We start from the raw sequence: 57,671 nt of genomic DNA, 5'->3' as shown, positions 1-57,671 counted from the left end.
AAGAGATCCAATTTACAGAAAATATCATCACAATCAACTTACTTTCAGCATCTGGTATGCTTTCAGTGAGAATTATGTTTTGCCTCTTTCCCATGATGAAGTTGTTTATGGAAAAGGGGCTTTGATAAACAAAATGCCCGGTGATTACTGGCAGAAATTTGCTAATCTAAGGCTTCTTTATGGATACATGTATGCCCATCCTGGTAAAAAACTTCTCTTTATGGGAGGAGAGTTTGCTCAATGGAATGAGTGGTATCACGAAGAGAGCTTGCACTGGCATCTTCTAAACTATCCTCATCATCAGGGTATTCAAAGGTTGGTGAAAGATTTAAACAATCTTTACAAAAATGAGCCAGCCCTTTATGAACTTGACTTTGACCCATCAGGTTTTGAATGGATTGATTTCAGTGACGCAGACCAGAGCATTATAAGTTTTTTAAGAAAAACTAAAAATCCTGATGATACAATTTTAATAGTATGTAATTTTACTCCGGTGCCAAGACTTAATTACCGTGTAGGTGTTCCTGTGAGAGGTTTCTGGAAAGAGATTTTTAACAGTGATTCAGAGCTCTATGGCGGAAGCAACTGTGGAAACATGGGTGGAGTTTATGCAGATGATATACCTATGCATGGAAGAGCATATTCTTTAAATTTAACATTGCCTCCTTTGGGCATTCTTTTTTTAAAAAGGCAAAAGTAATAATCTGTAATTCATAATTATTATAAATTATTTTCCTTCCTGTGAATTTGTTGAAAGTTGAATACATGATTTTCCCTCAAATTTCCCTCCCTCTTCAATTGAGAGTTTGAGAGTATAGATTTCGCCTGTTACACTGCCCTTGTGAGTTATTGTAATTATCTCTGAAGCATTTATAATTCCATTTACATTTCCACCTATCACTATTCCTCTACATGTGATCTTCCCTGTAATTTTTCCTGAATCTCCCACTGAAATCCAATCTGCTCTTATTGTACCCTCTACTGTCCCGTCAATTCTTAAACCACTATTTGATGTGATCTCTCCATTTATAAAAGTTTCTGCTCCGATTACTGTTTCCATCTTTTGTTGTTTTTTAAAAAACATTAGGGTCCTCCTTAAGATAGGATAAGGGATTAACAGGCGAGTTATTTTTCCATACTTCATAATGCAGATGAGGTCCTGTAGTTGAACCAGTATTTCCTGAAATAGCTATTATCTCTCCCCTTTTTACTCTTTGCCCTACTGTTACGAGATTTTGTTTATTATGGGCATAAACAGTGGTAAAACCGTAACCATGTTTTATCATTACCACATTTCCATTACGAGCCTGATATCCTGAAAAAACCACTATTCCATCTGCTGTTGCTTTGATTTCTGTACCAGAGGGTACTGAAATATCAATGCCTGTGTGGAGTTCTTCATATCCGTATTTTGGATGCTCTCTTTTCCCAAAATAAGATGTTATTTCTCCATTAACAGGCCAGCCAAGAGGTGTTGATCTATATATGTCATGTTGTTGTGATAGAAAACTTTTTATTTCGCTTACTGATTCTATGGCTTTTTCACTAATTTTTTTTAGTTCTTCTATATTAATGTCACCTGATGGATTAAAAGTTAAAGATTCAAGAATTTCCTTTTTTGATTTCAAAGAAAAAATTCTGCTAAGCTCTGCTTCAGCATGTTTTAAAGTAACAATTGTAGATTTAAGTTCATTAAACTTGGTCATTATATATGAAAACTCTTGCTTCATTCGATAATATTCAATTGTGTTAACAGCTTTTGATAAAACATAAACATTAAAAGCAAATGTTAAAGAAATAAGTAGAAAAATTGATAAAAAAGGAAGTTTTACACCATAAACCTTTGTTCTTCCATGGGGTATAAACATGATTGTGACAGGAGAAAAAAGTTTTAAAATAAGTTTTCTTACTTTATACACTTCTCCACCTCCTTACTTTACCCATTGGATAAATTATTATTTCAAATTTCTAATCAATATTCAAGTTTTTTTATCTCAAGAACTTGTTTAAATTTCTGTAAGATTAATATAATAAAAACATGATTAGAAACACATTTATACTTCTTGATGGAATAGGTGAAAAAAGAGAAAAGAGACTGTGGGGAGAGGGGATTCTTACATGGGAGGATTTTTTCCAAAGTAAAGAGGTTCTTGATATAGATTACGATAAAAAAAGGGTTTACGACGAATTTCTATATAGAGCCTGTGATGCATTAGCCTCTAAAAATTGCTACTTCTTTGCTGAAAAACTGAAAAAAAGAGAGCACTGGAGACTATTTGAGGAATTTTTAAATGACGCTTTATGCCTTGATATAGAAACCAATGGATTAACTCCAGAAAAAGGTGGATATATAACAGTTGTAGGATTGTACTCAATAAAAGGATACAAAGCTTTAGTTAAAGGAGAAAATCTCACTGAAGAATCGCTTCAGCAAATTCTTGATGAACATAAGTATTTAATTACCTTCTATGGATGCATTTTTGATATCCCCTTTCTTAAAAAAGAATTCCCCAATTTGAGGATAGAACACCTCCCCCATTTCGATCTTTTTTTTGCAGGGAAAAGACTTGGAATTCAGGGTGGACTTAAAAAGCTTGAAACCTTATTTTTAATTGAGAGAGATGATGAACTTAAAGGACTTAACGGATATGATGCTGTAAAACTATGGAAGGCTTATTTAAATGGAAGCATTGAGAGTCTTGAAAAATTAATTTCTTATAATCGGGCAGACACAGAGAATTTATTTCAACTTGGAAAGATTTTTTATGAGATGTTGCGTTCACAGGTAGGCATTGAAGAGTTTATGGATAATGGAACAAAGAGAACTTCTCAAAAGGTTTCTTAACTACTGCCTTACTGAAAAAGCCCTGTCTATAAATACAGTAAAATCTTATGAAAGTGATTTGAAAGGCTTTTTAAGATGGATTGAGGAGCAAAATATATTGATTCTCGAATGTAAAAAGGACGACATATTACACTATCTTTTAGAATTAAAAGAAAAAGGTTTCAATTCTTCCTCCATTGCAAGAAATATATCTTCTTTAAAGCAGTTTTTCCGATTCTTGATTATTGAAGATTTAATAAAACATGACCCAACAGAAGGACTCAAATCTCCAAAGCTGTGGCTGAGACTTCCAAAGGCTCTTGAACTTGATGAGGTAAAAAAGCTTCTTTCAGTAATGCTTGAAAGCAAGTACTATTTAAGAGATATTACTATGCTCGAGTTAATGTATGCTTCGGGATTAAGGGTTAGTGAACTTGTCAATTTAAAGTTGAGCGATATAAATTTTGAAGCAGGATTTATAAGAGTCAGAGGTAAGGGAGACAAAGAAAGAGTTGTTCCCATAGCTCATCGTTCAATGGAAAAGCTTAAAAAGTATCTTGTAGAACTAAGACCAAAGCTTCTCAAAAGAAATGCCTCAGATTATGTTTTCCTCAACAATCGTGGGCAGGCAATGACAAGGCAGAGATTCTGGCAAAATCTAAAAGCGATGGGAAAGATTGCTGGAGTGAATGTAACACCTCATATGATTAGGCATAGCTTTGCAACACATCTTCTTGAAGGCGGTGCAGATTTAAGGTCATTACAGAAAATGCTTGGACACAGTGACATCTCTACCACACAGATTTATACCAAAGTTTCAATGGACAGGCTTCGCAAAGAGTATCTTAAACACCACCCAAGAGCTAAGTAGATGAACTTTCATTTTTAAGCCAGACAACTCTCTGAGGGAAGGGTATTTCAATGCCTTCTTCTTGAAAGCGTTTAAATATTCTTTTTCTTAGTTCATGCTGTATGGGAAACTGATAGGATATATCCTCAATATGACAAACGAGGGTAAAATCAAGGGAACTTTCCCCAAAACCAGGGATAAATCTTACCATGGGTTCAGGTTCCCTTAGCAGACCTGGGATTTCTTCAACAGCTTTTTTAACTTCTTCAAGTAATAATTTCTCAACCTTTTCAGGGTCTGCTGAATAGCTTACACTTATAGGAATCTGCAGAGACATTCTTTTTTCAGGAAGAAAGTAGTTTACCACAATGCTCTGGGCAAGCTTGCTGTTTGGTATTATTATCATGTTATTTGGAAGCATCCGTATTCTTGTTGTTCTCCACGAGATATCCTCTACATATCCTTCCTGTCCTGTCTCAAGACGAACGAAATCTCCAACTCTTATTGTTTTTTCTGCCATGATGTGTATTCCAGCAAAGAGATTTTCAAGGGTGTCTTTAAGTGCCAGAGCAACCGCAAGACCTCCTATACCAAGTGCGGTTATCAAGGGTGCAATAGAAATACCGAAGATGTTAAGAATTATTATAAAACCGATTAAATAAACAGCACCTTTTATTATTGTATTTAAAAGACCTGTTGATTGAACAGAAACAGTTGAACGTTCCACATACTGAATAAAGAGTCTGTTAACGAGATTGGCAGCAGCTACAGTGATTGATAGAATTATCAGAACATGAATTGCTTTAATTACATACAAAGTATACTTTGAGGGAATTTCTGAGCTTTCAATTCCAATGTAAAGGGCTATTCCAATGCACCAAAATATGGAAGGAAGCTTGATTGTGTTGATTATTACATCATCTATGCCTGTTTTTGTCCTTTTAGCCCACTGATGAAGTATTTTAAACAGAAAAAATCTTGCAAACAGTAAAACCCCTGCTGAAGCTAATACTACAGCAGAGGAAATCGCTAGTTTTTCAATATTCATGAGTTATTTTACAGTTACATAAACTTTTTCACTAACTGTATATTTAGCAAGAGCATCATAGACATCTTCTGCTGTTACTATGCTTCCTCCAGGTCTTCCGTAGAGATAAACTTCTGCCATTCCATTTACTGCAAGCTTTACATCTTCAACCATCTGCCCTACATTGAACTCAACAACAATAAATCTCTCTATTTCCTGAGCAAGCTGTCTTACTGGCTCTTCAGGAAATGGAAAAAGAGTTATAGGTCTTAGAAGTCCGATTTTTAAACCTTCCTGTCTCAGTCTTCTGATTGCAGAGAGAGTGATTCTTGCAGCAGAACCAAAGGCTACAACCACAACCTCTGCGTCATCAAGAAAGTAAGTCTCATACCTAACTTCCTTTTCTTTCCATCTCTGATACTTTTCCTGAAGTTTCCAGTTATGTTTTTCAAGCTCTCCCTCAGCCATTAAAAGAGTTCTTATAAATCTCGAAGGTCTTCCTTTTGCACCTGTTAACGCCCATGAAGTTTTATCAAAGAATTTTAACTCAGGAACTTTTGGTATTACAGGTTCCATCATCTGTGCAATAACACCATCTCCAAGAATCATAACAGGATTTCTCCATTCATCAGCTTTTTCAAAGGCAAGTATTGTGTAGTCCCAGAGTTCCTGAACACTGAAAGGTGCGTAAACAAGAAGCCTGTAATCTCCATGCCCGCCACCTTTTACTGCCTGAAAGTAGTCTGCCTGACTTCCTGAAATATTGCCAAGCCCTGGTCCACCACGCATCATATTAACAATAACTGCAGGCAGTTCTGCTGAAGCCATATATGATATTGCCTCTTGTTTTAAGCTAATACCGGGTGAACTTGAAGAAGTCATTACTCTTACGCCGCAGGCAGATGCACCATAAATCATGTTTGCCGCTGCAATCTCGCTTTCAGCCTGAATAAATACCCCTCCTACCTCTGGTAGTCTTTTTGATAAGTATTCTGGAATTTCATTTTGAGGGGTAATTGGATATCCTGCATAAAATTTTAAACCAGCCTTAATTGCAGCCTCTGCTACAGCTTCGTTTCCTTTCATCAGAACTTTATTCATAGGAACTCCTTTCAAAGTGTTTTAACAATATTATATTTTATACTCGTTTATAAAATACACTGTCAAGAAAAGTTTTATGCTATAATTTAGAAACTTTTTGCAAGGAGGTCAAAATGAAAGCAATAATGAAGGCATTCAAAAAAGCTGTTGCATTAGACAGTACGGTTCATAGAGATCTAAAAGTAAAAATGCCTGAAAACTATTCATATATGGCAGATGTTGAAGTGGTTCCTCTTACTTACTCAGAGATTTTATCTGCCACCATGTATTATCCTGTCATGTTCGGCACTCAGGATAGAGAAGTTTTTCCATTTGCTGTTACAGGGATTAATGGCAAAAACGTATATTTAAAGAAAGACGGAACATGGAAGGTTGATGTAGTGCCAAATGTTTGTAAACATTATCCTTTCGGAGTTTTTAAAGAAGGTGATGAATACACCATTATTTTTGATGAGGTTTACTCCTCCGATTACGGAGAGAGAATCTTTGATGATGAAGGCAGTGATACAGAGTTTTTCTCAAAAATTAAGCAGGGACTTACAGAACTTGCAAGAGATTTTCATGATGCAGAGGAGTGTTCAAAAGAACTTCTTGAGCTTGGATTGTTGAAACAGTTTGACCTTGATGTCGATACAAAGCTTGGGAAAATGCAGTTTCGCAATATGTTAATGGCAAATGTTGAGAATTTATCAAAAATTCTACCTGAAAAACTCTATAATATCAACTCAAAAGGTTATCTATTGATTCTTTATGCCCATTATTTGAGCTTGAGAAACTTCAAGCTTTTTGACATATTTGCAGAACTCTGAGATTAAAAAATCCGGGTTTAGGCATCTTCTATCTTCACATACATTAGGAAAACAGGGTTTGCAGCCTTCATAACGAATTATTATATAATTCTCACCAATTGGATGCCACACTTCAGGGTCTGTTGGTCCGAAGATAATAATTGAAGGAACTCCGAGATAGCTACTTAGATGACTTACTCCGCTGTCAAGTCCGATATAAAGATTTGCTTTAAGAAGAGTATTTGCAATTTCCAGAGAGTCTTCAATGTAAACTGAGTTTTTGAATATATTTGTGAATTCTACTTCTGCTGGTCCGACAATATAGAGAACATCAAAGCCCGATTTTTTTAAAAATTTTTCTAACTCAAAGAAAAAAGTCAAATCAGTATTTTTCTTTTTTGAACCACTGCCCGGATGAACAATGCATAACTTTCCATCTTGAACCTTGAACTTTGAACCTTGAATCGCCGAAGGCTGATGGGCTAATGGAAGAGTTTTAGAAAACTTTTCATTTTCAAGTCCAAGTTTTTTCAAATAGTAATCCACTACCCAGATTTTCTCTTCAGGAATTGGATTAATATGGATTGAGCTATTACTGTTGAGAAGTTCTCTGTTTTTTGAAAAAACTATTTTCAAATCAAAATCTTCTTTTGGTTGATAAAATATTACCCTTTTACAGAAACCAGCCCTCACCGCGAGCTTGAAGTATTCAGGATTTCCCCAGACAGTTAGTTCATATCCCTTATTTGTTAGAATCTCAAGCACCGGATAGACAAGAAGACTGTCTCCCAATCCTCCCATGCGATAAACAAGAGCTTTCATGATATAATTTTAAAATCATGTATAAAATAAGAACAAATCGTGGTGAAGTCTTTGAAGGAAAAGATGAAAGCCTTCTTCAGATTTTACAGAATCATTCAGTATATGTTCCTGCATCCTGTGGTGGAAAAGGAAGTTGTGGAAGGTGTAAGATTAAAATTTTAGAGGGAAAAGTAAAATCAACTTCCTTCTTTGGTATATCAGAAAATGAAAAATCTGAAGGTTTTGTTCTTGCCTGCCAGAGTTTTCCTCAAAGCGACATCTTCATTGAATTGCCACATCAGTTAATCACAGTTTCTGAAAGAATAGCCCTTGCAAATGAAAAAATTATAGAAAAGATATTCAAAACCATTGAGCTTAATCCATTGGTAAAAAGAGTAAACTTAAAAATACAACCACCTGATATTGATTCTCAGGCAGACTTTGAAAGACTAAAACAGGCAGCTGGCAAAGATTTATCAATATCAAGGAAACTTGCCTGTCAACTTTCAGATTTTTTAAGACAAAACAACTGGCATGTCAGTTTAGCCATAACAGATGATGAAATTATCGACTTTGTCTCAGATTCAAAAAAGATCTACGGAGTTGCTGTAGATATTGGAACTACTACAGTAGCACTGGCTTTGGTGGATCTTGAAGAAGGAAGAATTGTTGATGTTGCTACATGTTATAACTCTCAGATTAATTACGGAGATGATGTAATTACGAGAATTGTTTATGCAGAGGAAAAACCTGAAGGACTTAATATTTTAAGAAAGTGTATTGTTGACGATATAAATGCTCTCTTAAATACTGTTTCAATGAGGAATAAAGAAGGCAGAATTTATTATGTTACACTGTCTGGCAATACTACAATGTGTCATCTTTTCTGGGGAATTAATCCAAAGTATATAAGGCAGGAGCCTTACATCCCTACACTGAATCATTATCCAGTATGGAGAGTTTCTGATGCCAGACTTTCAGCAGATTCGCAGATACCTGTATACACAATTCCCTCTGTTGCTGGTTATGTAGGAGGAGATATTGTTGCAGGAGTGCTTGCATCAGGGCTTTATGAAAATGAAGAGTTATCTTTGTTTATTGACATAGGAACAAATGGTGAAATTGTGGTTGGTAATAGAGATTTTCTTGTTACAGCATCAACATCTGCAGGACCATGTTTTGAAGGAAGTGGAATAAGCTGTGGAATGAGAGCAACTGAGGGAGCAGTAGAGGTTTTTAGATATCAACGGGAAAACGATAGTTTTGAATTTAAAGTTATAGGTAATGTGCCTCCAAGAGGAATATGCGGAAGTGGGATGATAGATATTTTATCAGAACTTTTCATGAGCGGAGTTGTTGATCAGAAAGGAAAGCTAATTGTTGATAAGTCCAAACATATAAAGTTCAAAGTGCAACCGCCTTACGGCGATTCAACCGCCCGCAACCCTGCGGGTGATTCAACCGCCCTTCGGGCGATTCAAGGTTCAGGGTTCAAAGAAGAGGATGAGGAGATAAGATTCGTTATTTCTTCGGATTGCTACATAACCCAATCAGATATTGACAACATTATAAGAGCAAAGGCTGCTATTTATGCTGGGATTTCAACTCTTCTTGAAGAGCTGGGGATACAGGAAAAAGAATTAAAAAAAGTTTATATTGCAGGAGGATTTGGAGAGTTTCTTGATGTGAAAAAGGCTGTAAAAATAGGTATGCTTCCAAATCTTGCTGAGGAAAGATTCGTATTTTTAGGTAACACTTCCCTGACAGGCGCTATTTTGTGTCTCTTAAGCAGACAACTAAGAGAAACTGCAGAGGAGATTGCTAAAAAGATGACATACATTGATCTTTCAAGGTCAAAGAGATTTATGGATGAATATGTTTCAGCGCTCTTTTTACCCCACACTGATTGGGAAAGATTTAAGGAATTAAGTTAAAATTAGGCAATAAACTAAGTGCTGGAGGAAAGGATGAAAGTTTTTAATACTCTAACTGGCAGAGTTGAAGAGTTTGAACCTCTTAATAACAGGCAAGTTGGTATTTATGCCTGTGGAGTTACTGTTTATGACCTCTGCCACATTGGTCATGCAAGAAGTGCTGTTGTTTTTGATGTAATTGTTAGATATTTAAGATACAAAGGCTATGAAGTCACATTTGTGAGAAATTTTACTGATATTGATGACAAAATCATAAACAGAGCAAATAAAGAAGGATTAAGCTGGAAGGAAGTTGCTGAGAAATATACTGAAGAATACTACAAAGATATGGATCGTCTTGGAATATTAAGAGCTGACATAGAGCCAAAGGCAACAGAACACATAAAAGAGATGATAGAGATAATTCAAAAATTAGTTGAAAAAGGATATGCCTATGAAGTAGATGAAGGTGAGGCAAAGAGTGTTTATTTTTCAGTTGAAAAGTTTCCGCAGTACGGAAAACTTTCAAAGAAAAAGATTGATGAATTGATGAGCGGTGCAAGAGTTGAGGTAGATGAAAGGAAAAAAAGTCCCCTTGATTTTGCTCTATGGAAAGCATCAAAACCGGGTGAACCCTGGTGGGATTCACCCTGGGGCAAAGGAAGACCTGGATGGCACATAGAATGTTCTGCCATGTCAATAAAATATCTCGGTGAAACCTTTGACATTCATGGTGGTGGTGCGGACTTAATATTTCCCCATCACGAAAATGAGATTGCCCAGTCTGAGGCATTTACCGGTAAACCCTTTGCCAAATACTGGATTCATAATGGCTTTGTTACAATAAACAAAGAAAAGATGTCAAAATCACTTGGAAATGTTCTCAACATCAGGGATCTGCTTGAGCTTTACGATGCTGAAGCTCTGAGGCTTTTTCTTCTTTCCAGTCATTACCGCAGCCCCATAGAGTTTTCCCATGAGTATCTTAAAGAAGCTGAAGCAACTCTTGATAGAGTTTATAGCACAATAATGAGAATTGAAGATTTTGAAAAAGTTGAGCCAAAAGACAAGAGCAGTTTAGATTTGAGCAAAATCAGTTCAGAACTTAAAAGCCTCAGACCAGAGTTTGAAAAAGCAATGGATGATGACTTCAATACAGCAAAAGCATTAGGAATAATATTCGAATTCGTTAAAGAACTTAATCGCTTTATGGATAAAAAGCCATCGAGCAAAGAAGAGCTGAATTTGCTTTTTACTTCAAAAGAAACAATCCAGAAACTCGGCAGTATTTTAAATCTTTTTCAACGCACGCCGATACAGTGGTATCGTGATTTGCTTAAAACTAAAAAAATAGAGATTACAGAGGAAGATATCAACAGATTGATTGATGAAAGAACTCAGGCAAGAAAAAACAAAGATTGGCAAAAAGCTGATAGCATCAGGCAGGAACTTCTCTCAAAAGGAATTATTCTTGAGGATAAACCTGAAAGAACAATATGGAAAGTAAAAGTATAATTATCTATGGCGTAAATCCTGTCCGTGAAGCTTTCAAGATACCGGAAGCTTTAAAGGAAATTTACATATCGAAAAACAGAGTCTCAAAGCTTAAAGAAATAATTGAGCTTGCTGAGAAAAACTCAATCCCTGTTAAATTAGTGGATGAAAGCTTTATTGAAAAAAATGCAAAGGGAGTTCATCAGGGAATAGTTGCCAGAGTTAAACCGAAAAGAACTATCACCCTTGAGGAAGCTCTTAAGATACCATCACAAAAACAGGAACCTGCCTTTTTCTTAATTCTTGATCTGGTTGAAGACCCTCAAAATTTTGGAAGCATTTGCAGAGTGGCTGATGCTGCGGGTATTCATGCAGTAGTTTATCAGGAGCGACGCTCTGTAGGAGTTGTCCCTTCTGCATGGAAAGCCTCTGCCGGAGCTCTCTGGCATGTTAATCTTGTAGAAATTAACAACATCAAATACGCAATCAGAACTCTTAAAGAGCATGATATTAAAATCTACGGTGCTGAAGCTCAGGGCGAGGATGTTTTCTGGGAATGCGATTTCAGATGTCCTACAGCTCTGGTAGTTGGCTCTGAAGGAAAAGGAATAAGGCAGACAGTGCTTTCTTTGTGTGATGAAATCGTAAAAATTCCAATGAAAGGAAAAGTAAACTCCCTGAATGTTTCTAACTCTGTTAGCATAATTGCCTTTGAAGTTTTAAGACAAAGAAAGAGTTTATGACGAAAACCGTTGAAATCCCTATCAAAGGAATGACATGTGCTGCCTGTGCTCAGGCTGTAGGTAGAGCTCTAAAAAAGGTTGAAGGAGTCATTGATGCAGAGGTAAATCTTCTCACTGAAAAAGCAAAGATTGAGGTAAGCGATAGGGTTGATATTCACAGATTAATAAGCATTGTAAGAGCAACAGGATATGACATAGGAAAGACCAGTCTTTATTTACAGATAACCGAGCTTGACAGTGATACTGCAAGACTTATTGAAGAAAAACTATCTCAAACTGAAGGAATCATAGAGGTAAAAACTGATGTGGTTAGTAAAAATGCTGTTTTATCATATATTCCTACAATCATTGATGAGGCTAAGATACTGTCCGCTCTAAAAAATCTTAGTATAAAGGCAAAGAAGATTGCTGATACTGTATCTGCCTTTGAAGAAAAAAAGAGAGAGTTTGAAAAGCTTAAAAGAGACCTTATTATAAGTTTTATCTTTACACTGCCTGTTTTTCTTGGAAGCATGTTTCATATACCTTTTCTGCGAGAGGGTTTTGTTCAGCTTGTGCTTACCACTCCTGTTCAATTTATTACAGGATGGAGATTTCACAGGCTTGCATTCACTGCCCTCAAGCATGGGCAGGCAAATATGAACAGTCTTGTCAGTCTTGGAACAAATGCAGCCTATTTTTACAGCCTTGCAATGCTACTTTTCGGACATGAAGGCAGTCACTTTTACTTTGAAACCTCTGCAGTTATAATTACCCTAATACTTTTTGGAAGGACTCTTGAAGAAAGAGCAAAGGCAAAAACATCTGATGCAATTCAAAGGCTTATTCAGATGCAACCAAAGACTGCACTGGTATTTAGAGATGGCAGGGAGATGGAGATACCAATTGATGAGGTAAAGATTGGTGATATAGTGATTGTCAGGCAGTCAGAAAAAATCCCTGTTGATGGTGTTATTATTGATGGTACATGCTCAATAGATGAGTCAATGATAACAGGAGAACCAATCCCGGTTGATAAAACATCAGGAGACAGAGTAATAGGTGGCACAATAGTTCTTTCAGGATTTGTAAGGATTGAGGCAAGGGCAGTAGGAAAAGAATCGCTGCTCAGTCAGATTATTAAACTGATTCAGGAGGCACAGACAGGAAAACCACCTGTTCAGAGGCTTGCAGATAAAATCTCGGCAATATTTGTTCCTACAGTTCTAACTATAGCAGTATTAACCTTTTTACTGTGGATGATTTTCGGCGGAAATCTTTCAATTGCTCTTTCAAATGCCATCGCTGTATTAATCATTGCCTGCCCCTGTGCTTTGGGACTTGCAACACCAACAGCAATAATGGTTGCTACAGGAAGAGCTGCCAGGGAGGGAATTCTTTTAAGAAATGTGGAAAAACTTGAAGAACTAAACAGGATAGAGATTCTTTTTACAGATAAAACAGGCACACTGACTCAGGGAAAACCTGAAGTTAACAGGGTTCAATACTTTGATATGCCTGAAAAGGAAGTTTTAAGACTTGTAGGCAGTGCTGAAAAATACTCTGAACATCCTCTTGCAAGAGCAATTTTAAGACACTGCATGAGAGAGGGAGTTAATCTGGAGGAGCCAGTGCAGTTTCAGGTAATTGCAGGAGGTGGCGTGAGAGCAAAGGTAAGAGATTCACAGGGCATTGAAAGAGATATATTAATTGGAAGCGGCAAATTAATAGAAAAGAATAAAATTAACTTACCAGAAATATTTTCCGATATAGCTACCACTGTTTATGCCTCAATTGATGGTAAGGTGCAGGCAGTTTTTTACATCATCGATCCAATAAGACAAGAGACACCCGAAACAATAGAGGAACTCAAAAAAATGGGTATTGAAATAACCATTCTTACAGGAGATAATCCACTGACAGCCAGAGCAATTGCTGAAAAATTAGGAATAAAACAATACTTCGCAGGAGTTCTTCCCAATGAAAAGGCAAAAATAGTGAGAAAATATAGAGTTGAAGAGAGAAAAATCGTTGGCATGATAGGAGATGGAATAAACGATGCTCCAGCTCTTGCAGAGGCAAACATAGGTATTGCAATGGGAAGTGGAACAGATATAGCAATACATACAGCAGATGTAACACTTATGAAAGGTGGCTTAAAAGGTGTGCCATCTTTGATAAAATTGAGCAAACTCACCTTAAAAACTATCAAAGAAAACCTCTTCTGGGCTTTCATCTATAACATAATTGGCATTCCGATAGCAGCAGGAGTTTTGTATTTATTGGGTGGACCACTTCTTAATCCAATGATAGCCTCTCTTGCCATGTCCCTGAGTTCAGTGTCCGTTGTAAGTAATTCGCTTAGATTGAAGAGAAGAAAAATTTAGAGAATTGACAATAAAGGTAAGAAAAAATTTATAATTCATCAAATGGGCGATTAGCTCAGTGGGAGAGCGCTTCCTTCACACGGAAGAGGTCGTGGGTTCAAATCCCTCATCGCCCATTGATTTTTAAGGATTTTTTAGCCTGCCTATTTAGCTTGCAATGAAATTGTGATAAAATTGTGATAAAGTTTGTTCTCCAATGTCCTTACAGCTTCTCTTTTATGAGCTTCTGATAGATGAGCATATCTAAGAGTCATTGTAATTGTCTTGTGTCCAAGTAGCTCCTGAACGGTTCTCAGGTCAATTCCAGCCATCACAAGCTGACTTGCAAAAGTATGTCTTAAATCGTGAAAAGTAAAATCCCTTATGCCAGCTTTCTTAAGTGCAGTGGCAAAGCTTCTTTTAAATTCAGTTAGTCTTGTTCCTGTTTTTGGATTGATGAATACGTAATCAGTGTCAAGCCTTCTTTGTGTGTAAAGTTGTCTAAACAGTGTCTTTAAGCTCTCATTCATCGGGATCTCTCTTCGCTCACCGTTTTTGGTTTTTTCAAGAAGTATTAGTCCATTTTTCAGGTCAATGTTCTCCCATTTAAGATTAAGTATCTCTCCTCTCCGCATTCCTGTATTAAGTGCGGTAAAAACGATTGGATAAAGATAATTATCACAGTGTGATAAAAGCCTTTGGATTTCCTCTTGATTAAGATATCTGAGCCTTTTTGTCTCTCCCTTAAGTGGTTTAACCTTGTCAATCTTTTTAAAGGTAGCCTCATCTATCAGTTCCCAATCAAGAGCCTTTCTAAATGCGTGCTTCACAATGTGAAGGAGTTTGTTAACAGTAGCTGGTTTTCTTGTTGTTGCAAGTTCGCTAACAAACAGGTCAATATGTCTCGTATTGAAATCCATCAAAGGAGTTGACTTAAACCATTCAGGAATCATATTTAGTGAGTATCGTTTTGTATTATATGAACTTTGTTTTTTACAGAAAGGCAGATACTGCTCAACAAAAAACTGATTGAATGTTATCTTTTCCTTTTTCTCTGGTTGGATTACTGCTACCTTGCCAATTTTAAGCTCAAGAAGTATCTTGGCATAAACAGCCTCAGCTTCCTTTTTATCTCTGCACTTTGTAGAAAATCTAATCTGTTCACCGTTGTGAGTTAGAGAAGCCCAATAAATTTTTCCTCTCCTGTATAAGCCCATAGTTACCTCCTAACTATGGCTCAAATACAGGGTTTCCCTTGTCAAAGACCTTTGTCCTTAACATAATTTACCCCCTCTTTAAGATTTTTTCAAGCACTCTCTTGGCTATAAAATCTGTTTTTTCACTTGGCTCATATGTGATTGTTCTTTCAGAGATAAGCTTCATTAAATCTGTCTCTTTAAACCTCAATGCCCTATTTGAAAGCTTCACACAGGGAAGCTTTCCTTCTTTCACATAGTTATAAACTGTTCTTTTTGATATCCCAAGAATCTTAGAAACTTCAGAAATCTTCAGCAACCTTAAACTATTCTCAGCCACCTCTGATTCATTTCTTTTTATATTCCACTTAACCTTATATTTCCTTTCTTGTGAATTATCCATCTCATATAAAAAATAAAAATCTCTCTAAAAGTTGGACTGAAAATTATTTTTTTAGGCTTTAAAAAAATTTGATTATGTTAAGTGATAATTTTTTTTGATAAAAGGACGTTTTCTCTGTTTTCATATATAACAGGCGATAGAATTTCTCATGATTGTTTTAATAAAATTGAAAATGAAGTAATAGATAATCTTTTTTATTTTTTTAGTATTATTTTATAGAAATCCTTCCAACGTAGATGCTGCGGCGCAGCAGCATCTACCATAAATCATTAAGCCACTCTTTGCTCATTTTTTAAATAAATAGAAATTAAGTTATTGAATGTATAAAATTTAATTTTAATCGTATGAAGGAAATTTTCATTGTTGCGAAAAAGTTTGATATAACATATTGAATTATAATTAAAAATTTTAGAAAATTAAGGATGTTTAATGACAGTTTACTCTAAAGATAAAATAGAGGAACCGCTACAGTCTATTAAAATTACACCATCCCTCTTTGCCAAATCTTTGACCCTATCAGTAAATCCATTTTTGCTAAATAAAATGTATTTGTTTTTCTGCCTTTTACCATAGTAAGAGATTTTTTTTGATTTTTCAACGAGCTCATGATAGACATTTTCGCCTACTTTTTTGTTACTCCACTTACATTCTCCGAAATAAACCGTCTTAGTTTCATCATCTAATGCAACTATGTCTATTTCACTGTCTTTTGTCCACCATTTACCAATTTGGCTAAACCTTATTAGCCCTTTCTGCATTAATATTTCACATATTTCTATACAGGCATCTTCGAAAACAGAGGATACATGATGTTCAAACTGCTCTTTTATGTAATTCAATAATACATCTCCTCTTCCAATCTCTATCCATCTTCTGTTTGGAAAGATGAATTTAAACCAAAAGTTAAAATATCTATCAAAAATCCGATACAAACCTAATTTACTTTTCTCAGGGTTTTTCTCTGTTATGGGAATTTCTTTCTTAACATATCTTAGTGATTTAAGTATATCAAGATATCTTGACACCATGCTTTTTTCAAAACCTGTTTCATTTATGATTTCTGAAAGTTTGTGTTTTCCCTGTGCAATTGCCTTCAAAATTACAAAGTAGTTTCTTGGCTCTCTTAATTCTTCTCTTACGATAAACTCTACTTCGTTGTATAAAAAAGAGCTTTTATCTAAAACAAGGTCTTCTATGTTTGAAAATATGTCTTTTTTAGTATCAATTTTTTCAAGATATGCGGGAATTGTTCCAAAGACAGAATAAATTTTTACTATATCAGAGATTTTTTTGTTTGGAAAAAGTTCAAAAAGGGCTGATATGTTCATTTCCTTAATTTCTAAGGAAGCGGTTCTTCTTCCATAAAGAGGTGCTTTATAATGGAGGACTTCCTTTTCCATCATACCAATACTTGAACCCATAAGAATTAAAAATGTCTGAGTTTCTTTTAGATATTGGTCTATACCCTTTTGAAATATTGATGATATGGCAGAATTAGAGTTAACAAGATAGGGGAATTCATCTATTACCAGTATTAATCTATCCTTTGATTTATCTTTCAAATATCTAAAAAGCTGATACCAATCTTTAAACCCAGCCTCAGTGAGTATCTGGTCTCTGAAAAACTCACCGACTTCTTTACCTAAATTTTTGAGTTGTTCTCTCTCTGAAACTGAATCAGCAAGATAATATATAGCGGGTTTGTCCTTTATGAACTCTTGAATTAGCCTTGTTTTGCCAACTCTTCTTCTTCCATATATGGGAACGAACTGAAAGCCTTCTTTAGAGTATAATCTGTTAAGTGATTCTAATTCATTTTTTCTGTTGATAAATTTCAATTCTCCCATAGTATAATCCAGTTTAGTATAATTATAATTATACTTAAAAGATGGTTAAAACGCAAGAAATTTTAATATTTCAATTTAGTAAAAAAATAAAAATTTCATAAAAAAGAGATTTTGTAAGTGTTTAGGTCATATTTAGTAAGATAAAAATGCAGCGGCGCCGCTGCATTTTTATATTCTGAAAATGGCTTGACATACTTTTTAAACTAACTTTATAAAATTTCAAAAGATAAAAATGTCATGCTTCAATCTCATTTACAAGTTTTATTATTTTTTCAGTTATTTCTTGATACTTTTTGAACCACTCAGAATCATCAGGAATTAAGTTTTTATCAAAATATTTATCTATTGCATTTTCAGCTAAAGATAAAATTAGCTCTGGTTCAAGAGCATCAAGTTCGTAGCATTCTGTAAGTTTAAGTTCTTCCAGAAATCCATTTATTCTCGTGTCTTTTTCTTTTAAAGGCATGGGTATAAGCCCTTCTGTCTGGTCTGGGTTTACTGCTATTCTTTCAATTGTTACGGGTAAGTCTGAAAACTTTTTCTGTATCACTTCGTAAATGTTCCATCCTGAAGGGTCAAGGTCTCCAAAGTATAGAATGACGCATTCTTTGCCTTTTCTTATCTGTTCTTTAAATCTCTCTTTTGCTTCATGAATTTTGGTAAGTGAAGAGTATCCCCTGCTTGGATAAAGATTAAGTTGATGCTTATCTGCAATTTTTTTGAAAAGCTTAAGTAAAGCATCTTTTTCAATCCAAAGCTCTAAGTGGTAGTCTTGATTTTCCCATATATCAATCTCTGGTGGCTTAAGTGAAGATATTACGGCATCTTTAACTATATCTTTTGGATTTGTTTTTATTGAGATAGTTTTTGGCTTTAAAAGATATCGTGAACGATCTTCAAAAGCAAAATAATCAATTATCCCCATCTCTCTTGCATCGGTAAGCTGAGCCACTAAATTTGAATAGCTGTTCTCAGCATTGCTTATGTATCCTTTACTTACAAGCTGATAATAAACCTGTCTTATGGTTACAGCACCGTATTTTGAATTAAGTTCATCAATTATATTTTTGCAAAGTAGAAGAAAAACATATCTCCAGGGTTTCATTGATTTTCCATATTCTTTTAAAATATTTTCTTTGGTGATATTCTTTTTTTCAGCTATTTTTTGACACTTTTCTTTTATTAGAATCCAGTCCTTTTCACCAGCAGCTGATTTTATGGAGATGTTTTTGTAGAAGTTTTTTATGTATCTTGAAATTTTGTATGGTATTTTAACTCTTTCTTTATTTTTGTCAGCATAACGAATGTTCGGAGAGTGATATATAAAAAGGCATTTAATTGGCTTCTTTTTCTGAGGCTCATTAAGAAAGGATGTTAAATTTACAACATAACCATCCTCATCGGAGCTATAAAAGATCGAATGAACTAAACTTCCATTCACGCATAGAACATTATCTTTAAGCTCTCTGCTTGCTATGATCTCTATGGTTTCATTACTTGAAAGAGAAATCTTTTTATAGCTAAGAACCTCAATTCTCTCAGATATTGCATTTTTACCATACCAGAACGCTTTAACTGGTTTTGCAACTTTTTTCAAAAATTTAGAAAATTCGGAAAATCTGTCTTGCTCAATCTTGAACTGTTTTTGATTGGAGTTAATTATTACTGGATGGTTATCTATATCTGAGAGCATTATTGCAATCATAAGCCCCTGTCCAATAGCTCCTCTTTGATATGATTTTTTGAGGTATTTGCTTGTTATCCTTTCAGAAAAGTCTGAAATAACCTGTAGCTGGTCTTCTGTAAAGATACCTTTGTTTTTAACAGTGAGAGTTATATCTTTTAAACTAACTTCAACTATGTAATCTTTCTTTTCAGCCTCATCACATGCATTATCGAGAATCTCTTTCACAACTACCAATGAACGATTAAAACTTGGAGGTATGAATCTCTTTAGTTCTTCTAAATCTGTAAACTGTCTAAAAACTGGAATTTTTAAAAGCATTGTAAACCTCCTTCTATTTTTTATTTTCCGATTAAATTATACCCAAATAAATTTTTCACTAAATTTTCTCCTTACAATAAAAAAATAAAAAACATAGAAAATTTTTAATAAAAAGTTGAAAATTTTGAATTTTCTTTTTTAAATAATGAAAGACCAAACCTTATCAGTTTTATCAATTATTTCTTCCTGCAAATAAATTAGTTAAAAAATCTCACAATAATTGCCACTACCTTTTCATGAAATTTCATGAAGCCCCAAAAAAGTATGGAAAGTTCAGATCTGTCAATTTTGTAGGATTAGGTAACATTAAAAAATTGATTCTATAGCATATGCTATTATTCATAAAATTATTATTTTTCCAACTTCAAACTCCCTCATATCCATTTCAAGGTATTTTGATGGAGAGATTTCTTACCTGCACTTTTATCATTTCTTTCTTTAGGTGATTTATTATGTTCGTATTTTGAGCAAATCAGATTCATCCGAATTAGATTGATCATTTCTTGAAAATTTTCTCAACAATCTCTGGGAATTTCCTCTTTTTTACAAAAAATTCTGCAAAAATCACACCGTATTCATTTACATTGAACCCTTTTTTCTCTATTTTCTTACCATCATATTGCAAAAACATTCTCATAGCTGATGACTTAAACCTCTTGAATAGTTTTATCAGACTAAATTTTCCAAAATCTTTTAAGACTGCTGTTTCTATCTCCTGAGAAATGTAATATATGAGAAACGTGGTTCTTGCTAAACCATATTTATTAAGGAAGGATATAAGATATTTAAAATCGTTTTGGCTTAATTTTCTCTCAAGGGAGGGATTTTTGTTCTTGTTCGTGAAAAAACATGCAATAAGCTTCTCTGTTGTATCAATTAAGTCTCCATATTTTTCAACATAATAGTCTGTCTTTTGAGTATAAAAGTTAGTGTAAACTTCCAAAGAGAGCTTTTCTCTGTTTATTTTTAAATCTAAAATTTCGTAATATGTTCCAGATAGATTTTCTTTAAAATATTTATAGTATCTCTTTATTCCCATTATTTCACTTTTTGTGAAGTATTTGTTTAAATCAATGTTCTTGATTGAAAGAATCTGATTTTTAACCCTTTTATGATAGGGTATCATTATCGTATCAAGAACAAATAGGAATTTCTGTATTATTTTTGGCTGATTCCAATTGATTTTTTTCCAAACTACTATCCCTGACTTCAGGTTTTTGTATAGGTAAGAATTTAGTGTTAATTGGAAGTAATTTTTTTCTTTAACTATATCAATTGGCTTGAACTTGATACTTTTTATTTTCTTTTTCTTTTTATCCTTTTCAGACCAGAAGCAATAATTTTTGAACTCTATCTCTCTTGCAAAAAAATTTATTGAGTCTTCAATTTTCTTGTATGAACTTTTATCTTTCCCCCATCTTAGTAGCGAGATAATTTTTCTACAGCTGAAAGTTATTGTCTGTTGTCTTTGAGTGTTAAACAACTTCATTAAGCCAAACCAAAATTGTATGTGTCTCCAGTATACTTTGTTGTATACGAGATATTTATTAATATTACTCTCTATACAGATTTCCTCTACAGAATCATCTGATGCCTTTTCCCTCTTTTTTGTTTCAGGTTGTTTCAAAGTCTCTCTTTTATAAATTTTGTCGTATTTTTGTTTTGTGTTTTCAGGTTCAATTTCTTGCTCACTATTTTTAACATTATCATGAATAGAGACATTTGCAAAGAGATCGGCAAAATCTACATAATCTTCATAAAAATCCTTCTCGGTGATTTGTTCTGGTTTGTCATTTTTTTCATTCAGAATTCTCTCTTCAGACTCAATATTTTTTGTTTCTTTCATTTTAACCCTCCATATTGTTTTTATTAAAAAATAAAAATCCTCATGAAATTGAAAATTATTCAAGCAGATAGGGGTAGAGAGAGGGAAATAGTTTTTTTAAACTTAGAAAATTAACGTATCAGATTATTTATTGAATTAAACAGTAAGAAAGTAGAACTTTTAATTTCAGATTACATAACTCCAAAGTAAAGAGCTTTTGGATTTATCCTGATTTTTGAATGAAATGTCCTGATTTTTATTGAAAGTGTCCTGACTTTTATAAGACTTGTCCTATTTTTTTATAAGTTGTCCTGTTTTTGATTGATTTTTATTGTAAAGTGATTGATATTTTTAGATTTTTTCATGATATAACCAGAAAAAAAATAACATTGCTAAAATTAAAAACACAAAAAATTAAGGTAAAAAAAGAAAATATATATTTAAACAATAGTTAATTAATTAAATTATATTTATTTAAATTAGAAATAAAATAACATTGCTAAATTCAAAAAATTTCCAGAGAAATTTTTTGAATAGTTTTAAAAATTTCAAAACTTAAAATATAAATAAAAAAATTATTATTTAAAACAGTAAAGTTATAGGGTCTCAAAATTTTAATAAAAATCAGAAGAATTTAGAAAAATCTTTTAAATTACTTATGTTTATTAATTTCCTATTCAGCCAAAAATTACCAAAACTGATCTAATTATAAATTTTTAAATACATTTCAAGGTTTAAATGATGCGATTCCACAGAATTGTATTGGAATTATAAAGGACTCAAAATTGTTATTCATTTTTTCATGAGTAAAAAAATATGAAAATAAATAGCTTAATTTGAAATTTATCATTACTCAATCCTTTATGCTGATCAACTTTACTCTGTTTTATAAATCATTTAATATTAGGGGAGGATCAGTTTTATTGAGAATTTTCACAAATAATACGTCTTATCGAGGCTTTAGTATATTAAGCAAATGCTAATTTACCCTTTGGTTGAGGGATTTCTCTGCCTAAAGATTTTGCAGTTTCTATCCATTCCTCAATTACTACCTTAACATTATTAACTGCTTCTTCATAGGTTTTGCTATCAGCCATGCATCCTGGAAGTTCTGGCACTTCAGCGATGAAAGCCTCATCTTCCTCAGACCAATAGATTATTATTTCATACCTATACATCTTTTACCCCTTGTGAAGCTTGTATTTTAATATCAAACTTCTCACTTGTTTTACTTGATAGGGTTTTGCTTTTCCATCAATCAACGGTTGCAAATTTATTATTTCCTCAATTTATTCCCTAAAAATATATGATGACTTCCCTTTATTCTCTCCTTAAAGCCAAAATCTATTAACAGTTTTCTTAGATCTTCAAACCTTAAATTTTTATCTGATAATCCAGACAACAATTTATCAAGAAATTTTTTGTCTACGCTCATTAATATATTTTATCACAGACTTTTCTTTTATCTAAAAACTATTTAATTATGGAAATTACGGTAACGAATAGTGCCAAAGCCTTGAAGTTAAAATTTACCATCACAGAATTTGAATTTCTATAGACAGTATTAATATTTTCTAAAGTGTAAATAAATTTTTGAGTAAAGGCACTAACGGTCATTAATGGCTACAGATAAAATTTATATGAAAAAGGCAGAAGAGTTCTTTTTATCTATTAAAGATTTTTATCGATGCATTACAAAGATGTCGGGACGTCCCGACATCTTTTCTGAATTTTAATTGTTTTAAACATAAGACTTTTGAATGATAAGAGAGAGAGAGAAACATACCTTATTATAATTTTTTTGATGTTATTATGAAATCAGATGCAGCGGCGCCGCTGCACGACTTTCCTCGTTAGACCTCATGAAATTTTCTCTGACTTTTTACATGACTGCCTGATTGACAAGAAGATGAAAGACATAGGGGTTTATTTTTTTAAATAAATAATAACTCAAAATTTTATTTTTATTACTCATGTGTTCTAGTTAAGAATGTTTTTTATTTTTTTATTAATAAATCAGAAAGAGAGGTAAAAAGATGTCAATTAAAAATAATTTAGAAAAATATTTTATGAAAAAATTCAAAAGAGCAAGAAAATCAGTTTTAATTGCATTAAACACTCTTAAATTTTATGTTAACAGAGGAACTCATGAAATGAAGTTAATTACATTAACATTTTCTGATATAATACAGTTTAAAAATTTTATTGATAACAATGGGTTAAACACATATTTAACTAATTTAAGGATACATATAGAAAGACAATTATCAGGTAGAAAGGATTTCTTTTATATCTGGGTATTAGAAGCTCAAGAAAGAGGAGTACCACATTATCATTTAATTTTAGTTTTACCAAAAGGTGTTTCAATAAAATTTCCTGACAAGTCTAATTGGCATTGGGGAAGCAGTAACATAAGAACTGTTAGTTATCATACATTTAACGTAATAGTTTCTTACTTAAGTAAGAGTTTTAAATATAAAAAACATTTTAAAAAGATTATATTAAATAGGTTTTCAAAGGCATTATTTAATTTTTTAACAACTGCACCATATCTTTTGAATTTAAAGAGAAAAATAAGAATTTTTGGTATTTGTCAAAAATTAAAGACTGATCTGTTTTTTGAATCTTTAAATTTTAAAGATTATTTAAAAATACTGTTTAAGAGAAAATATGGCTATAATCTTATTGTTTTAATTACCAGGGACATAGGAAAATTTATCTTAGATATAATAGTCTACGACGAACTGCATAATGTAGTTGATTATTCTCTTGAAAATGAATTCAGAAACGGCTTTGAGTATTTAGTGATAATTAAAAAATTTGCCAAAAGATTCATTTAAATCTTAGTCACTTTTTGAAAAAAATACAATCTTCTGAAGCACGACTTACAGCAGTATAAAGCAGATTCAAATGATATTGATCATAGTTTTTATTTAATCTTAAGTCTTTAAGCAGAAATACTTCTTTGTATTCTTTACCTTTGCAACTGTGAACTGTTCCCATATAGAGTTCTTTATTTTCCTTTTTATATGAATTGTATTTATCAATAATTTTTAAAATTCTATCTGGTGAAAGCTCTTGAGCTAAGCGATAGGCAGTGATTAGGTCTGACTCTTGAGAGAAATTTTTTCCATACAATAGCAGATTCTTTAAATACCCAAAAAATTCTGTATTAGAGCTGTTTTTAAGGTTATGGTATACAAATTCAATTAAAACTTTTTCTTTTTTGATTTTATATTTATGACATAGAATTTCTGGATTAATTTGATGAATAATGCAACTCAGCGTAAAGTGAAGCTTAAGTATTTCTTCAATTTTTCTTTCAAATTTAACCATTTTCTCCAATTCCTCAGGCAGATTAAGATAAAATTTTATCAATTCTTCATTAGTTCTGCTTATTATTGCTTTTGATTTTTCTGGTGTATTAATTTGCTTTGACTTTATTAAGTTTTTTTCACCTTTTAGCTTTAAAATTTCATTTGCTATTTTTGTAACTTTTTCATTTAATCTAAATGACACTGTAAGATATGCTTCCTCTGTATTATTTAAATAATCTATCAGATTTACTCTCCCTGTAAAGTTGTAAATAGCCTGATGCTTGTCTCCAAAAAGAATTAAATGTCTTATGCATAAGTGCTTTGCAAAACTGAAAATTGAGAGATTTATATCTTGGGCTTCATCAATTATGACCATGTCATAGTTAAGCTTAATTTCACCTCTTGCAAGAAGAGTTAAACACTTTTTGAGATAATAGTCAAATCCGCAGGGAAGCTGATTATATTCAATTTTTCTAATTATCATATTTAAATGTTCTGGAGTGATTTTACGGTCACTAATGATTTTATATAAATCTTTGTCATTTGATATAATTTCAAAAAACTGCTCAGTCTCATCTAAGAGATATTCACTCCATAGGAAACTGTTAAAAACTGAAATAATGCCCAATGCTGAATCAAAATCTTTTGTAATATTAGACTCCATGAGATTTAAAGCTTTAAGATTGTTAATTGTTCTATATTTAAAATATCCAATTTTTGCAAGCATATCGTAAGCTAATCCGTGGGCAGTAGAAATCTTTAGATTATTACTTTTTATAAAGTATTTTTTTGATAGGTCTTTTGCCTCATTCTTCATGGACCTGTTAAAAACAAGATAAAGGGTACTGTAATTTCTCTTTAATGCTTCATCAATAAGACCGAAACAGGCGGTAGTTTTTCCAGTACCCGCGAGTGCATTAATTTTAAGAGATTGAACATTAAAGGCTTTATTGATTACGAATTTTTGTTCTTCTGTAAATTCTTTTATCATAGATTCCTCCATTTAATTATTTTTTTATAAAAAATAAAAAACTAAATGAATCTGATGAAAAAGAGATTTTGATAGCATAAGGGTGGTAGCAGATGTTGCGACGTCGCAGCATCTGCACACCTATTACTATCTTCTCCTGAAACTTTCCTTTTGCTTAATAATTCCAGCTTTTTCAATTACTTTTAAGATTTAACCATTTCTCTCTTAAAGTAAAATTGAAATATAATAAGAAAAATGATACTCATAGGTAATGCCCTTGAAGAACTAAAAAAGATTGACTCTAATTCCGTTGACTGTATAATTACTTCTCCCCCTTATTATTACTCAAGAAACTACGGTAGTGAATGTGAAATACTCTGGGATGGTGACAAAAGATGCAAGCATATATGGGATAAATACAATTTCTGCACAAAATGTGGTGGCTGGTATGGACAGCTTGGTTTAGAACCAGATGTGGATTTATATGTAAAACACCTTGCAGACATATTTGACCAGTGCATGAGAGTATTAAAAAACACAGGCAATGTCTTCTTAAATATCGGTGATACCTATGCCAATAGCTTAAGAAGAAATCTCTCCTTCCATAATTCTTCTTTAATAAGTGATTCTCATACAGATAGAAAAAATGGAGGACCCATTCCAATATACAGGTTTAAAAAACACAAACACTGGGTTAAACCAAAACAACTTCTACTTGTACCATACAGACTGGCAATACAGATGCAAAGTAGGGGATGGATAATAAGAGACATGATAGTATGGAGCAAAAAGGTCTATGACGTGAAACAGAAAAGACAGATAGGTTCAGGAATGCCTGAAAGTGCAATGGACAGATTAAGCAAAAGTTATGAAGTAGTAATCCATGCAGTAAAATCAGAAAGATACTACTTCAAAAAGCCAAAGACAAATCCTTTACATATTAAAAGTAAAAACAGTAAAAATTTAACAAATAAAAATAACCATACCAATCATAACACGAATCAAGAAAAAGTAAGCATAAGTAAGCTTATAGAGGCAAGTCCTATCAACTCAAAATACATAAAATCAGAATCAATCTCACTCAGTGCCTCCTATGCAGCAAGAAGAATACTTAAATTTCGAAATCCTGACAATTCATTCATAGAGCTTTATGAAGAAGCAGTAAACAATGTTAATGGATTCCTAAAGAGAAAACTCAAACAGTCGGGTCTTTCCTTAAGAGAACTTTCCCTTATAACAGGTATAAGTAAAGGAACACTTTGTCATTTTTTCAGAACAGACCTAACAGGAGCAGCAATACCCTCGTGGGAGGCATGGGAAATAATAAAACCAGTGCTTGACTTGCCTGAGTATGAAGAGATAGTAAAAGACGAATACAAAAAAGCAGTCTTGGTAATATCACCTTTAGCCTATGTTGGGAATGTTTGGTTTGTAAATCCTGAAAGGATAAACGTAGCTCACTTTTCAATCATGCCACAGAGACTTGTAGAGGCTCTTTTAGAGATGGGCTGTCCTGAAGAAGGAGTAGTGTTAGACCCATTCTTAGGTTCAGGAACAGTGGCATTAGTTGCAGAGAGAATAGGAAGAAAATGGATAGGAATAGAGATAACTGAAAAGTATGTCCAGATAACAGAAGAAAGATTAAAGGCTCAGCGGGAAAATTTAATGCTTAATAACAAAAACAGTCAGTAATACTCTCCTAACTCAAATTTTCGGGGCGCTCTGAAAGAAATCTTTAAATTTAACCAAACAAAAATTCTATTTTTTCCAAATAGCTTTTTTATAATCCACCGATAATATAAACCCTTATCAGTCTTATGTCCAAAATAAATCTTACCACCTCCAAAATTAGGGTATAACTAAGTAGAAATAAAAAATTTTAAAAAGGAGGAAAAAGCCATGATAACAAGCGTTACAACTTTAAAGAAGGAGCTTACAAACCCGATGGATTTGACCGAGAATCTGAAAACATGCCTTACCAACGAACAGGAGAACAAATGGAATTTGTGTTCAATTTGCCATGAAATTATCCTTGAAAAAGAGTGGGAAAACAAAGGATTTCAGAATCTGAGGCAGTATCTCAATGAACTTAATGCTTATGGATACCACATTAAGCTTAAGACCTTTTATGACTATGTAAATGTAAATAGGCTAATTCTTAAGTTTGGAATCAAGAAAAGTGATTTTATGAAAGTAGGTTTTTACAAACTAAGAGAGCTATGTTACTTAGTAGAAAAAGTTAATGAAGAGAAAATCGCAGAACTGCTATCCAAACTTCCATATCTAAGTGTAAAACAGATAAAGAGGATAAAAAATGAGATCCTCAATCCTGAAAGAAGTGTTAAGAATGAAGACAGTCGCTTTGAGGTTTCTGAAGGAGATATAAGAGAATTAGAAAGGATGCATGAAGAGGAAAATGACAGTTCAGGACAAAACGTAAAACATGAAAAATTTTATTACCTGTCCTATCCTCATGAAAATGAGGCAGAAACAGTTGAGAAAGCCTTAAACATAGCAAGAGAATTAACTGGAAATGATTATGACAGTGCCTTATTCCTATATATCTGTGAGAAATTCATCTACTTTTATGAGAAAGGGCTTTTAGGGGCTTAAGTCGGGACGTCCCGAAAAGAAGGGGTGGCTTAAGGGTAATAAGTCACCTCCTCGTTAAGCTTTTTATGAAATGAGTTTTGTCCACATTTTAGTAGCTCTCTTTTCTTTTAAGGCGACTGATAAGTTTTAATGAGTTTTAGAGTTCAATAGAGTAACTGCAGAGGGTAGATTTCGATGAGACGGCACCGCGGCATTTTTGAAGGTATACTAAGGTTCTTTAGTATAATTGGAATTTCATACTTTTTTATAATATAATGTTTTATGCTTAAAGAAATATCCCAGATCAAAAGAGTTGTTTTTGCGATTTTTGTAAGAGAACTCAAAACTCGTTTTGGTAAATATCGTCTTGGATATCTATGGGCATTGATAGAGCCTTTTTTGCATATTGCCATGTTTGTAGGAATAAGAGGAATTCTGGCAGGTTCTCTTCGTGGAGCAGCTGATAAAATAATATATCATGTTGACTACCCTTTGTTTTTAGCAGCAGGTCTTGTCCCTTTTTTTATGTTTAGGCATATAGTAAGCCAGGTTATGAACTCAATTGATGCAAACAGAGGGCTTTTTGCCTATCAGCCTGTTAAACCAATAGATGCGATGCTTTCAAGATGGATTCTTGAGGGTGTTATTTTCATGATTTTATGGGTCATAGTTTTTATTATTCTTGATTTTATTGGTTTTAGAACAGAAATAAAAGACCCGCTTGGTTTAATAGGTATTTATTTTCTTTTCTATCTTTTTTCCTTCGGAGTTGGAATGATATTTTGCATGATTGTAAATATTTATGAAGAGGCAAGAAACGTCATTCCTCCAATTATGATGTTTTTATTTTTTACATCTGGTCTTTTTTTCTCCATAAACATGATTCCCAAGAAATTTCAGATATATCTTCTCTGGAATCCTTGTCTTCATTTCATAGAGCTTAGCAGAGCAAGTTTTTTTCCCCTTTACAAAGCTGATATGTGTAGTTTAAACTTTATAATAATTTGCACAATAAGTGCTTTATTTTTAGGCTTAGTTTTATACAGACTTAAAATAAGAGAGGTGCTTGCTTCAGAATGATTGAACTAAGAAATGTTACAAAATCATATATAACAAAATATGGCAGACATTATGTATACAGAAATGTAAATGCTTTATTTCCTGAAGGCAAAAATATTGGAATAATTGGTCCAAATGGTGCTGGCAAATCAACTCTTTTAAGGCTGATAGGAAAGATTGATTATCCAGACAGTGGAGAAATCATCACAAATAAGTCTGTCTCATGGCCTGTAGCCTTTTCAGGTGGTTTTCAGGGGAGTCTTACAGGCTTTGAAATAGTTAAATTTGTATGTATGATTTATGGAGCAAACGGAGATATGGCTGATAAAATAGCTTTTGTTAAGGAATTCACTGAGCTTGGAGAATACTTTGAAATGCCTATAAAAACATACTCTGCAGGAATGAGAGCAAGACTTGCCTTCGCATTGAGCATGGCTTTTGATTTTGACTACTATCTTATAGATGAAGTTACAGCAGTAGGAGATATAAATTTTAGGAAAAAATGTAATCAAATCTTAAGAGAAAAACTAAAAAAATCAAATGTAATAATGACATCCCATGATATAAGCAAACTTAATAAATTTTGTGATATATTCGCTATTCCTTATAAGGGTGATCTTATTGTGTTTGAAAACTTCAAGGAGGCTACCAAATTCTATGCAGATATCTCAAAGACTACAGCAATTCCAGAACTGGCTAAAACAGATTGATAAAAAAGAGTTTTTAAAAAAACATTATCTTTTCATTTCTATAGTAGTTTTTCCAATTTCTATTCTTACTTTTTATTATGTTCTTATAGCCTCAGACAAATTCATAAGTGAGTCAAAAATTACAATAAAAGAAACAGGACAGCAACCCACTTCATTTAATTTAAGCCTCTTTTCTTTCGGAAATCCTACAGTAAGAGAAGATGCTATGTATTTTCAAGAGTACATACTTTCTTATGACATGCTTGATTATCTTGAAAGGAAACTCAGTCTAAAAAAAATCTATCAAAATAAAAAAATAGATTTTGTACAAAGGCTTTCTTCTGATGCAACTCATGAAGAATTTTTAAAATACTATCAAAAACATATTGTGGATGTGAAGTATGATGATATATCCTCAATTCTTACAATTAAAGTTTATGCTTTCACACCTGAAGATGCAAAAAAAATAAATGAGGCAATACTTGAGCAGTGTGAAAAATACATAAATGGAGTATCCCATAAAATAGCAAAGGAGCAGATGAATTTTATAGAGCAAGAGCTTTCCTATGCCAATCAAAAAATGCAATCAGCAAAAAATACCTTGATTAAATTTCAAAACACTTACAAAGTAATAGATCCTACCCAGGAAGCACAGGCAGCAGTTAGTCTTGTTGCACAACTTGAAACTCAGCTTGCCTCACAGGAAGCTCAACTTAAAAATTTGCTTACCTATCTAAGTGAAGACTCTTTTCAGGTGCAGGCATTAAAAAGCCAAATCAAAGCTTTAAAAGAACAGAGAGAGATAGAAAAATCAAAAATTGTTGGAGGAGGAGACTCAAAACTTAACAAAATTGCTGCTGAGTATCTTAATCATAAACTTGAGCTTGATTTCTCAACAGATGTATATAAAGCAACGCTCAGTGCTCTTGAGACAACAAGGGTGGAAGCCTCGAGAAAGCTAAAAAATCTTGTAATTATAGCATCACCTAATTTGCCTGATGAAGCCCTTTATCCAAAGAAAACTTATAATTTAGCTCTTGCAACTTTGCTACTTTTAATTTTCTATGGAATATTAAAAATTATAATAGGAGTTATCAAGGAGCATAGACTATGAAAATTTTTATATGGTTTTTTATCACTTTTTTATTAATCTGTCCTGCTTTTGCGCAACAGACATCCCAGCCTTTGCCAGTCCAAGCTGTTCAGCAGATTTTACCTTTTCAACAAGCCCAACAAACTCAAGCACAACCAATAATTACGCCACAGCCTGCTCAAATTCAACCTCCGCAGCCGCCACAGCCAGTACAAATTACCGTATTTGGGGAGCAACTCTTTTTAGGAAAATTTGCATCAGAGCAATACACAGGCTTTAATCCTGACTATCAAGTAGCAATAGGAGACAGAATCACTATAAGAATGTGGGGAGCAGTTCAGTTTGAAAGTACACTCACAGTTGACCCTCAGGGTAATATCTTTATTCCTCAGGTAGGACCTGTTTATATGTTAGGTGTTAGAAACGCAGAATTAAACAGTGTAGTTGAGTCAGCAGTGAGAAAAGTATTCAAAAACATAGTAGGAGTCTATGCTTCCTTAGAAACAGCAGTACCAGTTAAAGTATTTGTTACAGGTTTTGTAAAAAATCCAGGGCTTTATGGCGGTCTTTCATCAAACTCTGTACTTTACTACCTTGATAGAGCAGGAGGAGTTGACTCACAGAGAGGGAGTTTCATAGATATTACTGTTTTAAGGGCTCAACAGATAAGAAAAAAGGTCAATCTTTATGATTTTTTACTAAATGGAAAGCTGGAACTCATTCAGATGGTTGATGGAGACACTATTTTTGTAGCACCGAAAAAGAGCACTTTCACAGTCACTGGAGAGGTATTTAACCCCTTTCAGTTTGAGTTTGAAGGAGAATACATAAGTGGAAAAAATGCTATGGCACTTGCTAAACCTAAGCCCGGAGCCACTCATCTAACAGTAACAAGAAAGCAAGGATTGGAGAAATATACTGAATATTATGCTCTTACAGAGCTTGAGAAAGTAAAAATTTACAATGGAGATGAGGTAACAGTTCTTTCAGATAGATATCCAGGAACAATACTTGTTAGAGTTGAAGGAGCTCATATGGGTTCTCATGCTTTAGTGCTTCCCTATGGAGCAACAATGAAAGATGTTTTACCTAAGATTGTGCCAAATGTAAGGTCAAATCTTGAGGCAATCCAACTTTTTAGAAAATCAGTTGCTCAGAGACAGAAAGAGATGCTTCTTACATCACTTCAGCAGCTTCAAAACTATGCACTTACAGGCAGATCAGAAACACAGGAAGAAGCCAATTTAAGGGCAAAGGAAGCAGAACTGATCATGAAATTTATTGACCTTGCAAAAAATATTGAACCAAAGGGTCAGATAACATTAGGCTCATTAGAAGAAGCAAAAGTCACTTTGCTTGAAGATGGCGATGTAATAACAATACCTGAGAAAACCTCTGTTGTAATGGTTCATGGTGAGGTTAGATTTCCAAATGCAATACTTTATGCTCCAGATAAGGATATAGACTACTATATTGAGCAGTCAGGTGGTTTTACACAAAGAGCAAACAAAAATGTTATAGTAGTTTTGCATCAAAATGGAAAATTTGAGGATGGAGATAAAGCAAAAATACAGCCTGGAGATGAAATATTCGTGCTACCAAAGATTGAAGCAAAAAGCATAGAGATTGTAAGAGGAATTACACAGATACTCTATCAAATTGCGGTAACGGCGAGAGTTTTATTGTTAGCATGGTAGGAAATTTTTTTACTTATTTAAAAATTTTTCTTTTTAAATTTTCATTTTTGAATACTATTGTTTTTTATGAAAAAAATTTATCAAAATTATTGAGTATCTCAAAAGATAATGAAAAACATATCATAAAATTTAAAAGAATTTTGTTACGTAATTTAAAGGAAGGAAAGTATTTATTAAAAGTAACACCTTTGTATGCATTAAATAATATGGCAATTGATATTTTCATAGAATACAAAGACAATTCAGATATTTATAGACTAAATTTAAATCAATATAGTCGGTTTGATGTTGAAATTAATCTAAAAAATATTCCTTCAAATATAAAAATCAAGCCTATTATTGGAGTTGGAAATGATTTTTTTATAAAAAGAATGGTGATAAAGAGATTGCAAAAAATAGGAGGAGAAAAAATGTTAAATAGAATTAAGAAAAAAGATATAGAAGGAAATTTTGATGTAGTTACAAATGATTTTATTGCATGTGGATGGGTATGGGATAAAGCTAAACCTGAAAATAGATTGAAGGTTCAAATTTTAGACGATTACGGAAATATTTTAGGAGAAGGCTACGCAAATAACTACAGAGAGGATTTGAAAAATGCAGGCATTGGAGACGGTAAATACGGATTTGCAATAGATATAGATTTAGAGCCCTCAAAATATGAAAACAAAAAAGAAATTAAAGTTAAAGCATATGTTGAAGAATATAAATTAATATTAGGAACTCATAAGATGAAAGTCAAGAGAATTAATAAAACGGTTTATAAAGCATTTGATATAAATACATTGAAAAACTTTATTACCAAAGAATGGAAATCAATATTAGAGTTAAATAAAAAAAGGGGATTGTTCATTGAAATAAAAAATAGTAATGAACTTTTAAATACAATTATTTCAACCAATCTTCCTTTATTTATTTTTGATTCAAATAGATTAAATAGCATCTTATATAAAACTTTAGCACATGAAAAACTCCTTAATAAAGATTTTATTTTAGCTGAAAAGTTTCTTTTTTATTCTTTATATTTTGATGAATTCCCTCATTCATTAGAATTATTAGGCAACATAACTTTTGAATTAAAACAAGTGGATAATCAATACTATAAAGTGGCTAAAAATAAAGATGTCACCTTTTGGGTCTATCTTAATTTATATAAAATGTATAAAAATAGTTTTGATCCGGAAAACATATCAAAAGCTATATTACTATTACTTGAGGGACACGATAGATTTCCATTTTATTCTTTTTATTTCAAGAGTAGATTAATAGAAATTTTAAATACTTTCTGGAATAAAGTCCAACAAGAAACTTCTATGTTTGTAAAACTAATACACGAAAAAACTATAGCAAAAAAAATGTTATTTGAAATGGTATATGAAGCTTTTATAAAAATATATAACTCTTTCCAAAAAATATATGGACTTTCGGATTCTCCTGTAGTAAATGTAAAAAATACAAATAAAGTATTAATTATTGCTGGAAGTTTGGATCTTCCTCAATGTAAAAGATACAGAATTGAGCAAAAAGTCAAACAGTTTGAAACAGTGAATATTAAAGTAGATGTTATTCCATATGATAAGTTACAAAATATTTTTGAATATATTTTCGACTACGACATTTTCATATTCTATAGATTACCTCCAACCATTGAAATAATAAAATTTTTAGCTTTCATCAACGCATTAGGTAAGGTCTCTATTTATGAGATAGATGACCTGATATTTGATCTGGACAATTATCCTCCACTACTTGAAAATTTTGGAGGTTACGTAGATTTACCAATGTATCATGGATTAATTTTTAGTTCAATTCTTTTTAATGTAATTGCAAGATTTTGTAGATATGGATTAGCTTCAACCACTCCCCTCAGTGAAAAATTAAAAGAATTGGTTTTTTCAAAAACCTGTTTTATTCATAGAAATGCACTTGATGATTATAATTTAATCGTCAAAAAAAACCTTAAAGACTTTCAGCAAAAGAAAGAAATTATAATCTTTTATGGTAGTGGAACTTTATCTCATAATCAGGATTTCTGTGAATTGGCTTTACCAGCTTTAGAAAGAATTTTAACAGAGTATGATAATGTTAAATTATGGATTGGTGGATATTTAAGATTACCGCAAGAATTTATAAACAAATTTGAAAACAAAATTGTTTTATTAGGGTTTACAAAAAATTTAAAAGAATATTATAAAATTTTATCCTTTGCTGATATAAATCTTGCTGTTCTTTATGATGGTGTATTTGAAGGCTGTAAAAGCGAACTTAAGTGGGTTGAAGCAGCATGTGTTTTTGTACCTTCTATTGTAAGTTCAACTGAAACATATAGAGAGATTGTTAAGCATGGAATAGATGGATTTATAGCCAAAAACTCTGATGAATTTTATAACTATATGAAAATGCTAATAGAAAATCCAGAGCTAAGATATGAGATAGCTAAAAACGCTCATGAGAGAGTTTTTAAAGAGTATTCTTTAGATAATATGGGACAGAATCTGCAAAAGATTATTCAAAAGATAGAGGAAGATAGCTATAAAAATCTTACGACAATAAAATCAAATAATAAGAAAAAAATAGCTCTTGTTAATGTCTATTTCCCACCAGAAGAGATAGGAGGAGGTACAGTTGTTGCAGTGGATAATTTTTATGACATTAAGAGGCTTTATCCTGATGACTACGAATTTGTAGTTTTTACTACACAACCCCATTCCAACGAAAATAATCCATATTCATTAGAAATTTATAAATATAACGATTCCAATGTTTACAAGGTAAATCCAAATTTTAAGACTGATAATATAGATTGGATTTATAATGATGAAGAAATGAAAAAAGTTTTTATGAAATTTTTGGATATTGAAAAGCCAGATTTAGTTCACTTTCATGCTATTCAAAGACTAACTGCATCAATTGCAGAAGCCGCTTATGAGAAAGGAATTCCATACATTATAACTGTTCATGATGCTTGGTGGATTTCGGATTGGATGTTTCTGACAGATGATGAGGGCAATGTTTATCCTGAAGGTTTTCCTGATATTTTTTCAACCAGAAGTTTACCAAAAGGGATTTCATTAACTCAATCTGTTGGGAGAATTTCTTTCTTAAAAACTATCTTACAGAATGCTTCTTTCGTATATGCTCCAAGTCCAGAATTTGCAGAGATTTATAAAAAAAATGGAATTACTTGGATTAAAGCTATTCCAAATGGTATTTCCACAAGAATAAATTGGATTCTAAAGAATACCAATTATACTGATAAAGTTGTATTAGGATTTTCTTCTGCTTTTGCAATTCATAAAGGTTATTATATTTTTGAAAAGGCGTTAAGAAAAGTAAAACCCAAAAATATAGAGGTTTTATTGATAGATTACAGTAAATTGGAAAATTATGTAGAATTAGGACTTATAGAGAATATTCCTGTAACAGTTACTGGAATGATAAATAGATATAAAATGCCTGAAAAATTCTATAGCAAAATTGATGTTTTATTTCATCCATCAATATGGCCAGAGAGTTATGGATTAACCCCAAGAGAGGCTATGAAATGTGGATGTGCTGTAGTAGTATCTCAAAATACAGGATGTATTAATGATTTTATCGGTAAGGAGGGATGCTATATAGTTGAACCTACAGTAGATAATTTGGCAGAAATAATTAAAAAAATAGATGAAAATCCTGATTATTTCAAGAAAGTGTTTGAATATAATGGAATAAGAACTTCTGAAGAACAGGCAAAAGAAATAGTTAATGTCTACAGGGAGGTTATTAAATTATGATGCCAAAGTTCGTTATTGGTGGAGTTGAACACTCAGGAACCACTCTGTTGTCAGATATATTTAGACAAGTCCCTGGATTGGATAGTGGTTTTGAGGTGGGTGTTTTATTGTGTAATACACCAAAAGAATTTAGAACATTTAAACCTTTTATAGATCAAATGCCTGCGGGGTGGGGTCTAACGGAAGAGGACCTAGACTACATCTGTGATACAGATTCTTTTCAAGATTTTTACGAAAGACTTTATGAAAAATCACAAATTATTAAAAAACCTTGTGAAATTTTTGATAAAACTCCACGTTATGCTTGGGGAATTGAAAAGTGTATTTCCAATTATCCAGATGGAAAATACATCTTAACCTACAAAGACCCGAGGGCTCTTTTTTATTCAAACTATAAGAGGTATGGGGAAAATGTGAATTTTAAAGATTTTATAGAAAATAATTTGCCAAAATCCATAAAATATTGGTTAAAAATTTACGAAAATTATCAAAAAATAAAAAAAGAAGAAATTAAAGGAAATTTTTTGATTGTTTCTCTTGAAGAGATAACTTTTGATTGTAGAAAAACACTTGAAAAAATTTTTGAATTTGTGGGATTAGAATTTAACTTGGATTATCTATTATTAAGAAACCTTAGATATCGTCATACAAGAGCAGATTACATAAGTGCGAAAATAGCTTTGGAATATAGATTTAAATTAAAAAAGGAAGAGATTAAAATTATTACACAAGAATTAGGAGGTATATTAAATGAGTGGTTCTATGAATAGGATAATAATTTATTCAATATTATTAATTATTTTAGCCTTTTTAAATCCATTAACTTTAGAAGCAAAAACTATATATTGTGAATTTGGAAAAAATCAACAAATAGAAATTAAAGATAATACTATACCTTTAGACAGTTTAGATTTACAAACTATCAATATTTCTAATATATCCATTCAAATTAGTAATTGCATGAAAAAAGTTTTAGATTCTGAGAGTAATGTCATTTTAAAGTTACCAGCTAAATCTATAAACCTTAGAAACCCAATAGTAATACAACAAACTAAGGATTCTCTCTCATGGAAAGCCATAAAAATAATTGGTTCAGGAATAGAGCAAACAAAGATTTATGCTTCAAATGGCTTTATAAGAGCAAATTTTCTAACAAGAGATATTCTTATAGAAATTTCAGATTTTACAATAATTCCAGCCCAAATCAATTCAGGAAATGGTATTCAAATTTGGATACCTCCAGGTGGTAATAGACATAATAGAAGTATTATTCTAAAAAATCTCTTAATACGAGGTGAAAATGCAAATGATAAAAATGTTTTCGAAACTTCAATAAATGTAACAGGTGCTTGGCGTATTCTCATTTCCAATGTATTTATAACCGGGCCATTTGGACCGAATGTTGAACAGCCATCTCCTGGGAAATGTTTTGTCCTCAGCGAATGCTATTCTCCAGAAGTAGCAAACAGTGCTTGTTGGTCAATGGATACAGGGCTTGAGGTTCTATCAGAAACTAATCCAGGTCCGGAGGGAATACAAGTAATCTCTTCGAAATTTGTAGATGTAAATATTGGAATAAAAATTGAAAATTCAAGAGCTATTGAGCCAGAGGGAGTTATTTCAAATAATCATATTAATGCTAAAAAAATAGGTCTTTATCTCAAAGGAAAGAAATACATTATGATTAATAACAACCTATTTTACACCACAGGAAAAGAGTTTATTCATATGCTATTAGATGGAAATGAGAAAGTCATCATAACGAATAATATTTTCCATTATCCTAACCGAGACAAACCAAAAAGTGGAATTTCTATTAAAGTTCAAAATTCGGATGATATCTTTATAAACAATAATATATTTAGTTCACCTGGTATTGGAATTTATCAGGGATTAAATAATAAAAATTTAATTATTAAGGATAATAACTTTTCAAGTATAAATCCAATAACGAAAATGATTTTGAATGAAATTGAAATTTACAAAGAGGTTGCAAAATGACATTGCAAGAATTGTTAGAGAGAAATTTTATTGCTTTATCTAAAATTCAAGAATTCAGAGAAAAGTCTAAAGAAACATTTGGGCAGTTTACTCAATTATTCCATGAATACAAAAATAAATTTCCTTACTACGGTTTTATTCCTATAGTTATTCAAGATATTGAATTTGTAATGTTCAGTGGAAATGATGATCTAAGTGCTATGGCATATTTTTGGTATGGTCCTTCAAGTTATGAACGTAAGAGCATGGCACTATGGTTAGAGATGGTCAAAGAGGCTGATATAATATATGATATTGGTGCTTACACAGGTTTATATTCTCTAAGTGCTTCTGTTAAAAATCCATCAGCTAAAGTGTATTCTTTCGAGCCAGTTAGGAGAACATACGGAAGATTACTTCTAAATATAGAGATAAACAGATTAAAGAAAAGAATTATTCCTATAAATAAAGCTATATTGAATAAATCTTGTTCTCTCACAATTAAAAATTATAGAGGAGGGGGAATTCTTGATGCAGGAGCTTCAGTGGTAGATAAAGGTATTCCAATTTTTAAAGAGGAGGAATTAATCTCCGCAGTTTCATTGGATGAATTTATTGAAGAGGTGAAAGAAATTCCCCATACTGTCAAGATTGATGTTGAAGGAGCTGAGTGTTTAGTATTTGAAGGTATGAAAAAAATCTTAGAATTAAGACCATATATTATTATAGAATTATGGCCAAAAACTTATAATATTATCAAAAATACTTTGGAATATTATAATTATCAATGTTATATAATAGATGATAAAAACAACAGAATTTCTACTGCACCTGAAAAAATAAATAGTGTTCAGAATTTTTTTTGTGAACCTAAAGGAGGTAAATAATTATATGCAATTCAAAAGTGATAAAGCCTTAGCAAATGCACTGAAAAATAAATTCAGAAAATACCCTTCAAAAAATGATAATAAAAGATTTAGTAATGGCATTATTTTCCCGAATATTAATCCAAAATTTAAAATTAGTCGTGGAAAAGTTTTTACAATTGGATCTTGTTTTGCAAGACATATAGAAGAAATTTTAACAACCTACGAAGGATTTTATCTCCCAACATTAAAATTTAAAGTTCCAAAAGAAAGAATGGTCTCATAGACCTAACGGATTGTTGAACGAATATACCCCAGGTTGTATTTATCAGAGAATTTTGAATGCGTTTTCACAATTAGATTTTGGAGAAAAAGCTATTATTGAAAAATCAAAAGATTTATTTATTGATTTATTATTACCAGCTGGTTCTCCTGTTACATTTACTCGTGCATTGGAAAGAAGAAAAGAAATAGAAAAAATATATGAAGAAATAAAAGATGCTGATTTAATTATTATAACTCTTGGTTACATAGAATGTTGGTATGATAGTGAATCTGGACTTTTTTTAAATCGTATGCCAGAACCATCAGAAATTAAAAAATTTCCCAAAAGGTATATATTTAAAAGACTGACTTGTTCTGAATCTATTGAACTTTTACAAAAAGCAATTCAAATTTTAAGCAATAGAAAGATATTATTAACAGTATCACCTGTTCCTATTCAAACAACTTTTATACCGAACACAGACGCTGTACTAAGTAATAGTTATTCAAAAAGCGTTTTAAGAGTGGTTGTAGAACATCTATATAGGAAATTTCCAAATGTGGATTATTTCCCAAGTTATGAAATAATTTTATCTTTAGGAACTAAAGCCTTTATGGAAGATAATGTCCATGTAAAAGATGAAGTGGTAAGAAAGGTTTCGTATTTTATTGAAAATTATGTTGAAAATATATAACAATAGCAAACTGAATAGCTTAATCCCTAACTCCGCTAATTTTACGTAATATGATTTAATAAAAACTAAGTATGTATTGACATTTCTGAATTATTTTTTATATTTTAAATATTACGTATATACGTAATATTTATGAAACATCCTGAATGGGCATTAAAATATAAAACAAAAGGCACTGAACTTAGACTCATACGAGGGACTTATTATCTTTACGAAGTAAGCAGTAAATGGAATCCCCATAAAAAACGAGCTCAAAAGATTACTGGAAGATTATTAGGGAAAATCACTCCAGAAGGATTTATTCAATCCCCTAAATATGCATTGGCACAAAAACCAATACACTCAGTGATTGTCAAAGAATATGGTGCAACTCATTTCCTTCAGCAACTTGCCTCTGATGTAGTTGTTGCTCTGAAGGACTCCTTTCCTTCGTTGTGGAGAGAAATTTTTATTATTTCTTGTATGCGATTATTGTATCAGTCTCCTATGAAAAATATAGATTTCCATTTTCAACATAGTTATCTCTCTACAGTGTATCCTGATGTATCTGTCACTGATAAGAAAATCAGTTCATTATTGAGGGTCATTGGTGAGGGACGTCAAAAAATCTCTGAATTTTTAAAGAAATACATTGATAACAGTCGGAATGATTATATGATAATAGATGCAACCCACTTACTTTCTTATTCAGAGGAAATGGAGATTGCCAAACCTGGATACAATCATCAGCAAGAGTTTGCCTCTAAAGTAAACTTGCTTTTTATTTATTCATCCACCCTGAATATTCCTGTCTATTACAGGTGTGTTGCTGGCAATATAAGAGAAGTCAAGGCATTTAAACTAACCCTGCAGGATAGTGGTATCAAAGATGCGGTAGTTATTGCAGATAAAGGTTTTTATTCAGAAGAAAATGTTGCCCAATTGGAAAGTGAGCAGTTGCAATATATTATTCCTTTAAGAAGAAGTAGCACTTTAATTGACTATAGTCCTTTTGAAAAATCAAATAAACAGGGGTTTCAGGGATATTTCAAATTCAATAATCGATACATTTGGTATTACTCATATCCGATAAACAGAAGAATGATACACCTATATCTTGATGAGAATCTAAGAAGCAAAGAAGAGCATGACTATTTAAGACGAATAGAAACACATCCTGAGAGACATACAATCAGTGAGTTTCATTCTATAAGTGCACGTTTTGGAACACTGGCAATATTAACAAATATTACTCATGCAACTTCTGAACAGATATATACGAATTACAAAAGTCGTAACAGTATTGAAATAATGATTGATGCAATGAAAAATGTTCTGAAAGCTGACAGTTCATATATGAGAAATCAAACAGCATTGGAAGGATGGATGTTTATTACATTTATCGCATTACAGTTATATTATCGCATTTACAGGTTGTTATCTGAGAGACAACTTTTATCAAAATTTTCTCCACAGGATTTACTTATGCGTCTGAGAGAAATAAATAAGGTCAGGATCAATGATTCATGGCATACATCTGAAATAACCAGCAAAACTAAAAAAACTTATAGAGAAATTGAATATACATATTACGTAAATCAGGCAGAGTTACGGTTTAAAAATTTTATGAACTCTATGGAAGAATTCCTCCATAGAGGACAATATCCGAGTCTCACCATTCTTATGGAGGGTATGTTGAATTATCTTATGCAGAAAGAAAGGGAAATCTACTTAAAGAACAATCCTCAGGAGCATGCAAATGGAAACTACAGAAGAAGTCTTGTAGCACACTTTGGAGAACTTCATCTGAGGATTCCTCGGGTAAGAATATCAAACACCTTCAGACCTGCACTACTTCCTGCAAGATGGAGAAGATTTAACAAAGACTATGAAGAATTCTTACTTGCCTGTTTGGTAAACGGATACTCTAAAGCAAGAATTGAAAAACTCTGTAAGAGTTTAGGTATTCCCTATTCAGAAGATGCTCTTGTGATACTTGAGGAATTCATTGAGGAAAAGCTTGACTATCTAAGGAATAGACCACTTCCAGAGGAAATGTTTTCTGTATTTATTGATGCCTATCATACGGAGTTAAGAGAAGAAGGGAAGATGCAGAGTATCAGTATATTTGTCTCAACAGGGATAGACCTAAAGGGATATACTGAACCCCTTAAAAAGTGGACACGGTCAATTAGTAGAGGTTAAACTTTCTGCATAAGCAGAAAGAAAAGACTTTATAGGGGGGCAGTATAAATGAAACAAAGGAAGTGGACAGCAGAAGAAAAAATGGCGATAGTTTTGGAAGGAATTAAAGGAGTCAAATCAGTAGCTGACATATACTGAACCCCTTAAAAAGTGGACACGGTCAATTAGTAGAGGTTAAACTTTCTGCATAAGCAGAAAGAAAAGACTTTATAGGGGGGCAGTACAATGCCATTTGAATTTTTTAAGCTTGAGATACCAGAGGTTATTATCATTAAACCAAAAATATTTGAAGATGAAAGAGGTTTTTTTCTTGAAAGCTTCAAACACTCTGAGTTTGCTAAAGCAGATATAAGTTTTAACTTTGTTCAGGATAATCACTCAAGGTCAAAAAAGGGTATTTTAAGAGGACTGCACTATCAGCTTAACCCAAAAGCGCAAGGAAAGCTGATTAGATGCATAAGAGGTAAAATATGGGATGCGGCAGTTGATATAAGAAAAGATTCTCCAACCTTTGCTAAATGGGTAGCCGTTGAGCTTTCTGAGGAAAATAAATTCATGCTCTGGATTCCACCAGGTTTTGCTCATGGTTTTGTTGCTTTAGAGGATTGTGAAATACTTTATAAATGCACCGCAGAGTATGATCCAGCTTTGGATAGAGGAATAGTATGGAATGATCCCTTAATCGGTATAAAGTGGCCCATTGAAAATCCTATACTTTCAGAGAAAGATAAAAAATTACCTCTCTTAAAAGATGCAGAAAATAACTTTTTTTATGGAGACAGCAGATGAAACTCCTTGTTACAGGTGGAGCAGGATTTATAGGAAGCGAGTTTGTAAGACAGGCAGTGAAGAAAGGATACAATGTTACAGTTTTAGATAAACTTACTTATGCAGGAGATTTGAAGAGAGTAGAGGAAGTAAGGGAGAAAATAAAATTTTACAAGGTTGATATATGTAATAGGAAGCATGTTGAAGAAATATTTTCAACAGAAAAACCCGAGATTGTCGCCCATTTTGCAGCAGAAACCCATGTAGACAGAAGTATTCTAAATCCACAGGCTTTTTTGAAAACCAATATTGAAGGAACTCATAACCTACTTGAGTTGTCAAAAAAATATAACATTTCAAAATTTATAAATATTATTACAGATGAGGTCTATGGAGAGATAAGAGAGGGAAAATTTACTGAAAGTTCACCACTCATACCAAACTCACCTTACTCAGTAAGTAAAGCTGCTCAGGATATGCTTGGAAGGGCATATTTTAGAACCTATGGTCTGCCTGTAATAACAGTAAGACCTTCAAATAACTATGGACCTTGGCAGTATCCTGAAAAATTGATTCCTGTAGTGATAATTAAAGCATTAAATGATGAGCCTGTTCCTGTTTATGGAGATGGTTCAAATGTTAGGGAGTGGCTTTATGTTGAGGATTGTGCAGAGGCAGTCTTGGAGATTGTTGAAAAGGGTGCAGTTGGTGAGATTTATAATGTAGGAAGTGGAATTGAGAGGAAAAACATTGAGGTAGTGAAAGCCATACTTTCCTTGCTTTGCAAACCTGAAAGTCTAATTCAGTTTATAAAGGACAGACCAGGACATGACTATAGATACTCTGTAAGCACAGAAAAGATAGAGAGTGATATAGGTTGGCAGCCAAAGACAAGCTTTGAGGATGGACTTGAAAGAACAGTTAGTTGGTATGTGGCACATTTAAATTGGGTAAAAACTAAGTTAAGACAGTTAAAAAGATATTGGAATAGGGTTTATGAGCTAAGATGAAATGTTTAATAACTGGAGCAAAGGGACAGCTTGGAAGAGAGTTTGTTAGAGCCTTAGAAAACTTGAAAGCTGAATTTTTAGCCCTCGGCAGAGAGGAGCTTGACATAAGGGATTTTCACAAGGTTTTAGATATATTTAAACAATTTAAACCTCAGGTGGTAATAAACTGCTCTGCTTACAATCAGGTTGACAAAGCTGAGGATGAGTTTGATAAGGCTCTGTCAGTAAACTGTATCGGAGTTTCAAACTTAGCAACAGCTTGCAGAGAAACAGGAGCTTTTCTTGTACATTATTCAACAGATTATGTTTTTGACGGAGAAAAAAAGGGATTATATACAGAAGATGACACTCCTAATCCACTTAGTAAGTATGCTTTAAGCAAATATCTTGGAGAGAAGCAAATAGAAGCAGTGCTTGAAAACTATCTTATTTTCCGTACAAGCTGGGTTTACGGAGAAGGAACTCAGAATTTTCTTTATAAGCTAACTCAATGGATAAATACTCAGGAATATCTCAAGATAGCTTGCGATGAATTCTCTGTTCCCACATCCACTAAAATCATAGTTGATGTAACTTTAAAGGCGTTGAAGAAGGGATTTAAGGGGCTTTTTCATCTCGTCTGCTCTGGCTATGCATCTCGTTATGAATGGGCAAAGGAGTATCTTAAAATTAAGGGATTAAAAAAATTCATCTATCCTGCTTATATGGCTGAATTTAATCTTCCAGCGAAGAGACCTCGTTTTTCAGCGATGAGCAATGAAAAAATAAGCAGAGTATTGAATATTTCCATCCCTAATTGGGATGATGAGTTAAAAAAGTTTTTAGGGGGATAAAAATGAAAGGAATAATACTTGCGGGAGGCTCTGGCACAAGGCTTTATCCGGCAACATTACCAATTAATAAACACCTACTTGCTATATATGATAAACCAATGATTTACTATCCTCTGTCTATTCTTTTACTTGCTGGTTGTAAAGATATTTTAATAATATCAACCCCAAGGGATATTAAAAGATTTGAGGAATTACTTGGCGATGGCTCTCATTTGGGTATTAAGTTTTTCTATAAGACTCAAGCTAAGGCAAATGGAATTGCTGAGGCATTAATATTAGGGGAGGATTTCATAGGAGAAGATAGAGTATGGGTTATCTTAGGTGATAACATCTTCTTTGGACACGGACTTCATCAATTACTTAAAGAGGCTTTAGCCGAACATGATGGAGCTACAGTGTTTGCCTATCCTGTTTCTGACCCTCAAAGATTTGGAGTTGTTGAGTTTGACAAAGAAGGAAAAGTTCTCTCTCTTGAAGAAAAGCCAGCAAAACCAAAATCAACTTATGCAGTAACTGGATTATATCTTTACGATGGTGACGCACCAAAACTTGCAAAAACAATTAAACCATCTCATAGAGGAGAGCTTGAGATAACCGACTTAAACAGACTTTATCTTGAACAAGGACGATTGAAAGTAAAAAAATTAGGCAGAGGTTATACATGGATTGATGCAGGCACTTTTGACTCTTTACATCAGGCATCAGAGTTTGTAAGAATCATTGAAAAGAGGCAGAGTTTTAAAATAGCTTGTATTGAAGAGATAGTATATAGACTTGGTTACATTACAAAGGAGCAACTTCTTGAAATAGCAAAACCGCTCAAAAACAGTGGATACGGGAAATATCTTGTTAAAATAGCTGAGGAGATAGATTGATATAAATTTTATAATTTATGAAGTTAAGGATAATTCTTGAAGAAAATATATTTTTTGACAAGGAAAATAGAACTTGCATAGTCAAAAACTTACCCGCAAGAATTAAACTTGTGGCTGACAGAGATGGTTATTTACCCAAAGGATGGTGTCTAATCAAAGGAGCTTTAAAAAGAAGAGGGAAGAACTTAAAGGCAAAATTAATCATTAACGATGAAAAATATGTGTTCCCTGTTAATTGCAAGGGAACTATGCTTGAGCTTATTAAAATTCCCTCTAAAACAAAAGAAATAATCTTTGAACCGATGAATTCAATTGGTGAGTTTGAAATTATTGAAGATTTTACTCTTAAGCCTGTGAGAAATATTGAAAGAATATATAGGATGCTGAAAAGAGTTCTTTTTTTCTTTCAAAAACGTTTTAAACATAAGAGAAAAATTTTGGGATTATCTTATTACACCCCTTTTTTCAATCTAAAGCGAGCCTATGAATTAGCAAATAAAATAAGAGATTGTGATTCAACCTTAGATTATTCAAAATGGACAGAATCTTTTGATAGATTAACCGACGAAGACACCAAGAGGATAAAAAAAGATATCAAAAAATCTAATCTTGATGTGGTCTTTAATATTTTAATCCATAATCAAGATGAGGAAGAGTTAGAAAAAACTATTCAGTCTCTTGAGGATCAAATATATAAATCATTCACTGTTAATATCTTAAAAAACAGGATGGATATGCAGTTTAATGAATTCTTAACTCAAGGCAATACAAAAAAGACATATTTTTTATTTTTAAAATCTGGCACAGTTTTATCTTCCCATGCATTATACCGGATAGCAAAGGAGGCAAGGATATCTAACGCAGATTTAATTTATACTGATCATGATTACATAACAGCTGAAAATGAAAGAGTAAATCCATGTTTTAAGCCAGATTTTTCTTTAGAATATTTAAGGGCAACAAATTATATTGATTCTACATTTGCTGTTAAAGCTGAAGTATTATCAAAAATTGAAGGCTTAGATATGGCAGAAATATCATGGAATTTGCATAGTTTACTGCTTAAAATAGCAGAAAAAACTTCCAAAATAAAGCATATCCCCGCTGTGCTTTTTCATCTACCCTTGATAAGTATAACTAATAATGATCTTTCCTCGGATTATAATCCAGTAAGAGAACATCTTGAAAGAATGCAAGTATCTGCAACAGTAGAAAAAATTGATTTTAAAAATTATAAAGTTATCTATCATGTTAAAAATAATCTTCTCATAAGCATCATAATACCTACTAAAAATCAACTTGCCATTCTTAAAAAATGTATTGAAAGCATAATTAGAAAAACTACATATGATAACTATGAAATTTTATTAGTTGATAATCAGAGCAATGACTTAGAGGCAATTGAATACTTAAAGAGTTTGACAAATAATGCAAAAATCAGAGTTTTTAGATATGATAAATCCTATAATTTTTCAGCAATTAATAATTTTGCAGTAAGCAAAGCTCAAGGTGAAGTTTTACTATTTTTGAACAATGATACAGAGGTTATAACCTCTCAATGGCTTGAGATAATGCTTGGCTGTCTTCAGCAACCTAATGTAGGTGCTGTTGGTGCAAAACTTTACTATCCCAATGGTAAGATTCAACATGCAGGGGTAGTGATAGGGACTGGTGGTTGTGCTGACCACGCATTTAAGTACCTTAATAAAGAAGAAAATGGATATATGGACAGGACAATACTACAACAAGAATATTCAGCAGTTACAGCTGCATGCATGATGACATGGAAAAATCTTTTTATTAAAATCGGTGGGTTTGATGAGGTGAATCTTCCAGTTAGTTTCAATGATGTTGATTACTGTTTAAAACTTAGAGAGGCAGGATACAGGATTGTATTCACTCCCTATGTTGAACTTTATCATTATGAGTCCCTAAGTAGAGGAAAAGATCTTTCACCGGAATCTCAAAAACGAGCAAAAAGAGAAGCTGATTTTATAAGAAAAAAGTGGCAAAAATATATTGAATATGACCCATTTTATAACCCAAACCTAAACTATAATAAGCCCGATTTTAATTTGAATTCATTTCCAAAAATAAAAAAACCCTGGAACAAAAATGGATTTTAAAAAGGACATATGGATTGTTGAAGAGCGTTCCAATCCTTCAACAGAATATTATATTTTACCAGCCTTAAAAATATCAGGACTTGAAGATAGAGTTAAATTATTAAATTTTCCTCCCAAAGAGCTACCGAAAATACAAATTACTATAATTTTTGTTCGCTACTTAAGCAAAAATTGGATTAATTTTATTGAGAAAAATAGAAAATCAATAAAAAAAATTATATATTTTATGGATGATGACCTCTTTGATTTGAGTAGCTGGAGAGGTCTTCCCCTGAGGTATGTAAAAAAAATCTATTTAAAAGCTTATAGATGGAAAGGGTGGTTAATTAAGAATGGAGCTGATTTTTTTGTCTCCACAGATTTTTTAGCTGAAAAGTATCAATACTTAAACCCCTCAATTATTCCTCCCTATCCAATTTTTAATAATTGGTCTTTAGAGAATAGAGAAAAATATATAAAAGTTTTCTACCACGGCACAGCTTCACATACACAGGAGATCAATTGGCTTTATGACATTGTAAAAGCTATCTTAAGTGAGAATGAAAAAATAATTTTTGAATTTGTGGGAGATAAAGAAGTTTATGATAAATTCAAAAATTTAAAAGGAGCTATAGTAGTTCATCCGATGAAATGGAAGCTCTATAAAAAATTTCTCTTAAAAGAAACACGCCATATAGGTTTAGTTCCTGTATTAGCTAAAAAATTTAATCTTGCAAGAAACTATACAAAGTTTTTTGAGATAGTGGCTTGTGGTGCGGTTGGAGTTTATTCGCAGGAGAGTTGCTACAGAAAAATAATATCTAATGAAAATGATGGTATTTTAGTCTCAAATGTTAAAGAAATATGGATAAAAAGCATTTTAAAACTTGCTGAGGAATCCTCTTATAGATTAAAATTGTATTTTAATTCATTAGAAAAATTGAGGACTCTTAGAGAATTTGCAGAAAAAATCTATAAAGAAAATCTGATTCGGAGGCTTGAATGAATAATAATATAGTCTGGCATAAACCTGAAGTAACAAGACAGATGAGAAATATACTCAATGGACATAAAAGCATCGCAATTTGGTTTACAGGGCTTCCAAGTTCTGGTAAATCAACTATTGCTCACGCATTGGAGAAAAAACTGTATGAAAGAGGCATAAGAACTTACACTTTTGATGGAGACAACATAAGACATGGACTTTGTTCTGATTTAGGTTTTTCAAAGGGAGATAGAGATGAAAATTTGCGAAGAATTGCAGAAGTGATAAAGCTTTTCGTTGATGCAGGAATAGTAGTTATAGCAGCCTTTGTCTCGCCTTTAAAGGAGCACAGAGAAAAAATAAAAAAAATAATAGGAGAGAGAGATTTTCTCGAGATATACTGTAGATGCCCTGTTGAAGTATGCGAGATGAGAGATCCAAAGGGAATGTATAAGAAGGCAAGAGCTGGCGAAATAAAGGAATACACAGGAGTCTCTGCTTCGTATGAAGAACCAGAAGCGCCAGATTTAGTGCTTGATACTCATCTATTGAGTTTAGAGGAATCTGTTGATATAGTTTTTAAACTGATTGAAGATAGAATTTCTTTCTCAAAAGGAAATCTTCCATAGAAACTTCCATTAAGCTGTGTTGTTTTAATCACATAGCTTCTAAATTTCTCAAAAAGTTTTCTGTCAATCTTGCCCGGATTTTGCCAAAATTTATCAAGACTCCCTTGAAATGTTAAACCAGGCATGTCATAAATAGCTTTTCCCATGACTTTTACTGGTCTATTATGATATAGTGCTTGTAATCCTACAGTGCTATTAACAACTATAACACCGATGCTTCCTTTTATTAAAGTGGGTAAATGTAAGTCGTGCACATAAAATACTTTTCGCTCTAAACCTAATCTCTGTGAGACCTTAGTTATATGTTTTTTATAGTTTTTAAATCCTCTGTCTTCAGGATGATGCTTAAAAACAAGATAATAGTCATCTTTACTATTTTTTGCGAAGGACTCCATCACTTCAGTAATAAAATCTTCTATTGAGGCATACTTACTGTGAATTGTAATCTGTGTGTCATTACGAACCTGAAGAGGGATGAGAAAATATTTATATTTAAGTTTAGTTGTAAATAATTCAAGAAACTTCTTTTCAGTGGATTTATAAATAACCTTTCTTACAAGACCCCTGAAATATTTAAAAAGCCAAGGTATATAGGGGAAGTATTTTTTACAGTGCGCATAATGAGGAAAATACCAGCGGAAAAATTCTAAGAAAAAATAATGATATACACAGCAAGTTACTCTTTTTAGATATTTGAAATTAACTGGTAGAGGTTCAGGTATTTTAATATCGGGAAGACTTTTATAAAATTCAGGATTTTGGGGGAGTGAACTCCAGCCGTTTATGCCATTTTTTTGAAGAGTTATATAAAAAGGACGAACATATCCCTCTTCAAATACATAAATTGGAATATTTAATTTTTTACATAAATTAACAGCTATCTTGTGATATGGTTTATAGTCACCATATAGAAGTATTACTTCTATATCCTTTGAGAAAATGAAATCTTTTAGATAACTTTCAAAATTTTCTATCTTACCTCTGTAGTTATAAATATTGCTAAAAATAGGGAAAGTTATTAAGTCTCCACCATTAAAATTAATTTTATAAACTCTTTTACCAAGTGTTTTCAAAAATTTAGCGATCTTATAGAAGAAAAATCCTTTAGGACCTTGAAGTAGGAGGTAATTATTATAAATAAGTACTTCCTCTCTTATCTCTGTTATCACTTATTTATATATTCCTTGTTAGAAAATTGAAATAGTTTACAATTTTTTTAAAAATTTTTGGAAGTTTGCTTTTAATTTTTAAATTAATATTTGTTCTTTCCTCAATTATTCTATTAATTACAGCCTCACAATCGACAAATCCTTTTAGTTTCCAATCATAGTAAACAGGATAGATCAATAAAACTCCAGCTATAAGTTGGTATAAATTAAGTTTTCTCTTTCTTCTTGGCAAATTTAATTCATCTTGCGTTAATCCCCATCCTCCGTAAAAAGCTGCTCCATAAGTAAATACCTTTTTACCCCTAATCAGTGCATCAAAACCAGAAAGAGAAGTTAAAGTATGAATTTCATCTGAAATAGCTATGCAACTTATGATATTAGCATCTGTTTCAATATGGTCAGAGAGTTCTCTTATCTTTTTAAAGGCTTTATCGCCTCTTCTATTTTTTGACAATACATCTGGATGGGGCTTGTAAATTATGAAACTATCAGGATTTTTAATCCTTACGGTCTCTAAAAGTTCAAGGTTACTCTTAATATTTTCTCCACCTAAAATAACGGCTTCGTCATCTTCCACCTGTCCTGGTATGAGAATTATTTTTTTTGTCTGTGAAGGTCTCACCAAGGGTTTCAAAATTTCTACATTATACTTAGTGACATTATTCTCAACGATAAGCTTTCTTATCATTTCAGCTTTACTTATTTCTTCTTCGTTAAACTCATAGTTGTTAAGAATGTATTCAAGCTCACTTTCTTCAGTTGGGTCATAGTAGATTCCACGTTTATCAATCACTATGCTCATGGGAGGAATGAACTCTGAGCCAAGACCTACTGAGCGAATAAAACCATCTTCTAATGTGTAAACAGGGGTATCTTTCTTTAGTTTTTCAAATAAATTTCTTCTTCCTTTACTTCCCCAAACAACCAAAACACTGTTTTTAGCAAGGACAATATCGCTTAGTGATTTAGATTCGACAAAATAGACATTGTTTTTCTCAGTTTTAAGATAGGGTTTGATAAATTTTTTCCTTGCCAAATGAAAATCTACACAGTAATAATTAAATTTACCAATTTTTTCAGCCATCTCTTTTTGTTTGAGAATAAAATTTATTACATCAAATATTGTTCCTTTTTTTCCTGTAACTGGATTTATATATATACAGTAGGCAATGTAAGCTGCATAAAAAATTTCAATCAATTCAGCTTTCTTAGTTCTTCTTGGACATTCGATTTTGTCCTCCGTTAGTCCCCATCCTGCATAAAAGGGCATGCCATAACATATAACATTTTTACCTAATATTAAAGCTTCAAATCCCATTTGGGAACTGACAGTGTATACTTTATCAAAGAATTTTAAAAGTGAAATCGGATTCACATCCTGGGTTATAAGATAAACATTTTCTTTTTCAATAACTATGTCACTGAGGTAGCCTTTCTTTTTCCCACATAAGACATCAGGGTGGATTTTAACATATATATCAGCATCAGGGTTTTCCATTAAAGCATCATTAAACATATTTAAAAAAGTTTTTTTATCAGCCATACCTAATAAAACAGAAAGGTCATTAAAAGTCTGATCAATTAACAGTACTCTTCTCTTTCTTCTTCCTTTCAATGACGAAATATCTGCATTTGGTTGATAGTTAAATTTGCTAATATTGTATTGAAGTAGAAGTTTTAATGCCTTTTCAGCTTCGTTTAACAATTTATTATTAAATTCTCCTCTGTTTATTAAGTTTTCTATCAATGAAGGTCTGGTTGCATCATAGTATATTCCTACAGGGTCTACAATAAGGGAAAGAGGAGGACAGCCCTTAACTCTTAGTCCATAGGAACATATAAAACCATCCTCAAGCGAGATGTATGGAATATTGTATTTTTGAGCAAATTTTCTTGCTTTTTCAGCAGTTTTCTTCTGTCCCCATCCAATAACTCCTTCAATTTCTGAAGGAAGGATATTTTTTGAGTAATAAACGACCTTTTTGTCAAGGAAAGAATCAATGAATGGAATATTTTTTATTTCTTTAGAAAAAGTAAGATACATTTCAAGATTTTACCTATTTTATTCATGCTGATTCAATTTATATACATTCAGCTTTTCGAAGGATAATTTTCAATAAGACTTTTTATTTTTTACAAATCAATGGAATCCACGTCAATGGCATAAAAAAACAAAAATAAAATGTATGAAAAAAAATTTATCTTTGGAACTTTGGAACAATGAATAAATTTTAATTTAGTGAACTTTAATTCACTGTGATAAAATTGTGATAAAAATGTAAAAAATTACATTTTTTTGCATTTAGGAAACCCTGTATTTAAGCCAATTTTTTGTTTTAAGTTCGCCTTCACACGGAAGAGGTCGCAGGTTCAATCCCTGCATCGCCCATAGTAAAATCCCAATTATATTTTCTCAACTTTTTCCTGTTTCATCACTTTTTTTGCAATTATAAATACAACAAAAGCTATAATCGCAAAATTTATGCATTCTCCTAAAAAAGCACCCCAGCCTATAACAAAAGGGCCAATAGAGAGTGTGGCTGTTTTCCAGCCTCCTCCTGGGACAAAAGGTGTAATCAAAGGCATGATAATGTTATCAACGAGAGATTTTACCAGCGCGGTTGAAGCTGTACCCATAATAAAGGCTACAGCTAATGCAATAACTTTGTATTCCTTTAAAAAATCTAAAAACTCTTTAATCATAGGCATTTTTTAACCTCCTGGAAAAATTTTTATAATTAAATAAGTTTAGGTCAATTTTACACCATTAGCCAGTAAAAAAACAAAATTTTATAAAAATTCTTTCTGCTGCTTTCTATGCATCCATTTTTAGTATATTCAGCCTAGTTAGGGATTTTTGTCTGTTTTTCAAAAAAAGCATTATCGCTACCTATCAGATGGCTTTTTCTATCTCTGTCTTTTTCAAAGCTTGCAAAATTGCTAAGAATGTGGAGTAATTTTAACTGTCAAAGTCAAGAAAAATTGGTATAATTTATTAAACAACTTTTTCAGGAGGTCATAGATGAAAAATTTTATGATTTTTATTCTGTTGAGCATTTTGATGGTTTCCTCTCCTTTTTATTCAGAGGCAGATGAAAAAGTAGTTAAAAAGGAAAATATAAAAAAACAGGATGCTCAGAGAGAGGTGATAAATGCCTTATATTCTATTGGTTTAGTCATGCCATCTTTTGGAAATGATCCCTGTCAGGGTATGGAAAAAACAATGGGTGGAATGAAAAAATACGGAAGTGGAGGTATTTCTCTAGGAGGTATACCCAAAAAACCTTCAACAAATATAGGTAAACAAAGACAGATAATGGAGGAAGAAAGCTTTTCTGCAGAAAATGTCTGTTATGAATCCTATGACTCTACGGGAAAAAAGTGTGCAGAGGCAATTTCAAATCCTGATGGAACAGTTACCTTTAAAAATGACTCAGAAAGGTGTGTTATAGTTATGGGTGAAGACTATACTATAATTTTATCACGGAAAACGGAAGTTACAATGAACATAGAACGCAAAGATTCCCACCCCATTCTTGAAATTTTAGGAAAAGCTCGTTCATGGCTTATAGATAAAACACCTGACTGGCCTAAGCCTTCACCTGTGAAGACAAAAGGGGGATCTGGAGGTGTTCGAGGAAACTGCGATCCTGAAGGAATTGCAGGCGGCTGCATAGTAAAGTCTGGTGACGGAGTTGTAATGAAAACTTTGCCTGAGTATCTTAATGCCATTGCAGAAGAAGAGAAAAAAGGAACTGTAGAGAGACTAAAATGGTCTCGCATAAATCCTTCACCGGATAGTTCAGCTCAATTTGGAGGTCCTGTTGCTTCAAAAACCTATACTGGTGAGGCAACAAAGTCTGGCTATGAAAGAGAAAAGAGCGCAAAGACTGAAAAAGGTGAAACTATCATTAATCCATCTGATTCATCTTCTCAGAGAGGTGAAAGAAAGATTGATTTCTGCGGAAGAGGTTTACCTTCTCCTGAAGAGGCTGCCTCTATGGGGTTTGACCCGGGGCGTATTACAGACCCTGTGAAAAGAGAATGGACAGGTAAAATTGAACAACAAAAGACAACAAGGACACTTACATGGACTAAGACAATTCATTCAAATGCTACCACTACTAGAATATCACACAGTTATAGAGATGGAGAGCTTGTTGGAATTATGTATGAGTTTTTTGATAAAAGGGGAAACAAAATCGGTTACGCTATTTATGATGGAAAAACAGGTTCTCTGGAGGCGAAGAGACTTACAAAATAAAAAATCTGTTTTCCCTGTTTAGGATCAATCAGTGTAAAAGCAAGCTTACCTCTTGGTTTTTTTATGAGATTTCCTTTCCCTGCAGTGCAATCTGTTGCAAATTGAACTCCATCTCCAAAGCATCCCGCTCCGTGATTATATCCTGTTTCAAGAACTGTAAGAAGTTCTTTCATATTTTATTGAAAAGAAAAATTTTGTAAAGTATAATTTATTGACATTGTCTTAAATTTTGCTGTAAATTTTAAGATAATGAACGAAAAAAAGCTGTATTATCGTTACCTATCGGATGTGCTTCCCCAGAAAGATTCAGGGAAAAGGATTGTCTTGATTACAGGTGCAAGACAAACTGGAAAAACTACTCTTGCAAAAATAAAATATCCTGAACTCAGATATATAAACCTTGATCTCATAGAAAACAGAGAAGTATTAAGGGATGTTTCAGTTTTAAACTGGCACAGAGATGTTGGGGAAGCTGTTATAGATGAAGCACAGAAGGAATCATCTATATTTGAAAAGATTAAGTATGCCTATGATGAAGATAAGATTTACTTTCAGGTTTTACTTGGTTCAAGTCAGATAATGTTACTCAAAAAAATTAGGGAATCATTGGCTGGTAGAGTCTGGATTTATGAGTTGTGGCCCCTTATGATGGCTGAAATAGCCGAAAGCAATACATATCCTCTTATTGATTCAGTGATAAAGTCAACTGAGCTGGATGAAGTTTTAGAAACAATACCTGCAGTTTTATTTGAAGAGGAGGCTTTAAAGCTCAAAAGCATTGAAGAATACATTCTCAAGTGGGGTGGTATGCCTGCTTTAATTCATATTGAAAAAGATGAAGAGAAAAAAAAGTGGCTTAAGGATTATCAATACACCTATCTTGAAAGAGACCTTTCAGACCTTGCAAGACTTGAGTATCTTGAGCCTTTTAGAAAATTTCAGAAACTTGTTGCCCTGAGATCAGGCAGTATTCTTAATTATTCAGACCTTGCAAAGAGATTGTGGTATTAGTGTTGATACAGCAAGAAGATATTTTGAGTATCTTAAGATAAGCTATCAGGCGATTTTTATTCAGCCCTATTATAGAAACATTACAAGTTCAGTTATCAAGAGTCCTAAGGTCTATATTTCAGATATTGGACTTCTCAGGTCTCTCACAGGAATATATGAAACTGTAACAGGTGAAATATACGAAACAATGGTGGTAATGGAGATTTATAAATGGATTAATACAATGCAGGCTTCATGTTCAATTTATTACTATAGAACCCGTTCAGGACTTGAGGTAGACCTTTTGATAGAAACAGAAAGAGGTTTGATAGCCTTTGAGATAAAGGGAAGACATGAAGTTGACTCTGTAGATGCAAGACCAATGAGAGCTCTATCAGAAAAACTCGGTAATCAATTGATTGGTGGGATGGTTATCTATAGAGGAAATAAAATAAAACGCCTTTCAGATAAGATCTGGGCAGTTCCTTCATGGAGACTTTTTGTTTGATTTTTAAACGAATTTTCTAAATGCTATAATAGTCTATGGATTTATTTTCAAAGAGAGTTTCCTATCTGCACATTCTTCATAATGATAAACCATTTAAATCAGAGCCTCAAACACTTTTTGATGGTAATTTTACTGAGCTAAGGGTTGTAACCTATGTTTCCTCACCTGAGTTTTTCTTTGATAGGGTGAAAAAGTTTAAAAAAGTTATAGCTATTCTTGGAGAGGAAGAATCGGCAAGAGAGTTTTATCAGCTTGATCCAGCCTTTGAAGAACGGTTTATTCTTTCTGCAGAATCAGACCCTCAGGTGCTTGAAGCCATTGCAAATGGGGTAATTGAATTAAGATACATGAAAGCAGGTGAACGAATACACTCAAAGATTTACATACTTTCAGATGTTCAGGGAAATACAAGGGTAATGGTTGGCTCTGCAAACTTTACCAGCTCTGCTTTCAGTAACAGAGGACAGTTTGAGGAATTGATCGTCTATGATAGTTCCTATAATCCGTCATTCTGTGATGCCTATATTAAAAGATTCAAAGAAATATACGAAAATTCAATGGATTTTCTCTCTGAAAAAACTAAAAAGAAGATTCAGAGCCTGATTTTACGGGCAGAAAATATTCTGATTTTTACACCCGATGATAGAGCAGAGGCTATTGTTGAAAAAGTGCAAAGACAGATTCAAGCTGGTGGAGATGCTGGAAGTCTTGTAATAGAGGTTATGAATGAAAAGGAAAGAACTGAAAAAAGAATAATGGAGATAGAGAGAGTTGAAAAAATCATCGAGAATGTAACAAAGAAAACAAAAGATGGCTATTCCTTCGAACCAAAGCAGAAGTTGATAACACTTAAGGAAAAGCTAAAAGAGATTGTGTCTTTTTCACATAAAAGAACGCAGGGTAGTGTAAAATTTTTTATGTGTAAAATTGACAGAGCAATAAAAGAGGGTGTATCCTCCATTAAATTACCCAAAAATCAAACAAAGAAAGGAGGAATACACCCATGAAAGAAAAACCTTTAACTAATTTAAGGTTACCAGATTTATGGAAAGAATTCAACAGAAATTTTAATGAATCTTTCTGGGAAGAACTTGAACAAAGAATGAAGTTAATGAAGAAAAAGTTTATTGAATTAGCATTACAAGAGGAGATAACAGCACTTACAGGGGCTCAAAAATATGAAAGAACCCC

The 57,671-nt window shown here is 32.6% G+C and carries 49 protein-coding genes, 1 tRNA gene and 3 pseudogenes (1 of these 53 running past the window's edge); 36 read left to right on the top strand and 17 right to left on the bottom strand.

Annotated elements, in window-relative coordinates:
• A protein-coding gene (glgB, locus tag TAGGR_RS06780) for a 1,4-alpha-glucan branching protein GlgB (RefSeq protein ID WP_059176617.1) crosses the window boundary here: on the top strand, nucleotides 1–700 show its 3' end. Its footprint begins 1,205 nt before the window's first position; the window shows 700 of its 1,905 coding nt (coding positions 1,206–1,905); its start codon lies beyond the left edge, outside the window; the stop codon is at nucleotides 698–700.
• A 27-nt stretch (nucleotides 701–727) separates the two neighbouring features.
• Here glgB and TAGGR_RS06775 read toward each other — a convergent pair whose 3' ends face one another.
• Both TAGGR_RS06775 and TAGGR_RS06770 read right to left on the bottom strand, forming a co-directional pair.
• Nucleotides 728–1,084 (bottom strand): bactofilin family protein, encoded by a 357-nt coding sequence (locus TAGGR_RS06775; protein WP_059176616.1) that lies wholly within the window; start codon nucleotides 1,082–1,084, stop codon nucleotides 728–730.
• Nucleotides 1,074–1,919 carry a M23 family metallopeptidase gene (locus TAGGR_RS06770; protein WP_059176615.1) on the bottom strand — a complete coding sequence of 282 codons (846 nt, stop codon included), beginning with the start codon at nucleotides 1,917–1,919 and terminating at the stop codon, nucleotides 1,074–1,076. Before TAGGR_RS06770 ends, TAGGR_RS06775 begins: the two co-directional genes overlap by 11 nt.
• A 119-nt stretch (nucleotides 1,920–2,038) precedes the next feature.
• Between TAGGR_RS06770 and TAGGR_RS06765 the strand changes: the two genes are divergently transcribed.
• Both TAGGR_RS06765 and xerD read left to right on the top strand, forming a co-directional pair.
• A complete protein-coding gene (locus TAGGR_RS06765; protein ID WP_059176614.1) occupies nucleotides 2,039–2,845 on the top strand; it encodes a ribonuclease H-like domain-containing protein in 807 nt (268 codons plus the stop codon).
• Complete coding sequence (gene xerD / locus TAGGR_RS06760) at nucleotides 2,811–3,695, top strand: site-specific tyrosine recombinase XerD (RefSeq protein ID WP_059176613.1); 885 nt, start codon at nucleotides 2,811–2,813, stop codon at nucleotides 3,693–3,695. Before TAGGR_RS06765 ends, xerD begins: the two co-directional genes overlap by 35 nt.
• On the opposite strand, the gene TAGGR_RS06755 is transcribed toward xerD, so the two are convergent.
• Entirely contained in the window at nucleotides 3,688–4,722 is a 1,035-nt protein-coding gene (locus tag TAGGR_RS06755) for a mechanosensitive ion channel family protein (RefSeq protein ID WP_059176612.1), read from the bottom strand. The two genes, xerD and TAGGR_RS06755, sit on opposite strands and share 8 nt — an antisense overlap.
• 3 nt (nucleotides 4,723–4,725) lie before the next feature.
• The gene (locus TAGGR_RS06750) at nucleotides 4,726–5,802 is read right to left on the bottom strand and encodes a 3-methyl-2-oxobutanoate dehydrogenase subunit VorB (protein WP_059176611.1); all 1,077 of its coding nucleotides are present in this window, start codon (nucleotides 5,800–5,802) and stop codon (nucleotides 4,726–4,728) included.
• Between the two features lie 113 nt (nucleotides 5,803–5,915).
• Here TAGGR_RS06750 and TAGGR_RS06745 point away from each other — a divergent pair, with 113 nt between their 5' ends.
• Nucleotides 5,916–6,611, top strand: coding sequence for a SapC family protein (locus TAGGR_RS06745; RefSeq protein ID WP_059176610.1), 696 nt, complete (start codon nucleotides 5,916–5,918; stop codon nucleotides 6,609–6,611).
• On the opposite strand, the gene TAGGR_RS06740 is transcribed toward TAGGR_RS06745, so the two are convergent.
• Nucleotides 6,540–7,412, bottom strand: coding sequence for a glycosyltransferase family 9 protein (locus TAGGR_RS06740; protein WP_059176609.1), 873 nt, complete (start codon nucleotides 7,410–7,412; stop codon nucleotides 6,540–6,542). The genes TAGGR_RS06745 and TAGGR_RS06740 overlap by 72 nt on opposite strands.
• Nucleotides 7,413–7,429: 17 nt before the next feature.
• On the opposite strand from TAGGR_RS06740, the gene TAGGR_RS06735 reads away from it, so the two are divergent.
• The 5 genes from TAGGR_RS06735 to TAGGR_RS06715 all read left to right on the top strand — a co-directional run bounded on the left by TAGGR_RS06735 (nucleotide 7,430) and on the right by TAGGR_RS06715 (nucleotide 14,023).
• Complete coding sequence (locus TAGGR_RS06735; RefSeq protein WP_059176608.1) at nucleotides 7,430–9,325, top strand: ASKHA domain-containing protein; 1,896 nt, start codon at nucleotides 7,430–7,432, stop codon at nucleotides 9,323–9,325.
• A gap of 33 nt (nucleotides 9,326–9,358) precedes the next feature.
• Entirely contained in the window at nucleotides 9,359–10,819 is a 1,461-nt protein-coding gene (gene cysS, locus TAGGR_RS06730) for a cysteine--tRNA ligase (RefSeq protein WP_059176607.1), read from the top strand.
• Nucleotides 10,801–11,541, top strand: coding sequence for a 23S rRNA (guanosine(2251)-2'-O)-methyltransferase RlmB (rlmB, locus tag TAGGR_RS06725; protein WP_059176606.1), 741 nt, complete (start codon nucleotides 10,801–10,803; stop codon nucleotides 11,539–11,541). Before cysS ends, rlmB begins: the two co-directional genes overlap by 19 nt.
• Nucleotides 11,538–13,907, top strand: coding sequence for a heavy metal translocating P-type ATPase (locus TAGGR_RS06720; protein WP_059176605.1), 2,370 nt, complete (start codon nucleotides 11,538–11,540; stop codon nucleotides 13,905–13,907). Before rlmB ends, TAGGR_RS06720 begins: the two co-directional genes overlap by 4 nt.
• A 44-nt stretch (nucleotides 13,908–13,951) precedes the next feature.
• Nucleotides 13,952–14,023 (top strand) — tRNA-Val (locus TAGGR_RS06715).
• Nucleotides 14,024–14,050: 27 nt separating this feature from the next.
• On the opposite strand, the gene TAGGR_RS06710 is transcribed toward TAGGR_RS06715, so the two are convergent.
• From TAGGR_RS06710 to TAGGR_RS11165, 7 genes and pseudogenes are all read right to left on the bottom strand, one after another.
• The gene (locus TAGGR_RS06710) at nucleotides 14,051–15,103 is read right to left on the bottom strand and encodes a tyrosine-type recombinase/integrase (RefSeq protein ID WP_059176604.1); all 1,053 of its coding nucleotides are present in this window, start codon (nucleotides 15,101–15,103) and stop codon (nucleotides 14,051–14,053) included.
• A gap of 67 nt (nucleotides 15,104–15,170) precedes the next feature.
• Nucleotides 15,171–15,485, bottom strand: coding sequence for a helix-turn-helix transcriptional regulator (locus TAGGR_RS06705; RefSeq protein WP_038058652.1), 315 nt, complete (start codon nucleotides 15,483–15,485; stop codon nucleotides 15,171–15,173).
• Between the two features lie 437 nt (nucleotides 15,486–15,922).
• Complete coding sequence (locus TAGGR_RS06700; protein ID WP_059176603.1) at nucleotides 15,923–17,332, bottom strand: ATP-binding protein; 1,410 nt, start codon at nucleotides 17,330–17,332, stop codon at nucleotides 15,923–15,925.
• A gap of 235 nt (nucleotides 17,333–17,567) precedes the next feature.
• Nucleotides 17,568–19,337: an ATP-binding protein gene (locus TAGGR_RS06695; RefSeq protein ID WP_059176602.1), complete on the bottom strand. Its 1,770-nt coding sequence runs from the start codon at nucleotides 19,335–19,337 to the stop codon at nucleotides 17,568–17,570.
• Nucleotides 19,338–19,833: 496 nt separating this feature from the next.
• The gene (locus TAGGR_RS06690) at nucleotides 19,834–21,183 is read right to left on the bottom strand and encodes a hypothetical protein (RefSeq protein ID WP_059176601.1); all 1,350 of its coding nucleotides are present in this window, start codon (nucleotides 21,181–21,183) and stop codon (nucleotides 19,834–19,836) included.
• Between the two features lie 947 nt (nucleotides 21,184–22,130).
• Complete coding sequence (locus TAGGR_RS06685) at nucleotides 22,131–22,340, bottom strand: type II toxin-antitoxin system HicB family antitoxin (RefSeq protein WP_059176600.1); 210 nt, start codon at nucleotides 22,338–22,340, stop codon at nucleotides 22,131–22,133.
• A gap of 3 nt (nucleotides 22,341–22,343) precedes the next feature.
• Nucleotides 22,344–22,597 (bottom strand): annotated as a pseudogene (locus TAGGR_RS11165) (type II toxin-antitoxin system HicA family toxin).
• Between the two features lie 601 nt (nucleotides 22,598–23,198).
• Between TAGGR_RS11165 and TAGGR_RS06680 the strand changes: the two are divergent.
• On the top strand, nucleotides 23,199–24,002 hold the full coding sequence (locus TAGGR_RS06680; RefSeq protein WP_059176599.1) for a rolling circle replication-associated protein: 804 nt from the start codon (nucleotides 23,199–23,201) through the stop codon (nucleotides 24,000–24,002).
• 7 nt (nucleotides 24,003–24,009) lie between these two features.
• Here TAGGR_RS06680 and TAGGR_RS06675 read toward each other — a convergent pair whose 3' ends face one another.
• Complete coding sequence (locus TAGGR_RS06675; RefSeq protein ID WP_059176598.1) at nucleotides 24,010–25,470, bottom strand: UvrD-helicase domain-containing protein; 1,461 nt, start codon at nucleotides 25,468–25,470, stop codon at nucleotides 24,010–24,012.
• 234 nt (nucleotides 25,471–25,704) lie between these two features.
• Between TAGGR_RS06675 and TAGGR_RS06670 the strand changes: the two genes are divergently transcribed.
• From TAGGR_RS06670 to cysC, 21 genes and pseudogenes are all read left to right on the top strand, one after another.
• Nucleotides 25,705–27,141, top strand: a complete 1,437-nt coding sequence (locus TAGGR_RS06670) for a DNA methyltransferase (RefSeq protein WP_059176597.1) — start codon at nucleotides 25,705–25,707, stop codon at nucleotides 27,139–27,141.
• A 207-nt stretch (nucleotides 27,142–27,348) separates the two neighbouring features.
• Nucleotides 27,349–28,062, top strand: a complete 714-nt coding sequence (locus TAGGR_RS06665) for a hypothetical protein (RefSeq protein WP_059176596.1) — start codon at nucleotides 27,349–27,351, stop codon at nucleotides 28,060–28,062.
• A 261-nt stretch (nucleotides 28,063–28,323) separates the two neighbouring features.
• On the top strand, nucleotides 28,324–29,121 hold the full coding sequence (locus TAGGR_RS06660) for an ABC transporter permease (protein ID WP_059176595.1): 798 nt from the start codon (nucleotides 28,324–28,326) through the stop codon (nucleotides 29,119–29,121).
• The gene (locus TAGGR_RS06655) at nucleotides 29,118–29,810 is read left to right on the top strand and encodes an ABC transporter ATP-binding protein (protein WP_059176594.1); all 693 of its coding nucleotides are present in this window, start codon (nucleotides 29,118–29,120) and stop codon (nucleotides 29,808–29,810) included. The genes TAGGR_RS06660 and TAGGR_RS06655 overlap by 4 nt, the downstream gene beginning before the upstream one ends.
• Nucleotides 29,758–30,903, top strand: coding sequence for a KpsE/RkpR family capsule polysaccharide export protein (locus TAGGR_RS06650; protein ID WP_059176593.1), 1,146 nt, complete (start codon nucleotides 29,758–29,760; stop codon nucleotides 30,901–30,903). The genes TAGGR_RS06655 and TAGGR_RS06650 overlap by 53 nt, the downstream gene beginning before the upstream one ends.
• On the top strand, nucleotides 30,900–32,579 hold the full coding sequence (locus TAGGR_RS06645) for a polysaccharide biosynthesis/export family protein (protein ID WP_082673601.1): 1,680 nt from the start codon (nucleotides 30,900–30,902) through the stop codon (nucleotides 32,577–32,579). Before TAGGR_RS06650 ends, TAGGR_RS06645 begins: the two co-directional genes overlap by 4 nt.
• A gap of 47 nt (nucleotides 32,580–32,626) precedes the next feature.
• Complete coding sequence (locus TAGGR_RS06640) at nucleotides 32,627–36,355, top strand: glycosyltransferase family 4 protein (RefSeq protein ID WP_161936191.1); 3,729 nt, start codon at nucleotides 32,627–32,629, stop codon at nucleotides 36,353–36,355.
• Nucleotides 36,355–37,125, top strand: a complete 771-nt coding sequence (locus TAGGR_RS06635; protein WP_161936190.1) for a sulfotransferase family protein — start codon at nucleotides 36,355–36,357, stop codon at nucleotides 37,123–37,125. The genes TAGGR_RS06640 and TAGGR_RS06635 overlap by 1 nt, the downstream gene beginning before the upstream one ends.
• Nucleotides 37,106–38,356: a right-handed parallel beta-helix repeat-containing protein gene (locus TAGGR_RS06630; protein WP_059176590.1), complete on the top strand. Its 1,251-nt coding sequence runs from the start codon at nucleotides 37,106–37,108 to the stop codon at nucleotides 38,354–38,356. Before TAGGR_RS06635 ends, TAGGR_RS06630 begins: the two co-directional genes overlap by 20 nt.
• A complete protein-coding gene (locus tag TAGGR_RS06625) occupies nucleotides 38,353–39,222 on the top strand; it encodes an FkbM family methyltransferase (protein WP_059176589.1) in 870 nt (289 codons plus the stop codon). The genes TAGGR_RS06630 and TAGGR_RS06625 overlap by 4 nt, the downstream gene beginning before the upstream one ends.
• Before the next feature lie 4 nt (nucleotides 39,223–39,226).
• Nucleotides 39,227–39,487, top strand: a complete 261-nt coding sequence (locus TAGGR_RS06620) for a hypothetical protein (RefSeq protein WP_059176588.1) — start codon at nucleotides 39,227–39,229, stop codon at nucleotides 39,485–39,487.
• A 10-nt stretch (nucleotides 39,488–39,497) separates the two neighbouring features.
• Nucleotides 39,498–40,160 (top strand): GSCFA domain-containing protein, encoded by a 663-nt coding sequence (locus tag TAGGR_RS06615; RefSeq protein WP_082673600.1) that lies wholly within the window; start codon nucleotides 39,498–39,500, stop codon nucleotides 40,158–40,160.
• 132 nt (nucleotides 40,161–40,292) lie between these two features.
• A pseudogene (locus tag TAGGR_RS11225) lies at nucleotides 40,293–41,540 on the top strand (IS1634 family transposase); the annotation flags it as partial.
• Between the two features lie 225 nt (nucleotides 41,541–41,765).
• Nucleotides 41,766–42,320: pseudogene (locus TAGGR_RS11220) on the top strand (transposase); the annotation flags it as partial.
• A 249-nt stretch (nucleotides 42,321–42,569) separates the two neighbouring features.
• Nucleotides 42,570–43,133, top strand: coding sequence for a dTDP-4-dehydrorhamnose 3,5-epimerase (rfbC, locus tag TAGGR_RS06605; protein ID WP_059176585.1), 564 nt, complete (start codon nucleotides 42,570–42,572; stop codon nucleotides 43,131–43,133).
• The gene (gene rfbB, locus TAGGR_RS06600; RefSeq protein ID WP_059176584.1) at nucleotides 43,130–44,122 is read left to right on the top strand and encodes a dTDP-glucose 4,6-dehydratase; all 993 of its coding nucleotides are present in this window, start codon (nucleotides 43,130–43,132) and stop codon (nucleotides 44,120–44,122) included. The genes rfbC and rfbB overlap by 4 nt, the downstream gene beginning before the upstream one ends.
• Nucleotides 44,119–44,955, top strand: a complete 837-nt coding sequence (gene rfbD, locus TAGGR_RS06595; RefSeq protein ID WP_059176583.1) for a dTDP-4-dehydrorhamnose reductase — start codon at nucleotides 44,119–44,121, stop codon at nucleotides 44,953–44,955. The genes rfbB and rfbD overlap by 4 nt, the downstream gene beginning before the upstream one ends.
• 2 nt (nucleotides 44,956–44,957) lie before the next feature.
• Complete coding sequence (gene rfbA / locus TAGGR_RS06590) at nucleotides 44,958–45,830, top strand: glucose-1-phosphate thymidylyltransferase RfbA (RefSeq protein WP_059176582.1); 873 nt, start codon at nucleotides 44,958–44,960, stop codon at nucleotides 45,828–45,830.
• A gap of 17 nt (nucleotides 45,831–45,847) precedes the next feature.
• Nucleotides 45,848–47,956: a glycosyltransferase family 2 protein gene (locus tag TAGGR_RS06585; protein ID WP_059176581.1), complete on the top strand. Its 2,109-nt coding sequence runs from the start codon at nucleotides 45,848–45,850 to the stop codon at nucleotides 47,954–47,956.
• Nucleotides 47,946–48,941, top strand: a complete 996-nt coding sequence (locus TAGGR_RS06580; RefSeq protein ID WP_059176580.1) for a glycosyltransferase family protein — start codon at nucleotides 47,946–47,948, stop codon at nucleotides 48,939–48,941. Before TAGGR_RS06585 ends, TAGGR_RS06580 begins: the two co-directional genes overlap by 11 nt.
• On the top strand, nucleotides 48,938–49,549 hold the full coding sequence (gene cysC, locus TAGGR_RS06575) for an adenylyl-sulfate kinase (protein WP_059176579.1): 612 nt from the start codon (nucleotides 48,938–48,940) through the stop codon (nucleotides 49,547–49,549). The genes TAGGR_RS06580 and cysC overlap by 4 nt, the downstream gene beginning before the upstream one ends.
• On the opposite strand, the gene TAGGR_RS06570 is transcribed toward cysC, so the two are convergent.
• The 3 genes from TAGGR_RS06570 to TAGGR_RS06560 form a co-directional block, all read right to left on the bottom strand.
• Entirely contained in the window at nucleotides 49,462–50,718 is a 1,257-nt protein-coding gene (locus tag TAGGR_RS06570; RefSeq protein ID WP_059176578.1) for a capsule polysaccharide biogenesis protein, read from the bottom strand. The two genes, cysC and TAGGR_RS06570, sit on opposite strands and share 88 nt — an antisense overlap.
• A gap of 4 nt (nucleotides 50,719–50,722) precedes the next feature.
• Entirely contained in the window at nucleotides 50,723–52,762 is a 2,040-nt protein-coding gene (locus tag TAGGR_RS06565; RefSeq protein ID WP_059176577.1) for a capsule polysaccharide biogenesis protein, read from the bottom strand.
• A gap of 359 nt (nucleotides 52,763–53,121) precedes the next feature.
• Nucleotides 53,122–53,427, bottom strand: a complete 306-nt coding sequence (locus tag TAGGR_RS06560) for a large conductance mechanosensitive channel protein MscL (protein ID WP_059176576.1) — start codon at nucleotides 53,425–53,427, stop codon at nucleotides 53,122–53,124.
• Nucleotides 53,428–53,740: 313 nt separating this feature from the next.
• Between TAGGR_RS06560 and TAGGR_RS06555 the strand changes: the two genes are divergently transcribed.
• Nucleotides 53,741–54,982, top strand: a complete 1,242-nt coding sequence (locus TAGGR_RS06555) for a hypothetical protein (RefSeq protein ID WP_059176575.1) — start codon at nucleotides 53,741–53,743, stop codon at nucleotides 54,980–54,982.
• On the opposite strand, the gene TAGGR_RS06550 is transcribed toward TAGGR_RS06555, so the two are convergent.
• On the bottom strand, nucleotides 54,934–55,155 hold the full coding sequence (locus tag TAGGR_RS06550; RefSeq protein ID WP_059176574.1) for a formylmethanofuran dehydrogenase subunit E family protein: 222 nt from the start codon (nucleotides 55,153–55,155) through the stop codon (nucleotides 54,934–54,936). The genes TAGGR_RS06555 and TAGGR_RS06550 overlap by 49 nt on opposite strands.
• Nucleotides 55,156–55,231: 76 nt before the next feature.
• On the opposite strand from TAGGR_RS06550, the gene TAGGR_RS06545 reads away from it, so the two are divergent.
• From TAGGR_RS06545 to TAGGR_RS06530, 4 genes are all read left to right on the top strand, one after another.
• On the top strand, nucleotides 55,232–55,993 hold the full coding sequence (locus TAGGR_RS06545) for an ATP-binding protein (protein ID WP_082673599.1): 762 nt from the start codon (nucleotides 55,232–55,234) through the stop codon (nucleotides 55,991–55,993).
• Entirely contained in the window at nucleotides 55,971–56,480 is a 510-nt protein-coding gene (locus TAGGR_RS06540) for a DUF4143 domain-containing protein (protein ID WP_059176572.1), read from the top strand. Before TAGGR_RS06545 ends, TAGGR_RS06540 begins: the two co-directional genes overlap by 23 nt.
• A gap of 35 nt (nucleotides 56,481–56,515) precedes the next feature.
• A complete protein-coding gene (locus tag TAGGR_RS06535) occupies nucleotides 56,516–57,487 on the top strand; it encodes a phospholipase D family protein (protein ID WP_059176571.1) in 972 nt (323 codons plus the stop codon).
• A partial coding sequence (locus TAGGR_RS06530; protein ID WP_153000493.1) for a hypothetical protein occupies nucleotides 57,484–57,671 on the top strand: 188 nt, incomplete at its 3' end. The genes TAGGR_RS06535 and TAGGR_RS06530, both read left to right, overlap by 4 nt.

This window comes from Thermodesulfovibrio aggregans, from assembly GCF_001514535.1.
GTDB lineage: Bacteria > Nitrospirota > Thermodesulfovibrionia > Thermodesulfovibrionales > Thermodesulfovibrionaceae > Thermodesulfovibrio > Thermodesulfovibrio aggregans.
The sequence above is the reverse complement of the archived record's forward strand: the minus strand, read 5'-3'. Positions and strand labels throughout refer to the sequence as shown.

What these genes read in the sequence shown, in the direction of transcription:
- TAGGR_RS06775 (WP_059176616.1), bottom strand. Translation starts at nt 1,084, where the DNA reads ATGTTTTTTAAAAAACAACAAAAGATGGAAACAGTAATCGGAGCAGAA.
- TAGGR_RS06765 (WP_059176614.1), top strand. Translation starts at nt 2,039, where the DNA reads ATGATTAGAAACACATTTATACTTCTTGATGGAATAGGTGAAAAAAGA.
- xerD (WP_059176613.1), top strand. Translation starts at nt 2,811, where the DNA reads ATGGAACAAAGAGAACTTCTCAAAAGGTTTCTTAACTACTGCCTTACT.
- TAGGR_RS06755 (WP_059176612.1), bottom strand. Translation starts at nt 4,722, where the DNA reads ATGAATATTGAAAAACTAGCGATTTCCTCTGCTGTAGTATTAGCTTCA.
- TAGGR_RS06750 (WP_059176611.1), bottom strand. Translation starts at nt 5,802, where the DNA reads ATGAATAAAGTTCTGATGAAAGGAAACGAAGCTGTAGCAGAGGCTGCA.
- TAGGR_RS06745 (WP_059176610.1), top strand. Translation starts at nt 5,916, where the DNA reads ATGAAAGCAATAATGAAGGCATTCAAAAAAGCTGTTGCATTAGACAGT.
- TAGGR_RS06740 (WP_059176609.1), bottom strand. Translation starts at nt 7,412, where the DNA reads ATGAAAGCTCTTGTTTATCGCATGGGAGGATTGGGAGACAGTCTTCTT.
- TAGGR_RS06735 (WP_059176608.1), top strand. Translation starts at nt 7,430, where the DNA reads ATGTATAAAATAAGAACAAATCGTGGTGAAGTCTTTGAAGGAAAAGAT.
- cysS (WP_059176607.1), top strand. Translation starts at nt 9,359, where the DNA reads ATGAAAGTTTTTAATACTCTAACTGGCAGAGTTGAAGAGTTTGAACCT.
- rlmB (WP_059176606.1), top strand. Translation starts at nt 10,801, where the DNA reads ATGGAAAGTAAAAGTATAATTATCTATGGCGTAAATCCTGTCCGTGAA.
- TAGGR_RS06720 (WP_059176605.1), top strand. Translation starts at nt 11,538, where the DNA reads ATGACGAAAACCGTTGAAATCCCTATCAAAGGAATGACATGTGCTGCC.
- TAGGR_RS06710 (WP_059176604.1), bottom strand. Translation starts at nt 15,103, where the DNA reads ATGGGCTTATACAGGAGAGGAAAAATTTATTGGGCTTCTCTAACTCAC.
- TAGGR_RS06705 (WP_038058652.1), bottom strand. Translation starts at nt 15,485, where the DNA reads ATGGATAATTCACAAGAAAGGAAATATAAGGTTAAGTGGAATATAAAA.
- TAGGR_RS06700 (WP_059176603.1), bottom strand. Translation starts at nt 17,332, where the DNA reads ATGGGAGAATTGAAATTTATCAACAGAAAAAATGAATTAGAATCACTT.
- TAGGR_RS06695 (WP_059176602.1), bottom strand. Translation starts at nt 19,337, where the DNA reads ATGCTTTTAAAAATTCCAGTTTTTAGACAGTTTACAGATTTAGAAGAA.
- TAGGR_RS06690 (WP_059176601.1), bottom strand. Translation starts at nt 21,183, where the DNA reads ATGAAAGAAACAAAAAATATTGAGTCTGAAGAGAGAATTCTGAATGAA.
- TAGGR_RS06685 (WP_059176600.1), bottom strand. Translation starts at nt 22,340, where the DNA reads ATGTATAGGTATGAAATAATAATCTATTGGTCTGAGGAAGATGAGGCT.
- TAGGR_RS06680 (WP_059176599.1), top strand. Translation starts at nt 23,199, where the DNA reads ATGTCAATTAAAAATAATTTAGAAAAATATTTTATGAAAAAATTCAAA.
- TAGGR_RS06675 (WP_059176598.1), bottom strand. Translation starts at nt 25,470, where the DNA reads ATGATAAAAGAATTTACAGAAGAACAAAAATTCGTAATCAATAAAGCC.
- TAGGR_RS06670 (WP_059176597.1), top strand. Translation starts at nt 25,705, where the DNA reads ATGATACTCATAGGTAATGCCCTTGAAGAACTAAAAAAGATTGACTCT.
- TAGGR_RS06665 (WP_059176596.1), top strand. Translation starts at nt 27,349, where the DNA reads ATGATAACAAGCGTTACAACTTTAAAGAAGGAGCTTACAAACCCGATG.
- TAGGR_RS06660 (WP_059176595.1), top strand. Translation starts at nt 28,324, where the DNA reads ATGCTTAAAGAAATATCCCAGATCAAAAGAGTTGTTTTTGCGATTTTT.
- TAGGR_RS06655 (WP_059176594.1), top strand. Translation starts at nt 29,118, where the DNA reads ATGATTGAACTAAGAAATGTTACAAAATCATATATAACAAAATATGGC.
- TAGGR_RS06650 (WP_059176593.1), top strand. Translation starts at nt 29,758, where the DNA reads ATGCAGATATCTCAAAGACTACAGCAATTCCAGAACTGGCTAAAACAG.
- TAGGR_RS06645 (WP_082673601.1), top strand. Translation starts at nt 30,900, where the DNA reads ATGAAAATTTTTATATGGTTTTTTATCACTTTTTTATTAATCTGTCCT.
- TAGGR_RS06635 (WP_161936190.1), top strand. Translation starts at nt 36,355, where the DNA reads ATGCCAAAGTTCGTTATTGGTGGAGTTGAACACTCAGGAACCACTCTG.
- TAGGR_RS06630 (WP_059176590.1), top strand. Translation starts at nt 37,106, where the DNA reads ATGAGTGGTTCTATGAATAGGATAATAATTTATTCAATATTATTAATT.
- TAGGR_RS06625 (WP_059176589.1), top strand. Translation starts at nt 38,353, where the DNA reads ATGACATTGCAAGAATTGTTAGAGAGAAATTTTATTGCTTTATCTAAA.
- TAGGR_RS06620 (WP_059176588.1), top strand. Translation starts at nt 39,227, where the DNA reads ATGCAATTCAAAAGTGATAAAGCCTTAGCAAATGCACTGAAAAATAAA.
- rfbC (WP_059176585.1), top strand. Translation starts at nt 42,570, where the DNA reads ATGCCATTTGAATTTTTTAAGCTTGAGATACCAGAGGTTATTATCATT.
- rfbB (WP_059176584.1), top strand. Translation starts at nt 43,130, where the DNA reads ATGAAACTCCTTGTTACAGGTGGAGCAGGATTTATAGGAAGCGAGTTT.
- rfbD (WP_059176583.1), top strand. Translation starts at nt 44,119, where the DNA reads ATGAAATGTTTAATAACTGGAGCAAAGGGACAGCTTGGAAGAGAGTTT.
- rfbA (WP_059176582.1), top strand. Translation starts at nt 44,958, where the DNA reads ATGAAAGGAATAATACTTGCGGGAGGCTCTGGCACAAGGCTTTATCCG.
- TAGGR_RS06585 (WP_059176581.1), top strand. Translation starts at nt 45,848, where the DNA reads ATGAAGTTAAGGATAATTCTTGAAGAAAATATATTTTTTGACAAGGAA.
- TAGGR_RS06580 (WP_059176580.1), top strand. Translation starts at nt 47,946, where the DNA reads ATGGATTTTAAAAAGGACATATGGATTGTTGAAGAGCGTTCCAATCCT.
- cysC (WP_059176579.1), top strand. Translation starts at nt 48,938, where the DNA reads ATGAATAATAATATAGTCTGGCATAAACCTGAAGTAACAAGACAGATG.
- TAGGR_RS06565 (WP_059176577.1), bottom strand. Translation starts at nt 52,762, where the DNA reads ATGTATCTTACTTTTTCTAAAGAAATAAAAAATATTCCATTCATTGAT.
- TAGGR_RS06560 (WP_059176576.1), bottom strand. Translation starts at nt 53,427, where the DNA reads ATGCCTATGATTAAAGAGTTTTTAGATTTTTTAAAGGAATACAAAGTT.
- TAGGR_RS06555 (WP_059176575.1), top strand. Translation starts at nt 53,741, where the DNA reads ATGAAAAATTTTATGATTTTTATTCTGTTGAGCATTTTGATGGTTTCC.
- TAGGR_RS06550 (WP_059176574.1), bottom strand. Translation starts at nt 55,155, where the DNA reads ATGAAAGAACTTCTTACAGTTCTTGAAACAGGATATAATCACGGAGCG.
- TAGGR_RS06545 (WP_082673599.1), top strand. Translation starts at nt 55,232, where the DNA reads ATGAACGAAAAAAAGCTGTATTATCGTTACCTATCGGATGTGCTTCCC.
- TAGGR_RS06535 (WP_059176571.1), top strand. Translation starts at nt 56,516, where the DNA reads ATGGATTTATTTTCAAAGAGAGTTTCCTATCTGCACATTCTTCATAAT.